Raw genomic sequence first — 57,671 nt, 5'->3', positions numbered from 1 at the left:
GGCGGGGATCTGTGCGGAGCGCGTTGCGCTCGGTGCAGCGATCGCCGATGGGGCGCGTCGTTTTGTGCGCATCGTAATCACGTCAGCGGCGGCTTCGCCGACGCCACCGTGTGGAATTTGCCGACAGGCGCTGGTGGAGTTCGCCCCAGCGCTCGAAATCTTCGCCGTGACCCCGGATGGGCTCACGGCGTGCTGGTCGCTGGCGGAACTGTTGCCCGCGCCATTCACGCCTGCTTCGCTCGAGAATGCCTGAGCGCGTTCGCTTTACCTCGTGGCCGCGTTTCCGCAGCCCTCTCCTGCTTTGTGGACTCGTGCTCGCGGCCGTCACGGCCGCGGCGTGCACGGAGTCCCTCGACGGTGGCGCTGCCTGCCCGTCGTTATGTCCATCGAAGGCGGAGTCCTTCCGCGACACCATTGTCGATGCGGTCGTCCTCGACAGCTCACTCGCCGGTTATCCAGCGCTCGGGCTGTCGCCATACGTCCTGATCGCCAATCGCCCCGACACGGTCGTCACCAGCGCCATCCTCCGCTTCGATGCGCTCCCGACGGTGTTCAGTCCGAATAAGGGGGCCACGGTCGACTCCATCACGGCGGTCGACTCGGTGTATTTGCGTTTCCCCCTCGACAGCACCGGACGCCGCGGCTCGACGCCCGTGACGCTTGAAGTGTACGACGTGGATACCACGGCGTCCGATTCCGTCACGTCGGTGGTGCGCTCGCTGTTTCGACCGGATCGCCGGATCGGCTCGTTGGTGTTCACGCCGTCGGCGATCGGTGACTCGATCCGTATTCCGTTCTCCAAGACGGTGATGGCGGCTAAAATCGCCGCGAAGGGACGCCTGCGACTGGGCGTTCGCATCCGTGGTGGTTCGGGACAGCTTCGTGCGGTGGCCTTCGTTGGCGGCGCTGGTGCCCCCACGGTCGTCTTCGATCCGAGCACCGATACCACGTACGCGCCGCAGCAGATTTCGCCCAGCACGATCGTACCGAATTCCACCGCCGATGCCGAGCTGGCGTACGCGGTCTACATGATCAGCGATCTGGCGTCGCCGCCGCCGGGCGCGAACACCCTGCTGGTCGGCGGTTTCCCGGCCTATCGATCGTACCTGCGCTTCAACGTGCCGTCGCGCATCACCGACTCGAGTACCATCGTGCGCGCCGAAGTGCTGCTCACGCAGCAAGCCTCCACGTTCGGCAATACGGCGGATTCGGTCGGACTGTTCGCCCTCGTCCCCACGACGACCGACGTCGTCACCGACCTGCGTCGCATTCTCGATCTCGCCGCGGCGGGTTCGTTCGCCGGCGTCGACTCCACGCTGCTGCTGCCGTCATCGGCGGGCGTCCGCGCGGTGAATGTGCTGGCGCTCGCGCGCACGTGGCGTACGCTGCCGACCAATGTGCCGCGCGCGATTGCCTTCAAGATCGCGCTCGAAGGCGCGCAGCCGGCCGAACTGCGCTTCTACTCCAGCGAAGCGCCGGCCACACTGCGCCCGCGTCTGCGAATCACTTATCTCCCGCGTTCGGAGTTCGTCCTCCCGTGATCCGCCTTCGACTCCGATCCTTCGCATCACCCGCCTCGCTGGCGTTGCTCGCCGCGATGGCATCGACGGCCAGCGCGCAAGGCTCCATCGGTTCGCAGGGCTTCGGCTATCCCGTCGGCGGCGGCAGCATCCGCACCAACGGGACGGGCGGTGCCTTCGCCGAGTTCGACGCGCTCACACCGACCAACCCGGCCGCGCTCGGTGGTATCGCCCGCACGGTCATCACGGCGCAGGCCGAACCCGAGCTGCGAAAGCTCACGGTGAACGGCGTGAGCGAGAAGAGCACGCTGCAGCGGATTCCGCTCATCATGCTGATTTTCCCGGCGCGACATGGCGTTGCGGTCGGCCTGAGCGCCACGAGCTTCCTCGATCGTACGTTCTCGACCACGACGACCGGCAGTGCGCTGATTGACGGCAAGACCGTGCCCACGACCGACCAGACGGAGGTGCGCGGCGCCATCAACGACCTCCGCGCCGGTGCCGGTTGGCAGGTGTCGCCGCGTTTTCGCGTCGGCATCGCGGGTCATCTCTACACGGGTGAGAACCGCGCGACGCGCGAGCGCACGTTTGCCGATACGCTCGCCTTCGGCAGCGTGCTCGATTCGTCGCGCGTGACCTACTTCGGCACCGCGCTCTCCGTCGGCGGTGAGGCCACGCTCGGTAAGGGATTCACCGCGATGGCGTCGTACCGTCGCGGCAACGAGCTCAACGCCCGCGTCCGCGACACCGTCGTCTCGACGGCCAGCGCGCCCAGCCGCACGGGTGTGGCCTTGCGGTACGACGGTATTGTCGGTTCGGTGTTCGCCGTCGGCCTGGAACAGATTTCCTGGTCCGATATGGCGTCATTGGGATCGGCAAACAGCTCGTCGACCGACGCCATGAACTGGCACGCCGGAGCGGAAGTCGCAGGCCCCAAGTTCCGCGGCCTGCCGCTGCTCGTGCGCGCCGGCTATGCGCGCAATGAACTCCCGTTCGGCGTCCTCGGTCAGATCGCCAAGGAGAATCGCCTCACGGCGGGACTCGGTGTGCCGGTCGCCGGTGAAGACGCAACGCTCGACCTCTCGGTGCAACGTGCGAACCGCACGATGTCCGGCAGCGGCTTCAAGGAATCGGCGTGGCTGCTTGGCATCGGCGTGCAGATCCGTCCGCGGAACTGACCGATGAGTGACGCGCTCGTGACCGCGGCTCCGATCGGGGCACCGATCGGAGCACCGCGCCCCACCGTCTACATCGAGACGTACGGCTGCCAGATGAACGTGGCCGATTCGGAACTCATGTACGGCAAGCTCGTCGCGAGCGGCTACGACGCCGTGGATGTGCCCGATGGTGCCGACGTGATTCTCGTGAACACCTGTGCCATTCGCGAAAACGCGGAAACGCGTGTGATCGGCCGACTCGGTGAACTCAAGAAGTTCATGCGACCCGGCAGCGTCATGGGCGTGACCGGCTGCATGGCGCAGCGGCTTGGTCCTCGCGTGCTCGAGCAGGCCCGGCACGTGTCGATCGTGGTTGGTCCCGATGGTTATCGCGCGTTGCCGGAACTGCTCGATGGCGCGCGCCGCGGGGAGAAATTCACGGCCACCGACTTCGATCTCGAAGAGCACTACGAAGACGTCGTCGCCCGTCGCTTCGAGGGAGTGAAGGCCTGGATCCCGGTGCAGCGCGGCTGCGACTATCGCTGCACGTACTGCATTGTGCCGACCACGCGGGGCCCCGAGCGGAGCCGCAAGCTCCACGAGGTCGTGCGCGAAGTGCACGAGGTCGTGAACCAAGGGCTCACGGAAGTGGTGCTGCTTGGACAGACGGTCAACTCGTACAACGATGGCACGCACGATTTCGCCGACCTCCTGCGCGCCGTCGGCGCTGTGGACGGCATCCGCCGCGTGCGTTACACGAGCCCGCATCCCAACGACTTCTCTGATCGTGTGATTGCCGCGATGGCCGAAGTGCCCACGGTCTGTGGGCACATCCATCTGCCGATGCAGAGCGGCTCGACGTCGATGCTCAAGAAGATGCTGCGTCGCTACTCGCGAGAGGATTATCTCGCGTGCGTGGAACGCATGCGGGCCGCGATTCCCGGATTGGCCCTGACCACCGATATCATCGTCGGCTTTCCCAGCGAGACCGACGAAGAGTTCGCCGATACACTGTCGCTCTGTCAGGAAGTGCGTTTCGACGACGCCTTCATGTTCAAGTTCTCGCCGCGCGAAGGAACACCGGCGACACGCATGCCTGCCGAGTGGACGATCCCCGACGACATCGTCGCGACGCGCTTCGAGCTGCTGCTGAAGACGGTGCGTGGGATCTCGCGTGAGAACAACATGCGCCGACTCGGCGATACCGTCGAAGTGCTCATCGAGAAAGTGGCGCGCGACGGCGAACTGCTGCAGGCGCGCTCGCGTGATTTCAAGACCATCATGGTGCCGGCCGACGCCGGCGCGATCGGCGACTATCTCACCGTGAAGCTGAGCGGCACCACCGGCGCGACGTTCATGGGGACGCCGGTTGTCGAGCAGACCGAACGCAAGCCGTTGCCGATGATGGCCGGGTAGCGACGCCGGTTCGTTGCGGTATCCGACAAACGGCGAGGGCCAACGGGAATCTCCCGTTGGCCCTCGCGTTGCGTCATGGCAGACGGTCGTCAGCGCGTGATATTCAGCCGAGCATAGAGATATCGGCCGTTGAAGCCGAACGGACTGCCACCACTGTACGGAAAGATGCCGCCGTTGTTGGTCAGCGCCGAGTTGTAGCCGGGATAGACATCCAACAGGTTGTCGGCGCCGATCGTCAATCGGAGCTGTCGGGGAAACGTGTACGCGATGGAGGCATCGGTGATGACCTTGGCGCCGTATACGTTGTCGAGCGTGCCGTTCGTCGCGGTGCCGCGCGACACTACTTCACCGAAGCGCTGCGCGCGAAGCGTGAGGTCGAGCGCCCGGCGTGAGAGGTTCGCCGACACCATCACGTTCGATCGCGGCTGTCCGACTTCGATGCGCCCGCGTTCAACCCGACCGAACAACGCTTCGGACTGCGACGACAGGGCCGTCGGCGTGGGCTTCACGTAGGTGACGCGGTTCTCGGTCGTGTTGTACGCACCGGTCAGGCGCACGAAGCCAAGCGTGCCCAGTGTCACGCCGTAGTTCGCCACGAAGTCCGCGCCCTGCGTCCGGGTGTTGATGGCGTTGGTGAAGTAGCGGCCGCCTGAGACACCGGCGAGTCCCTTCGAGGCGAGCAGCGCCGAGACCTGCGCTCCGGTGAAATTCTCCGAGAAGACGATGCGGTCGCTGATGAAGATGTTGTAGTAGTCAGCCGTGAACGAGAAGTTTTTGGAGGGCTCGATCGCGAAGCCACCGCTCCAGTTCACGGAGTTTTCCGGCTTGAGATCTTCGGCCCCGAGGGCACGGGCAATCGGATCGGTCACGGGGAGCGTTCGCACGTCAAACGGCTGCCCGTTGATGAAGTTCGTCGCGGTAGAGGAGAACCACTGCTGGTGCAGCGACGGCGCACGGAAACCGGTGCTCACGGCTCCGCGAAGCTTGACTTGATCGAGCAACGAGATGCGCGTGGCCACCTTGCCAGTGGCGGTGCTGCCGAAGTCGGAATAGTTCTCGGCGCGCGCCGCGACGCTCAGCAGCCACCGATCGGTTATTTCGTTCGAGGCTTCGAGATAGGCGCCGACGTTGCTGCGCGAGTGCGCGCCTGCATCCGTGGGACGAAAGCCGGGGAACACCTGGGAGCCGACCGCGCCTTGGCGGCCGACATTCGGGCCGTCGAGGATCCGCACGCCGCCGTCGCGATACGAATCCGGGTTGCCCTCCGTAATGTCGTAGCGCTCGTAGCGCACCTCGGCGCCCGTGGCGAGTTGGAGCGGCTTCCGAAGGCCGATGTTCAGTTCTCGTGAGAAGTCGGCGTTCGTCGTGCTCTGGGTAAAGCCCAACGTACCGGCGTAAAACTCGCGCGGGCTCGCCGCACCCAGCGTAACGTTGGCAGAATTGGCGATGTCGAAGGCGAACGTGTTGCGACCGGCCACCGAGCTCACGTCGTACTTCCATTTGCCCACGTCGCCCTTCACGCCGAGCGTGCCGGAGTAATCCCAGATGGTCGACGTGATCAACGGCAGAAAGCCGTCGGGATAGATCGCGCGAACCGTGCGGTCGTCCTGCGCGCGGCGCCAAAAGCCTGCCGCCTCACCATCGCGGCGGCCGATGCCGGCGAAGGAGTAGACCTGCGCGCCGTTGGACAGGGTCCGTCCGTAATTCATGAATGCCGTGGCGTCACGCGTGTCCGCATCGCCCTGGCGATGATTGATGGCCGCGGCATTTGCATTCTTCGAATCGCCGGTGAAATATTGCTGCCTCGTATCCGGCAAGGAGCGATTGGTGGGGCCTCGGTCACGATACTCCGCGCCTAGCGCGAGGAATCCCGCGCCGCCAAAATCCGTGCTCCAGGTGCCATTCGCTTGGAAGACTTTGCCGTCGTTCAGCGTCTTCTTGAAGTTTTGAATGCTGCTGGGAAGCGCTGGGTTGCCCTCGAGCGTGGTGTTCGTCTGGCCCACCGACGCCGTGAACTCCGTCGGCGCATTGCCCTTGAGAATGATGTTGATCACGCCGGCGATGGCGTCCGATCCGTACTGGGCCGCGGCGCCGTCACGGAGAATTTCGATCCGATCGATCATGCCCGCCGGAATCGCGTTGAGATCGACGGCAGCCTGACCACGTCCCACGAAGCCGTTCACGTTGACGAGCGCACTCGTGTGCCGACGCTTGCCGTTGATCAGCACCAGTACCTGATCGGCGCCGAGTCCGCGCAGCGTTGCTGGTCGTACGTGGTCCGTACCGTCGCCAACGGTGGCGCGTGGAAAGTTGAACGACGGGGCGATCATCTGAATCATCTGTGCGGTCTCTACACGGCCGGTGGCCCGCAACTCGGTCGCACTGAGCACGTCGATCGGGGCCGGCGCGTCGAGCACGGTACGTTCTTGCGTGCGCGAACCGAGGACCGCCACCGCCCCCAACGTCGTAGCTGATTTCTCGAGCCGAAAGTCCTTCGTCACGGTGCCGCCTGCAGTCACGGTGACGGAGTCGCGCGCCAGGCCGTACCCGACCAGCCGTACGCGAATCTCGTAGCGGCCCGGCCGAAGTGCGATGCGGTAGCCACCATCGCCTCGGGTCAGTGATCCCGATTGCGTTCCCGTGATGAACACGCTGGCACCTACGACGGCACCACCGCCGACCTCCGTCACCTTGCCCGCGACGGTGCCGGTCGCAGGCTGTGCGTGCGCGCTACCAGCCGTCATCACGCCGACTGCTGCAGCCGCGACGAATGTTTCAATCCGCATCGGATCTCCCAATGAGTGAGTGGGGCGAACGGTTCTTTCATGCTAGAATGCGGCCGTTTTGATACTTCCGAAAGAGGCGTGGAGGGGGAGGAGGCGCATTTTCGTGTCGAGAACGTGGTGCACGCGGGAGTAGTCGTTTTCGGTGGCGTTGCGGCGTCGACCGGTAACGGTGTGCGTGGATCCGGTACTGCATTACCGGTGCCGGTTCGCCACCGTGGGGGATGCCACTCCTGATTCACGCCGCCGGCTGGTGGCTGCTCGGGTTGTTCGTCGGCGCCACGTTCGGCGAACCGGCGATGGGTTCGCCATGGCTCGCACGCGTCGAGTCGGCGGCGGCCTTCGTCGTCGCGATGCTGTTCGCCGGCCTGGCGGCGCGTCCGGGATGGCGGGCGCGGCACGTGGGGGGGCTCACGAGTCTGACGCTCGCCGGGCTCGGCCTCGCCGGCGTGTTCGCGAGTGCGTCGGCCACTCACGATGCGCGCCTCTGTCGGGCGGCGGCAGTCGAGCGCGTCGCCACCGGCGCGGGCGTCACGTTGGCCTTCGAGGGCGCAACCACCGAGCGTGACGGTGCCGCGCCTCGAAGGCGTCGGCACCGAGCGGATTTTGGATCGGATTCCATCTCGGCGACCGCGCCGCCCGTGTTCCGCGGGCGCGGCACGCTTCGCTTCAACGTGGGATCTCGAGGCTGCACCGTCGCGGCCTCAGTGAGACTCGCCGGCGGTGTACTTCGCGCCGGCGACATCGCCGTGGTGCGGGGCCGTGCGCTGGCCACCGATCGCGGCGTGCGACTCGCCGCCGATAGTGCCGAGGTACCGATCGGTCGCGACTGGTTGCGCGCCGCCCGTGGACGGACCGGCGAGACGATCGATCGCTTGTTCGGTGAGCGGGCCGCGCTCGTGCGCGCGCTGGTCATCGCCGACCAGGACGGCATCGCCACGGCCGTGCGTGATCGATTCGCCGACGCGGGGCTGGTGCATATGCTGTCGGTGTCGGGTATGCACGTGGCCATCATCGCGTCGGCGCTGCTCACGATCACCGCCGCCATGCGACTCCCGGCGACCGTCGGGGCCGTAGCGTCACTGGCGCTCATTCTCGCCTACGTCGCGATGCTTGGTGCGCCGGCTCCTGCCGTGCGCAGCGCGGTCATGCTGCTCACGGTGATGCTCTCCACCGCGTGGCAGCGTCCGGTGCATGAATGGACCGCGCTCGCGCTCGGGGCCGTGATCCCCACCGTGCAGCCGTTGGTCGTGCTCGACCTTGGGTGGCAGCTGAGCGTGAGTGGGATGGCTGCGCTGGTGGCTGCCAGAGCCATCCTGCGACGCTGGCAGCCGTATGCCCTCGCCCTACCGCCTTCGTCGCGCGGAGGTCTCTCCGGGGTGTGGCGCGCTGCCCTGCGGGACACACAGCGCTGGCTCGTCACGCGACGGGGAATCGCACGATGGCTGGTGCGTGAAACGATCACCGGCGTGGTCGCCACCGTTGTCACCGCGCCGTTGATCGCGTGGACGTTTGGACGCGTGAGCGTGCTCGCGCCGCTCACGAACATTCTGGCGGGGCCGCTCGTGGCGTTCCTGCAGCCCGCGCTGTTCCTCGCCCTGCTGGCCAGTCCGCTGGACCCGATGGCGAAGATCATCGCCGACGCCAGTGCCCTGCCGATTGCGCTGCTCGATCGGATCGCCGCCGCGGCCGCCGCGATGCCGTATGCCGTCGTGCATGTGGCGCCAACGCTGTCGGCCGCGATCGGTGCGGGTCTCGCGTCGGTCGCCGTGGTGCGGGCCACCGCCGCGCGTCGTGCCGGACCGTGGCTTCGCCTCGCTGTTGCGGCCTTGGTCCTGGCCGTCTGGCTACCCACGCTGACGGTGGGCGCTGGCGTACTCGAGCTGCACATGATCGACGTCGGGCAGGGAGACGCGTTCGCACTCCGAACGCCGCGCGGTCGCTGGGTGCTCATCGATGCGGGGCCATCATGGGATGGCGGCGACGCGGGTCGCCGCGCGGTGATCCCATACGTGCAGCGTCGCGGCGGTGCGGTCGCGCTCATGGTGCTCTCGCATGCCCACGAGGACCATGTGGGCGGCGCCGCCAGCGTGATCACGGCGCTCTCGCCGCGGCAGTGGTGGGAGCCTGCCTTCGTCACGTCGAGCAGCGGCTATCGCAAAGCGCTCGTGGCGCTGCGCGACAGCGGCCAGCCGTGGCGACGCGTGCACCCCGGGCAGCGCTGGCAGCTCGATGGCGTGTCCATCGAGGTCCTGGCACCGGACTCGACCTGGACGGCCATGCAGCACGACGCCAACGAGACGTCCGTGGTACTCCGGGTCTCGTACGGGCGACGGCGATTCTTGTTCATGGGTGATGCCGAGCAGCAGGAGGAGCGGTGGTTGCTCGACCGACTTCCCGACGGCGCCTTACGCGCCGACGTGCTGAAGCTCGGCCATCACGGCAGTCGGACGAGCTCCGGGCCCGACTTTGTTCGCGCCGTGGACCCGCTCGTGGGCCTCGTCTCCGTCGGCGCGGGAAACAGCTACCGGCACCCATCGCCGGAGGTCCTGGAGCGCTTTGCCAACCGGCGGGTGCCGCTGCTGCGATCAGATCTGGAAGGGGCAGTCGTCGTCTCCACGAACGGGCAGTGGCTCGACGTGACCGCCCATGGCGACCGGTGGCGTATCCCGGAGCGCCCGGCCGTGCCACCCTGATCGCCATTGTCGGCGCCGGAGCACGGCGCGGCTCTTGCCTGAGCTTGCCCACGTAGGTCAGTTTCCACAGACCGCGACGCGTACGCTTGTTTCCCCGCCACTGCGTCAACGGTCTTTACGTGCGTCTCGCTCTGATCCTCCCCGGATCGGGTCGAACCTCTGCTGCTGCGCTCCTGCGCGCCCGTCTCCCCCCAGGAGTAGAACCGTGGTCAGGCATACTGCGACGTCCGTCGTCACGATCGAACGCTTCATCATCGAACAGGAGCGCATGTTCCCCGAGGCGACCGGCGAATTGTCGGGCATCCTCTACGACATGGCGCTCGCCGGCAAGATGATCGCCAACAAGGTGCGAAGCGCCGGACTCGCGGACATTCTCGGCGCCACGAGCGATGTGAATGTGCAGGGAGAGGTCCAGCAGAAGCTTGACGTGATTTCGAACGAGATCATCGTCAAAGCGTTCGACCATGGCGGTCGCTTGTGCGCGATGGCGTCCGAAGAGGAGCCGGACATCATCCACATTCCCGAAGGTTTTCGCGCCGGCAAGTATGTGCTGCTGTTCGATCCCCTCGACGGTTCGTCCAACATCGACGTGAACGTGCCGGTGGGAACGATCTTCTCGGTGTATCAGAAGATCACCCGTGGTGCGCGTGGCGAGATGGAGGACATGCTGCAGCCGGGTCGCCGTCAGGTGGCCGCCGGGTATGTCATCTACGGCTCGAGTACGATGCTGGTGTATACCACCGGACAGGGCGCCCACGGCTTCACGCTCGATCCGTCCATTGGCGAGTTTCTGCTGTCGCACCCGAACATTCAGATCCCGACCCGTGCGCGGTATCTGTCGGTGAACGACGCGTACGAACAGGATTGGCCGGAACCCACGCGCGCGCTCATGCGTCGCTATCGCGGGCTGGACGGTCAGCGCTCGCCGCTGAACGTGCGCTACGTGGGATCACTCGTCGCCGACTTCCATCGCAACCTCCTCGGTGGCGGCGTGTTTTGCTATCCGGCCAACGAGAAGGCGCCCAAGGGTAAGCTGCGCCTGTTGTATGAGGCGAATCCATTGGCGTTCATCGCCGAGCAGGCGGGTGGCTTGGCCACCAACGGGTTCGGTCGCATCCTCGACGTGCAGCCCACCGAACTACACGAGCGGACGCCGCTCTACCTCGGCAGCAAAGCCGAAGTGGAAACGGTCGCCGAGTTCCCGCTGCCGCAGTACGTCGCACCGGGCATTCCGGAGCGGCGTGGAACGCGAACCGCAGCGCCGACTCCGACAGTCGCGTCCTGATCGCTAGATTGGGGGGATGAGCGAGCGACTCTCCCCCTCCGGCATTCCGATCCCAGGCGTCGTCCGTCCGGACGACGTCCACGTTGATTACACCCGTGACCTGGCCGATCCCGGTCAGTTTCCCTTCACGCGTGGCGTGCAGCCCACGATGTACCGCGGTCGTCTCTGGACGATGCGCCAGTACGCGGGCTTCGGTACGGCACGCTCCACCAACGAGCGATTCCGCTTGTTGCTGGAAGCGGGGCAGACGGGACTCTCGGTCGCCTTCGACTTGCCCACGCAGATGGGCATCGATTCCGACTCGCCGCGCGCGAGCGGAGAAGTGGGCCGCGTCGGCGTCGCCATCGATACCGTCGACGACATGCACGTCTTGCTCGACGGCATTCCGCTCGACAAAGTCTCGTCGTCGATGACGATCAACTCCACGGCATCGACGTTGCTCGCCATGTACATCGTGGTGGCCGAAGAGCGTGGGATCGCCCGCTCCGCGCTGTCGGGTACCGTGCAGAACGACATTCTCAAGGAGTACATCGCGCGCGGCACGTACATCTATCCGCCCGATCCGTCGCTCGCGCTCACGGCCGAGATGTTCCGCTTCTGCGCCGCTGAAGTGCCGCAGTGGAATCCGATTTCGATTTCGGGATACCACATCCGCGAAGCGGGTGCCACGGCGGTGCAGGAAGTGGCGTTCACGTTCGCCGATGCCATCGCCTACGTGCAGCAGGCGGTCGACACGGGTCTGGCCGTCGACGCGTTCGCGCCGCGCTTGTCGTTCTTCTTCGCCGCGCACAGCGATCTGTTCGAAGAAGTCGCGAAGTTCCGTGCCGCACGGCGATTGTGGGCGCGCCTCATGCGCGAACGCTTCGGCGCCAACGACACCAGCTGCAAGTTGCGCTTTCACACGCAGACCGGTGGTGTCACGCTCACTGCACAGCAGCCGCTCAACAATGTGGTGCGCGTTACCGTCCAGGCGCTCGCGGCCACACTGGGCGGCACGCAGTCGCTGCACACGAATGGCTACGATGAGGCGCTGGCGCTGCCGACCGCCGAAGCCGCGACGCTCGCGCTGCGCACGCAACAGATCGTGGGCTATGAGTCTGGCGTGGCACAGACCGCGGACCCGCTCGCCGGCAGTTGGTATGTGGAGCAGCTCACCGATGCCGTCGAAGCGCGCGCGCTCGAGTTGCTGGAGCGTGTGGACGCCCTCGGCGGTGCCGCCGCGGCGATTCGCGCCGGCTTCTTCCAGGAAGAGATCGGACGTAGCGCGTATGAGTACCAGCTTCGTGTCGAAGCGGGCGAAACCGTGGTGGTGGGGGTGAATCGTTTCGGCGACGGACAGGACCCGCCAATCATTCCCTCCCCGGACTTCAGCGCGCTGGAAGTGGGGCAGGTGGCCGGACTGAAGCAGGTAAAGGCCTCGCGCGACAACGCCGCCGTGCAGGCCGCGTTGCAGGCGATTTTCGAGATCGCGCCGGAGTATCTCCCGGCCCATGTCGGTGCGCGCGCGCCGCTCATGCCGCGCATCATCGACGCGGTACGCCTGCGCGCCTCGGTTGGCGAAATTGCCGACACGCTCGAGCAGGTGTGGGGTCGATATCAGCCGACAATGTGATCGGCATCGCGATCGGTGCGGCACGGGCTGTGCAACCCGTGTTCGCACCTTTCACGATGGAGCATGACCATGGATACAGGACGCGATTTCCTTCGCGCGCAGCTGAACAACGCGATCTCGCAGCACAACGCCTTGATCGGCAGTCTGCGCGATCATGCGGGACAGGCCGACGATCCCACCTATCGGCAGTTGTGCGAGAAGCACATCCCGGCTCTCGAGGAGCACCAAACAATGCTCGAGGCCTACGGCACGACGATCGGATCGGATGGTGGAAGCGGTCTCAAGAACGTACTGGGCTCGGCGATTGGCAAAGCACGCGATGTCGTCGATTCCCTGCGTGGTACCGACTTCCTGCGTGTCGTCGGCGACATCGTCATGATCCGCCAGTCGCAGGACACGTTCGCGACCTTCGCGGCGGCTGGTGAGCGCCTCGGTGATGCCCGACTGGCCGAGCTTGGCAAGATGGGCGAGCGGGAGCACGACGCCATGCAGCGTGATTTCAATGCATTCTGTGCTGAGTCGTTCGTACAGCACGTGCAGGGCACGGTTGTCACGTCCAGCGGCGATCGCGAATCGACATCGGCGCGCGTCTAACTCGCGAACAGCAACAGCGGGAACACGGATTTGAAAACGATATCACCGATTGCACAGATAAGCCGTACCGCGCCTTCGCCTCGCGTTTTTGATCAAAGGCTTTTGCTTATCTGTGTGATCGGTGCCATCTGACTTAATCCGTGTTCCGGCTGTTGCCTTTGCTTTTCGCCGTTGCCGTTGCCGTCGCCGTCTTTGTATGTGTTACGGCGTAATCGCTTTCGCCTTCGGCTCGAGCTTCGCCGACCACAGTCCGGAATTGAAGTCGGTGAACAGCACCTGACCCTTCCATGGCATCGCGTTCATGACGAACGGTGCGTTCGCCGTGAAGGCCTTCGGATCGTACGGCTTGAACACGGCGATCTCTCGCTTCTGATCTGCGAGGTTGCCCATGAGTTCACCGCTCACGTCGACCACGCGCACGCCGCCGTCGTAGTAGGCTTGGTACAGAATGTCGTCTTCGACAATGATGTCGTGCGCGCCGTAATCCTCGAGGTGGTAGCGGCCGACTTTGCGCGGATGCATCGGATCGGTGGCGTCCACGATGTGCACGTATCCGCCCGAGGTCTGCGCGACGCCGCCGGCGCTGCCCAGTGTGGCGCGATAGTTCGTGCCTTCCCAGACGCGGCCGGCGCGGTTCATCTCTTCGTCGCCCAGGAAGAGATACGTGCGACCCGTCGACTTCTGGAAGTACGGATAGATTTCGTGGCCTGAGTTGATCGGGAAGACGTTGATGAGCTTCGGCTTCTCGATCGTTCCGCCGTACTTGCCGTTGCCCACGTCGACCATCACCGCTCCCACGCCGCCCTGCGCCGAATAGGCGATGCCATCGCGCACCCACAGGTCGTGAATGCGGGCATTCGGGTGCTGATACTCACTCACGTACTTCGGCTTGTAGATGTCCTTCACGTCGATGATCACGTACTTCTGGCCGCCGGAGATCGCGAACAGGTGATCGTTGGTGGCGAACATGTTGTGCACGCCACCCGTGAGTTCCTGGTCGAACGTCGACGCAATCTTTGGATGCGCCGGGTTGGCAAGATCGAGAATGACCACCCCGTTTACGCGGTTCGAGGCGCCTTCACGCGCCAGCACGCCGTACCGACCGTCCGGGGAAACCGTAACGTCGTTGATCGTGCGCGCATCGATCTTGATGGAGTCCGTCTTCACGATGTTGTTCATGTCCGTGATGTCGAACACCATGCCGTAGCCGTCGCCGCCCCAGGTGCCCACCAGGCAGTAGTCGCGTCCATCCTTGCCCGTCCACGGCCACAGGTCCGACGTGGCCGTCGTTGCGATGCTGCCACGGCCGGTGACCGTGATCCGACGCACCACGTCACGCGGCTTGGCCTCGAGCACCTTGCGCGCCGTCACGTTCCCCGACTGCGCGAGCAACGTGAAACGGCCCGGATAATTTGCGGTGAAGCGTCCCCAGTCGATGATGCCGGGGCCGCCGGGTGCCACCGTCGTGTCGTCGGGAGTGTACGTGTAGCTCCACGTGATCACGGCATCCTTCACCGGCGCCCCGGTCGCCGTGCGCGCCGTGGCGTTGAGATGCACGACCTGACCCGTCAGGATCACATGTTCCTTGATGTCCAGTGCGAGCGCGCTGACCGGGTTCGTGATGATCGTGTACGTCTTACTGGTGCGAAACCCTTCCGACTCGGCGCTGATCACCACCGTACCGGCCTTGAGCGCCGTCACGGTGCCGAAGCGATCCACCGACGCGACGGCTGGTGCGCTGCTACGCCACGTCGGAATGAGGCCGGCGCGCGAACTGCCGTCGGCATGCGTGCCGTCCACGCGATGCCCCAGTGAGATGCCGGTGTACAGGCGTCCAGAGTCGGCGGTGATCGCGAGCTTGGACAGCGCCGGCCAGCTGACGAGTACCGGGATGTCCAGCGCGATCGGCCCCGTCGCGCCGGCTGCCGTGGCCGTGGCGGTATACGAGCCCGCCCGGAAGGCGCGCACCTGTCCATCGCTGAACGCCACCGCTTGACGCGGTCCGCCCACGCGCACGACGGCGTCGGGGATGATCTGACCCTGCGCGTCGTACGCCGTGACCTTGAACGGCAGCGATTCGCCGGCGCGGATCGTGACCTTGGCCGGTTCGGCGACGAGTCTGGCAACGACGGCTTGGGTCGCGACCTGCGCTGCGGCAGCGCCGGGTGTCACACCGGTGATCGCAAGCGGGATCGCCAGGAAGAGGGCGGTCGTCGTGACGAACCGCTGGCTGCGCGCTACGTTCATACTGTTGTCTCCAATGGGATAGTTCCTGCCGAGCCCCGCGATCATGCCTCTCGTTCCAAGCCCTCGCAAGACGTGGCGCGCGGCCCACGCGGTCGTCGCCTTCGCGGCCGCTACGCTGCTGCGCCCGACGGCACCGTTGACCGCGCAGACCAAGCCCGTCTTTGCGCCAGCGCCCGTCGAAGCGCCCCTCGTCGACTACTGGGTGTACGTGGGTGCGGAGTCCGCCGACAAGATCTATCGCGTGCGCTTCGGGCCCATGGGGACGGTGGTCGAAAAGATGATCGGTGTCGGCGAGCTGGCGACCGAGATGGAGGGACCGCACGGCCTCGCCATCTCGCCGGATGGCAAGTACCTGCACCTGACCACAGGGCACGGCTTCCCCGATGGTAAGTACTGGCGCTACGAACTCGGCCCCGACACGCTTGTCGGTCCGGGATTGCTGTTGGGCAACTTCCCCGCGTCAATCGACGTCACGCCCGACGGCCTCTACGCGCTGTCGGTGAATTTCAATCTGCACGGCGACATGATCCCGTCGACGGTCTCGGTGATCTACACGCCGAATCACACGGAAGTCGCGCGTATCGTGACGTGCACGATGCCGCACGGCAGTCGCGTGTCGCCGGATGGTATGCGGCAGTACTCCACCTGCATGATGGATGACCAGCTGGTGGAAGTGGACACCAAGGACTTCGTCGTGGCACGCCGGTTCTCGCTGGCCACGGGCAAGGAAGGGCCGCTGGCGCTCACGGCGACCACCACGATGGCCAGCGGTAAGGCGGGAATGGATCATGCCGCCATGGGGCACGACATGGCCGCTTCACGTCCGGCAACGAAGCCGTCCGCCGGGCCGACGGTCGATCCGGCGCAGGTCGGGCGTTCGGGGATGGGCCTCGAGAAGCATACGATGGCACCCGCCTCCTGCTCGCCCACGTGGGCACAGCCGTCGGCCGACGGCACGAAGATCTACGTAGCCTGTAACAAGGCTGATGAGATCCTCGAGATCGACACGAAGTCCTGGGCACTCATGCGTCGAATGAAGACCGGACGTGGCGTGTACAACCTGGCCGTGACTGCCGACGGCAAACTGATGGTCGCCACGCTCAAGCAGGGTAACGCCGTCGAGATCTTTGATCTCACCACCGGCGCCAGTGTCGCGCAGGTGCCCACGTCGAACCGTCTCGCGCACGGCGTAACCATCAGCTCCGACTCGAAATACGCGTTCGTGAGCAGCGAAGGGCAGGGCTCGCAGCCCGGTAAGGTCGATGTCATCGATCTCACGTCGCATGCGACGGTGGGTACTGCCGATGTCGGACCGCAGGCCAGCGGTATCGCTTTCTGGAAGATGACCAAGTGACGCCGTTCATGAGTGGCACACGTGGCTGATACGCCGCGCCCGCTCCCGGTGGTGCGCGCCATGATCGACGCGCTCGATCGCGACCTGCTGCAGATCATGGCCAAGCGCATGGCACTCGTGGCAGAAGTCGCGGCCTACAAACGCCAGCACGGTCTCAAGATCCGTGACGCCAGTCGCGAGCGAGAACTGCTGCGTGATCGACACGAACACGCGAAGGAGCTGGGCCTCCCGAGCGATGAGATCGAGTCGATCTTCCGGCTGCTCATGCGGTCGAGTCGCGATCATCAGGCCGCCTTGCGCGCCGAAGTGCCGATGGATGCCGCGTCGTACACCATCGCGATCATCGGCGGCCACGGCCGTATCGGTCGCGTGATGGCGCGACTCTTCGGCGACCTCGGACATCGCCTGCTGCTCGTCGACACCGACACCACGTTGCGCGCGGAGGAAGCGGCGGCGGTGGCCGACGTGGTCGTGGTCAGCGTCCCGATCGACGTGACCGACACGGTGATTCGCGCTGTAGGCCCGCATGTGCGGGAGGATGCGCTGCTCATGGACGTCACCAGCGTGAAGGAGGCGCCGCTCCACGCGATGCTCGAGGTTACCAGCGCGAGCGTGGTCGGCACGCACCCCATGTTCGGACCCAGCGTGCACACGCTGCAGGGACAGCGCGTGGTGATCTGTCGTGGTCGCGGCGACGCATGGGCCGACTGGGTCGCGCAATCCTTCGCCGCGCGCGGTCTCGTCATCACCGAAACCAACGCCACGCAGCACGATCGTGCGATGTCGGTGGTGCAGGTGCTCACCCACTTTCAAACGCAGGTGCAGGGGCTCACGCTCAGCCGCCTCGGCCTGCCGTTGGCCGAAACGCTGCCCTTCACCTCACCGGCGTACCTCTTGGAACTCTACGTGGCCGCGCGCCATTTTGCGCAGGACCCCGCGCTTTACGGATCCATCGAAATGCGGAACCCGCGCACCGCGGACGTCACGTCGGCGTTCGGACAGTCCGTGCACGACGTAGCCGATATTCTCGCGCGCGGCGATCAAGCCGCGTTCTCGCGACTGTTCGAGGATGTCCGCCTGTTCTTCGGCGACTTCACTGCCGAGGCGCTCGAGCAGTCCAGCTTCCTCATCGATCGCATCGTCGAGCGCGCCTGATGTCCGATTCCGAAGTGCCCACCGGCGTCGTCGAACAGATCTGGCTCAAGCGCGCGAAGCGCGGCCCCATGGATGCGGTGGGCACGGTGCACGCGCGCGCTAACCGCGGACTGGTGGGCAACGCCAATCAGCGTGGACGCCGGCAGATCACGCTACTCGAGGCCGAGCGATGGGACGAACACCTCGCCGCCCTCGGCCATGAGCACGATGCGTCGCTTGGCCCCATCCGACGTCGCGCCAACGTGCTGGTTCGCGGCATCCCGCTGGTCGACTCGCGCGGGCGCGTACTCCGTCTCGGCAACGTGCGTGTACAGATCGCGGGCGAGACCAAGCCGTGTCACCAGATGGACGAGGTGTTCCCGGGGTTGCAGGCCATCATGCGTCCAGCGTGGGGTGGCGGAGCGTTCGCCATGATTCTCGACGACGGCGACATTGCCGTGGGCGACGCGATCCGCTGGGATGACTCCTCGGAACCGCCCTCGCTCTTCGATCGCGTGCCGGCATGAAGGCGAAGCTGCAGGCACTGCTCATGCGCCTGCCGCCGGTGCGCTGGTTCCGCGCGCTCGAGGATGGCGTGTTCAGACTCGCCAGTGAGGCGGAGTATCGTCTCAAGATCACGCCGCGCAACACGAAGATCGTACCGAACACGTTCGATCGACGCATCGTGCGCCTGTTTCTTATCGTCGTACCCGTGCTCGTTTCCACGATCTGGGTCGATGGTCGGCCCATGCGAGCGCGCGTGCTCTTTGTGGTCCTCGTGCTGGCCGCGCTCGCGCTCGCGTTCATTTTCGTGGCGGATGCGTTCCCGGGACAGCGGGGTACCACGTCTCGCTCGACGCCACCTCGACCGCCGCTCAAGGCCCCACCGATCGCCCGCCCGCCGGTTAAGGGGCCGCCCGCCAAGGGGCCGCCCGCCAAGGGAACGCCCCCGCGTCCTCCTGCTCGTCGTCCGTAGATTCCCTGCACGTCCTCGTACCGGAGTTCCCGATGCCCCGCCGCACGACCTTCCGCTGGCTGGCGCTCAGCGCCGCACTCGTCGGCAACAGCGCCGTCCTGTTCGCCCTCGCCCGACCGATCGCCGATTACGCCGCCACGCTCGCCGGGAAGGACGGGCGTAAGGCGCACGGCACCGCATCCGTCACGCCTACCACAGACGGCGCGGGCTCCGAGGTCTCCGTCACGATCGCCGACGACACCCCCGGGGCGACACGACCATGGCACATCCACGCCGGCAGCTGCGAGAAGAGCGGCGGCGTCGTCGGTGGCGGACGCGCCTACGCGCCCATTGTGATCAACGACAAGGGGCAGGGGACCGGTAAGGCAACTTTGGCCGTCGTGCTCGCCGACACGACGACCTACTACGTCAACATCCACGACGCCGCGCAAGCCATGGGCATCATCGTGGCCTGCGGTGACCTGAAGAAGAAGTAGCACCGAAGCAAGCGTTCATCCACCAGTTGCTCTAGTCCATGACCAATATGCCCAGCTTTTCTCGGCGCCTCGGAACGTCCGTTGCCATCGCAGCTCTTTGCGCGCTCCCGATTTCGGTGACGGCACTCGGCGCCCAGCAACGTACGACTGTTCTCGATCGCGCCGCGCAGGAGCGGGAACGCGCCGCCGCAGCCGCGCGACGCTTGGCCGGCGCCCAATCGGTGATCGATGGCGTGGTGACCGATACCTTGCTTCGCCCGCTGGTAAGCGCGGACATCTCCGTAGTCGGCACCTCCGCCCGCGTCGTGACTGGAGAGAACGGACGGTTCCGGATGTTGCAGGTACCGCCCGGGCAATACCTGATCGTCGTCCGACGCATTGGCTTCGCGCCCACCTCCGGGATCATCGACGTGCGCGACAATGACACGTTGCGGCTCACCTATTCGCTCACTCGCTCCAACAGCCTGCTGGACACGTTGCGTATTCGAGAGCGACGGGTCGGCATGCGTATGCTTGGATTTGAAAAGCGCCGACTTATCGGCCAAGGACAGTTCATCACGCAAGACGAGCTCGATCGTCGAGGCTCGCGTGAGGCCTCCGACTATCTTCGCAATACGCGTAGCGTCGAGGTCTCACGCATCACCGATCAACAGTTCGCCGGAACCGTGGCCCTGTCGCGCCGGGAAGGCGGGAGCTTGACGGGCGCAGGCTCAGGCGCCTGTCCCATGCAGATCCTGCTCGATGGCATTGTGCTGCCTCGATTCTTCAATCTCGACCTGCTACCACCGCCTCGACAAATTGCCGGTATCGAGATCTACAGCGGTCCCGCCACGACCCCGCCTGAATTCAGCGGCCCTGACCGACGCTGCGGCGTCATCGCGGTTTGGACGCGCGACGGGTACTGATTGATCCGCTAGGTTCCGTGAGAACGCCCCCGTGAGAAGACTCTCACGGGGGCGTTTACTACTCCGTACCTCGTACTTCTTACTTCGTACTTCGTACTTCGTACTTCTTACTTCGTACTTCTTACTTCGTACTTCTTACTCCGTACTCCTTAGCATCCCGGTCCAGCGAGCGGCGCCGGCTTGCCTACACGCACCAGGCATTCGCCCTGCGGGATCGGCATCACCCGCGCGACGAAGTGTGCGTTCGTTCCCGTTGCGATATCGAGCGGCAGCTGGTTCAACCGGCCATACCGGCGCATGTCGATCCAGCGATGCCCCTCGAGCAACAACGAATAGCGCTTGTTGTACAGGATTTCGGTCAACACATCGGCATCCGTTGACGCCGTCGTGAGCGTGGACGGCGCAAGGCCACCCGAGTTCACGCGGAGCTGGTTCACGATCGCTATCGCGCCCGCCTTGTCGGCCGTGGCCAACAGCGCCTCGGCCCGCAGGAGCAACAACTCTTCGTTACGGATGATCGGAATGTTGCTCGTCAACGCCGGATAAACATTGAAACCGAGCGATGACGCAATGCCCAGTCCCGAGGGAGCGTTCCGCGTGGGCCGTGACCCAATTTTGGCGGTATACCGGTCATCAGGCGAACCGTTCGCCTTGTTCTGTGCATCCGTCCGAATGGACTCATGCGCATAGATGTCCGTAGCCGTCACCACGTTGAGTGGGTTGTTCGCATCGCCCGTCGCCGATGAATACACGTGGGCGGGCCCTGCATCAAGCTGCGCGCGCGTCGTTGCCGCAGTGTTGATGAACGATGCACCGAGTGCAGTAAGCGCTCGCTGCCACGCTGCCGCGCCACCACCGCTCGTCGCGTAGTACGCGGCGGCGCGCGCTGCAATCGCGCGGTTGAAAAGTCGGAACGTTGACGGCGTGTTGAAGCCGTTGAAGCCGGCGTGGATCGTGAACGGAAACGCGCTTCCGCCCGCCGCCAGGTTGGTGGCACCTTCGTCGAGCGTGGCAAGGATGTACTTGTACACCGAATCACGCGATACGAACGCGGCAAGTTCGGACGCGTTCGCCTTGATCTCGACGATCGCGCCGAGCGTGTCGCGGGTGCTGATGACGTACAGCAGCTCCAATCCTTCGATCGTCTTCGCAAAGCCCAGCGTCGCAGCCTTCTGCTCCGCCGTCAGCGCGGTCGACGTCGTTGCGACATTCTTGAGATTGAACACATCGCGCAGGTTACCGTACTGCCCAGCCCAGACTCCAGTCGCAAATCCCGCCGGGTCCAATCGGTTCTGTCCTGAGATGCCGATCAGATAGTTCGAGGTGTTGCGTCCTTCCTGCGGAGTGTAGTTATACGACTCGCGCCCGAAAATTCCGGTATTGCTGATGAAGCCACCGCGGCCTCCGCGAAGCTGACGTAACAAACCGGTTGCCTGCAGCTGAAGTGCCTGCGGGTCGCCGCTGGCAGCTGCGACGCTCGGCGTGTTGGGATTCGTGATGTCGAGTTTGTCGGCGCTGCACGCACCGAGCACCAGCGCCGCACCAAGCGTGGCGAATGCGCGAGAAGTGGTCAAAATCGTCTTTGCCGAGGACGGGGTCGCGTGAATTGAGGTTGTCATGGCTTAGAACCCCACGTCGACGCTGAAGAAGAACTGACGGCTTGCCGGGAACGGCGCGAGGTCGACGAAGCGGTTGAAGTTCGCGTTGCCGAAGTTGCTGAACTCGGGGTCAAAGCTCCAGTACTTCGAAATGATCGCCAGATTGCGACCGCTCAAGTTGAACCGCAGCGAGCTCGCACCTGGCAGCTTCTTCGCCAACGCGTCCGGCGCCTGATAGTTCAACGAGACTTCACGAATCTTCACGTACGTGCCCTTCTCGAGATACGGGCGGATATCCTGCTTATTGAACGTGTCGAACCGTGTTTTCCCCTCTGCTACGAAATCGCGAGCCTGACCACCCTCATCCCACAGGTTCTTGGTCATGTTCGACACGTAGCCACCATTCCGCCAATCAACCAACGCCGACAGCGTGAAACGCTTGTAGGAGAAGTCATTGTTGAACGTGGTGGTGTGGATCGGGTTCGAGTCATACAGAATGGTGTCAACGACGACGAAGGTACCGGGTGTGGTACCCGGACGAAGCGGCGCATTGCCCCAGATGTTCGTCGAACGCGTCGCGCTCTGAATACGATTACGGCCGTACGAGACGCCGAACGTACCAGCCGCGGCGAAGGCCGGAACCGGAATGGAATCCGTGAACTGCGCGTTGTGGTTGAAGATGATGCGCGTGGTCCACTCGAAATTTCGCGTGCGGAGCGGCACCGCTGAGAGTACGGCTTCGGTACCAAGGACGGACAACTGACCACCGTTGATCACCTGTGTGCCGAGGCCCGATGACGGCGCGAGCGGGAACGTGAGCAGCAAGTCCTTGATCTTACGCTGGTAGCGTGAGAACTCGACGCCCATACGCCCACCGAACAGCGTGATGTCCGTACCGAACTCCAATTCGTTCATGACTTCCGGCTTCACCGTCGTGCTGCCGAGCGCCGAGGAGGATACAAGCGAGCCGCTACCGCCGATCAGACCGCCGTCGGCGTAGAGCACATCACGGTCGGCCCAACGCGGCCGATTGCCTGACTGTCCCCACGCGGCACGAAATTTTACTTCGTCGAGCTTGTCAGTCAGCGGCTTCACGAACCGATAAGAGCCCGAGAACTTCGGGAACGTGAAATATTTTTCGCGATCGCCGTTTGCACTGGAACGGTCGGCACGCACGCCGGCATTCACCGCCAGCTTTTCGTCGAGCATGAGCAACTGCGTCTGCCCGTACATCGACTGATCGCGGAACTCCGTTCGCTGATTCGTGATCGCGATGTCGGTTGCTCCAAGCGCGATCTTGCGCGTCGGCAGCAGGCCGCGTCCACGCACGCTGTACTGGTTCAGCGCCTGCGTTTCGTACGAGCCACCAATCGAGGTCGTCGCCGAGGTGAACCACTTGCCACCGGGCGAATACGTCCACACCGCGTTGATGCCCTGATTCATCTGTAAGCTCGACGCGTTCACCTGATTCGCCGTGCCCAGGAATCCGTCAGCCGGCTCGACCTGGAAGTAGTTCGGGAAATACTGGAAGCCTTCCTGTTGGAAACGGTCAACACCGGTCAGATACGACAGCTGCACCGAGTTCTTCGTCGTCGACAGCGCGGTGTATCCCACGCGCACATTGCCCGCCTGGCGCCACACACTTTCCGTATTGTCGGCGAAGTTGAACACCTCAAACGGATTCGACGTGCCGAAGCCTGGCTTTGTGCTACCCGTGTAGAACGGCATCTGCACGTAGCGGCCCGACGCGTCCTTTTGTTGCAGGTCGATAATGGCCGGGTTGTAGGCCAGCGAGTAGATCGGGCTCACACCAGCGTTGTCGTTGTTGCCGAACCCACGCTGGAAAAAGTTGCGCGTAACGTCGATACCGGCGCTCACGGTGAGCTTGGTGCCGATGGTCTGGTCGAGGTTGATGCGACCACCGGTACGACGGGCACCGGTGTTCACCGCAATGCCCGATTCCTGACGGTCATTGAGCGAGACGAAGTACCGGGTGTTGTTGGCACCACCGGCCGATGACAGCAACGTTTCCCAGCTGGGTGACGTGCGGCCGTACAGCTCCTTCTGCCAATCGAACGACGGGCACGCGCCGGAGCCGCACACCGCGCGGGCGATCGAGTCGCCATACACGCCGCCCACATACGGCTTCACTTCGGCGTAATTCTCGAACGAGCGATGGCCGAGAAGACGCTGGGCCTGCTGCGTCCCCATACGCTGCACCACGTTCCACGTGGCCTTGCCCTGCTTGCCACGCTTCGTGGTGATCACCACCACACCGTTGGTAGCACGCGACCCGTAGATGGCCGTCGCGGCCGCCGACTTCAGCACTTCGATGTTCTCGACGTCGTTCGGATTCAGGTCCGCCAAGCGGTTCACCACCTGGTCCTGACTCGATCCGGTGCTACCGGAGGCGCGACTCACCGAGCTCGCTCCCGAGGAGATGCTGGCGTTTGAAATGATGACGCCGTCCACCACATACAACGGGTCGCCAGAGGCGAGCACCGAGGTGGCACCGCGAATCTGAATCTGCGCACCGCCGCCCGGGGCGCCGCTGTTCTCGAACATGCGCGCACCGGCCACTTTACCCGCCAAGTTGCTTTCAATCGAGCGAGCCGGCACGCGGTTCAGCTCCGGACCACCGACGGTTGCCACGGCGGTCGCGGCGACCTTGCGATCCGTCGTCGTCGCCTGACCCGTCACCGTCACGCCTTCCAGCTGCAGCACGTCCTTCTCGAGGACGAAATTGGCCGTGTTCTCGGTCGGGCCGAGGCGGATTGTCTGGCGTTTGAAGCCCAGCTGTCGCGCCAGCACGACCACTTCACCCGACGGCACGCGCATGCGGAATTCACCGCGTTCATTAGTACGGACACCGACTTGCTGTCCGACGATACTGACGGTCACGTCAGCGATAGGGGTGCCGACGACCGCCTGAGTCACCTTACCCGAGATATCTCGGGTTTGTGCGTCCGCGCGAAGCGGCAGCACGGCAACCGCGAGTGCCGCGGCGAACGAGAAAAACCTACCCATTGAGGGTCTCCGATGGAGGGGAAGGCGGAGCGGGATCGAAACGGTGAGCGGCTCGAAGTCGTCGATTCGCGCCACTGTCAGCGTTTTTCGTTGTCAGATTGGGACGAAATCGTCACACAAAGCTGACAGTCGAGTTGAAGGCAAGGTAGCGCGGACGAATAGCGTGTGGCTAGGTCACAAGTCGCGTCAGTCTGGGACATGACGCCTGCTGACGACTCCGGTCGTCCCGTCAGCGCGGGACGAATCGGGTCACTGTCGAGGCGTCCCCGCGCTGAACGCTTGCCGGATCCGGACCGTACGCTCGAGCTCGTCTCGGCTCTGCCGGATCTTCTGCTGGAGGTCGAGGGCAAGCGCCGGATGCGACGCCAGCCAGCGGTCGATCTGCCCGAGCGCCGCGGCATCACTCTGGCCGCCGATCGTCGCGCCCAGCCAGCTGCCCAGGAAAAAGATGCGGCGATTCTGCTGAATCCACGGCAGCGTATCGAGCGCAGGCACAAGGTACGCCTTCGTCATCGTCGACTGGTCGGCGTCGTGAAAGCTGCGCAGGCTCGACGTGACCCACTCTTCGTTCAGCGCGACATCCGAGAACCACCGCGTGAACAACGCGCGCTTATGGGCCGAATCCGGACGCGCCGCGTCGGCGACGAACGCCTGTCGTTGTCCTTCACTCGTGGAATCGCGACGCGCTTCCGCGGCCAACCGCGCGGACGCACTCGGTGCCGAACGCGCCACCAGCCGCGTCACGATCGACCATCGTGTGGGTGGCCGCAGGGCTAACCCCGCGGCCGTGTCGCCATCGAGCCAGCGATCGAGCCGCTGCAGCGAGGCTGGCGAGCGCGCGAGTCCGATCACCGCATCGACCTGCGTTTTGCGCTGCCCGTAGCTGCGCGCGCTGTCGGCGGCGCCCCGTAACAACACGGGCTCCGCACGAGCGAGCAGCGCCTCGCGCGCCGCGTCGTCGGTATAGCGCCCGATCACGGTGGAGAGGCGGCCCACGAGCGCTCCCGTGATCTGCTCGTCGCGCTCCGCGGGCAGTTCGCGCATCACCATCTCGGCGTAGCGCGCCGGTGAGAGCCTCGCTTCTCTCACCAGATCCCACAGCGATCCCCACAGCATCGCCCGCAAGAAGTCGTCGCGCACGGCGCCGATGTGCTGCTCGAGCCACCGCACGCTCATGGAGTCGGGAAGCACGATCGCGTAGCCGTAATCTCCGTCGTTCGCGAACACGAAGTCGGGGGCCGGCCGTCCCGCGGCCGCGGTCACGAACGTCGTATCGCCGCGCATCTCCACGGGAAGGCGCACCGCCGGTCTATTCGCGTAGTACATCAGGAGCTGTACCTTGAGCGGCCAGGCACCGCGCCCCGACAGCGTCGGCTGGGCCGCGCGTTGCACCAGCGCCAGTCGCTGCACCACGCCGTTGCGCACGGTGAGTCGCTGTTCGACCAGCGGCATGCCGGGGCGAAGCATCCACGCCTGGCCCCATGCCGTGAGATCGCGACTGGCCGCACGCCCCACGCTGCCGAGCAATTCGCGCCACGTACCGTTGTCGTAGGCATGCGTGCGCAGGAAATCCTGCACCCCGCGCTGAAACGCCGCCGCACCCACCAGATACTCGAGCTGCTTGAGCACACCCGGCGCCTTGTTGTAGACGATCGGACCGTAGTTGCTCTTGGCCTGATCGAGGTTGCCAAGCTGCTGCCAGATCGGGGTTGTGCCCGCCGTGGCGTCGGTCGCGTACGCCACCGGCTTGTTGCGCAGATAGAACGTCTTCCACGCGTTCGAGGTGGGCTCGAGATCGGCCTGCATGCGCGCTGCCATGTACGTCGCGAATCCTTCTTTCAACCACAGATCATCGAACCATCGCATCGTCATGTAATCGCCGAACCACTGGTGAGCCACTTCGTGAAACGTCGTCGCCTGTCGGCCAAGTAGCTGCGAAACGGTCGGACGTTCGCGATAGATGAAGCTCTCTTCGTTGTAGAAGACCGCGCCCGGATGTTCCATACCGCCAAACGGGAAGGCCGGGGCGAGCAGGGCATCGAATTTGTCGAACGCGTAGGGGATACCGAACCAGTCGCCCAGCCAGCGCAGCGCGCGCGCATTCATCTCGATCAGCGTGTCGCTTTCTGCTTCGGTGCGACGTGACTGGCGCATCCAGAGCGACACGGGTACGGGCGCCGCCTTGGAGGTCGTGGCCACGCTCCGTGTGACACTCGCCCACGGACCGGCGGCGAACGCGATGAGATAGGTGCTGAGGCGCTGCGTCTCGGCGAAACGATGCGTGACTCGCGCGCCGGCCGTGTCCACACCGATCTCGCGGCCGTTCGCGAGCGCGCGCCAAGCCATCGGCGTGGTAAGCGAGAGGCGTACCTTCGCTTTGAGATCAGGCTGATCGAAACAGGGGAAGAGCAGGTTCGCGTCCGACGGTACGAGCAGCGTGTAGAGATATACGTTGCCGTCGGTGGCGTCGCGGTTGCGGATGATACTGGCGCCGGCCTGGGCAACCGGTGTCGCGAACCCCACCTCGACCGAATTCCGGCCGAGCCGGAGACGCGCGGCGGGAACGACGAGGTGATGCCGGTTCCAGGCCGCCGCCATCTCGGCCCATGCCGCACCGTTGATCTTCCCATCACGCACCGACAGTCCGCGGAAGTCGAGCACAACGTCGCCCGCCGTGCGCTGCGTAAACGACACCGTCACCCGGCCCGTCGCCGTGTCTCCGGCGCTCACCGAGAGCGCGAGGTCGTACGCCACGTCGGTGACCTGTGCCTCCCGGAGACGCGCCAGCTCGGCGGAGACGCCGGGGCCGGTCAGGAGTGGCGACTGCGCGCCGGCGCGGGTGACGACGGCACACGCGAGGACGGCGGCGAGCAGACCCGCGAGGGCGCCCGTGAGAGGGCGCGAAGGGCGGCAGGATCGGGAAGAAGACATACAGGCAAGCTGCCCACCGCCGTAGGGACTGTCCAGCGGCCCGTCCCCGGAGGGAATAGTTTGCCTCGTGCCCCCGTCACCGATCGTATGACTCCCGATTCGGCCAGTGCCTTCGCGCTACGACAGCAGCGCTACGAGGACCTCGTGCGTCCGCATCTCGATCGCCTCTTGGGCTTCGCGGCGCGGCGCACGGTCTCGTTCAGTGACGCCGAAGACGCCGTGCAGGACATGTGCGTGCGGGCGTGGAGCGCTTTCGATGAATTGCGCGATCCCGCGCGCGTGCGTCCGTGGCTTTTCAGCATTCTGCGCACGGTGCTCAGCGACGCGTTCGACCGCACCGGCCGACGTGCACGGCTGGTGCAGATGTCGCGCCTCGAGGACGTGCACGAGCAGTTCGTGTCGACCGACACCGATGTCGTGTTCGCCGAAGTGGTCGCCCGCCTCGACGAAGAGATGCTGCGCTTGGCGCTCGACGCGATTCCTGAGGATTTCGCCTCGGCGGTCGAACTGCACGACATCGAAGGGTTCAAGTATCACGAGATCGCCGACATTGTCGGCGTGCCGATCGGCACGGTCATGAGCCGGATCTCTCGCGGTCGCCGGCTGCTCGCCGGCGTGATCGTGGAACGTCGTCAACAGTGGGCGCTCGGTGCGACTGACCTCGGTCGACGCAGCGAGGCACGGGGCGAATTGCGGAGCGGTCATGGACGAGCGCCGAGGACATCATGAGTGAGTGGCAGGGAGGGGCAGCCGCGGGCCGGCTGCAGCCCGAGGACGACGCGACACGCGAGGCGCGGCACGAAGTGCTGGCGACGCTGTTGGCGGCGTACGTCGACGGCGAGTTGCCGCCGGAAACGATGGCTCAGATCGACGCGCACTTGCTCGGTTGCGGCCGCTGCCGACGGGAGGTCACGGTGCACCAGAGTCTCGCCACCCGGCTTTCCCGTGTCGCCCGACCGGCCGTGTCAGCCGCTTTCGACGACCGGCTGCGCGCGGCGATCGCCTCGGCGCCGATCGCCTCGGCGCCGATCGCCGCGGAGCCCGTGCCGTCGGCATCGATCGTCGCCGCGTCGATCGATGGCACAGCCACGATGGCCGCGAGCCGGCGCCGGTGGCTCGTCGGCCTGGTGTCGGTCGTCGTCGTGATGGCCGCCGCGCTCGTGTTCACCCCGCGCACTCGGGAGCCGGACATCGCCGCGCTGCAGCCGGCGCCACTCGTCGTGACCGCGCCGATCCCCCTGCTTTCGCTCGTGGCCGCCGACTTTCTCACCGCCAGCGCGCGGGATTTGCCCGGGCGTGCGCGCGATCTGGAGACCGTGCGCGGGGCCGTCCCCTTCTCGGTGGAGCCGCTTCGTCGCGCGGACCTCCAGCTTGTTGCCGCCTGGACCACCGAGCTCGATGGAGAGGTGGCGGCGGTACTTGCGTACAAGTGGCGCGACGCACTCGTGATGCAGTACGTGTTCTCCGATGCCTGGCTGTTTCGCTCGCTCACCATTCGCGGCGCGTTCGCGGCTGGGCAGTCGGTCGGCACCGATGCCTCCGGCGTCGGCATGCTCGCGTGGTCCTCCGGGCAGGGAAGCACGGTCGTGGTCGCCGACCAACGCTGGCCGGCGCTCGTGGCCCTGCATCCGCGCGCGCACTGACGGCTCGCCGGAGTCGCCGATGGATGATGGGGCACGTTGCGCTCGATCCAATCGCACCGCTGATTGGAGTCGTGTTCACTCCCCGTCTCTTGGTCCGTCTCGGGTCGGCGCTGCTGCTGACCGTCAGCGCCCGCGGCCTGCACGCGCAGGGGCCACCGCCGCGCGATTCGCTGGCCCGCGACTCGACGGGGGCACGACTCACGCTCGATTCGATCGCCGTACGCCTCGAACGTGCCGAGGCGGCGTTGGCGTTGTTGCGACAGCAACTCGCGACCGAATCGTCCACGCAGGTTCGCCTGCGTTCACGAGTGCAGCTCGAACTCTCGGCGCGTCTGATCGTGAATGGGTGGCGCACCACCGGCGTCGCGTCGAACTCGGAGGTGCCGACGTTCGCGGCCGTGGCGCGACCGGCCGACCCACAGTACGGGTCCACCGGCGTGCACACCCTCGGACTGTCCATGCGTCAATCGGTCGTGGGCGCCAGCGTCAGCGTGGACAGCGTGCTGGGCGGCGTGCTCTTCGCGGACCTCGAGTTGGATTTCTTCGCCCGGGCACTCGATCCGAATCCGCCGCTCTTCCCCGAGCCGCGACTGCGCACGGCGCGCGCCATGCTGGTGTGGCCGCGCACGGAGGTGATGGTCGGCATGGAGACGCCGCTCATCTCCGATCTCACGCCGATCACGGCGGCCGGCGTGGCGATCCCTACGTTCACGGCGGCCGGCAATTTGTGGAACTGGTTGCCACAGGTTCGCGTGACGCGCGAGTTGTGGCGGCGCCGTGCCGGTACACCCGTCTCGATTGCGCTTCAGGGGGCGATCATGTCGCCCTTTAGCGCGGACCGCCATGTGACCGACCCGGCAGGGCCCGACGCCGGCCAGCTCAGCGGACGACCGGCGCTCGAGTCTCGGGCCAGACTGCGCTGGGGTATCGACGAGGAGGTGGCGGGGCTCCAGTCAGTCCTCTCGCACGGTGGTGAGGTCGGTGTCGGCACGCATCGCGGCTGGCTGCGCGCCGTCGGCGACACGAACCTGACCAGTTGGGCCGCCAGTGCCGACGCGCGCGTCGCCCTTGGACACGGCGTCGAGGTACGCGGCGAAGCGTATCGAGGCCGACTCCTGCGGGGACTCGGTGGCGGCGCCATCGGTCAGAATTTCGGCGTCTTGGGCAACAATGTCGACAAACCCGGGGTGCCGCTCACCGACGCGGCCGGATGGGTCCAGCTCAACGTGCAGTGGCACCCGCGCGTGATTGCCGGCGTGGGCTGCGGTACCGATCGCGTGTTGGGCGCCAGCGCGGACCGTCGCCGCAACAGCGTGTGTGCCGTGCAGGCCATGTGGCGTCCGGCGCAGCCACTCCTTCTCTCGTTCGAACTGCGCGATCTCAAAACCCGCTACGCCGCTGGACTGCAGCACGCGCGTCATCTCAACATCGGCTTTGGGATCGAGCTGTGACCCGGCGTCGCGCGCAGCCATCGTCATGCTCGCGATACGTGCGAGTCGCCGCGCTCGCGTGGGGGGTGGCCGTGTGCGGCGCAGGCGTCACGAGGCTCGAGGCGCAGGGCGCCGTGCGAGGCCAGTTGCGCGTGATCGAAACGGCCAACGGCGCGCCAGCGACGCTCAGTGATGCGGTGATTTTCCTCGAAGCGAGCGGAGAGCGCCCGCGCGGCCCCACCGTTTACATGGCCAAAGCGTCGGTGGGGATGCGACTGCGCGAGTTCGTGCCGCGCGTGCAGACCATCGGCGTCGGCGGCGCGGTCGCGTTTCCCAATCAGGACCCGTTCAGCCACAACGTCTTCTCGAACTCCGCACTCGGCGCCTTCGATCTCGGTCTGTATCGTACCGGAAAGAGCCGAGCAACGACGTTTCCCAAGGCCGGCGTGTACGCGATCTACTGCAACATCCACGCGCGCATGGTGAGCTATGTCGTCGCCGTTCCCACGCCGTATGTCGCGCGGGCGCAAGCATCCGGTGTGTTCACGATCGCGCGAGTGCCGGCAGGAGCGTGGCGGCTGCACGTGTGGCATGAGCGGGCACCCGAACACGTAGAGACGATCATCGTCCCCGCGGACGGTCTCTCCGACATCGTGGTGGCCCTCGACGGGCGCGGCTACGTGCCCAAACCCCACACGAACAAGTTCGGCCAGCCGTACGCGACATCGCGCGCTGACCGGTATTAGCAGCGTCGGCGATGCACGTCACCGCGCGCGTCTTCGTGGGGGCGGTCACGATCGTCGCCCTCGTGCTGGGCACGGTGTTTACCGTGGCGCGGACCGAAGCGCGACGCGCCGCCGCCGCAGGCGCGGTGCGCGCGCTCGAGCAGTCGGCCGACCTCGTCGCGCAGCTCCTCGCTGGACGTGGCCGCAGTCTCGCCGGCGGCGCGCGCGTGTTTGTGCAAGGGCCGTACTTTCGCACGCTCGTCGCCGAAAGCCGTCGCGACGATATCCTCGACCAGACGTTCGAAGCCGCCGAACAGCTCGACGCCTCGTGGGTCTTCATCACCGATGCCTCGGGCATGCTGGTGGCGAAGTCCGACGAGCCCTCCGCCTCCGGCGATCAGCTCGCGAACGTCTCGCTGATTTCGGGGGCGCTCCGGGGACAGGTGATGACCGGTTTTGGTGGATCCGGTGATTCCGCGCTCTTTCAGGCGACCGCCGTTCCGGTGGCGGCCCCGGGAGGGTCGCCGTTCGGTGTGCTGGTCGCCACGCGACTGCTCGACTCCGCATTAGCGGTCGACATCGCGACGGCCACGGGCAGCGAGCTGGTGTTCTATGTACGCACCGCCGATGGCGTCGCCCACGTCGCCGCGTCGACGATGACGCGCGATACGTCGTTGCGTGAGGCCGTGCGGAGCAGGGCATCGGGGCAGGCCCCGCTCGTGATCGACGGTCGGGAGTGGATCACGCATGCGACGGCGCTCAACACCGCGGGTGGCACGGAGGTCGGTGGCTACCTCGTATTGCGGCGAGCCGAGGTGGAGGTTCCGGCCATCGCGGCGCTGCGTCGTGCGATGGCCATCGCCAGTGCACTCGGTTTGCTGCTCGCTGTCGTAGCCGCGTTGGTCGCTCACCGGGTCGTGGGCGCACCGGCCGGGCGGCTTGAGCACGAGCGGCAGGTCCTTGCTCGTGAGCTTTCCGCGGCACGTGGTGATCTGCAGGATCACGTCGCGCTCAGTCGGCTACTCTCGCCTGACGTTGCCACGTTGGTGACCGCCGAGCATCCTGTCGCCACCGAGACGTCGCGCAGCATATTGCCGCTTCGTCATCGCGTGGAGCGCACGCTGTCGCTGCCACGCGCGCTTCCGCTGCCGATATTGAGTGAGGCGGACAGCGACACGACGCCGTTCGCGCTGGGCAGCACCGTGGCCAAGCGCTATCGCATCGATGCGATACTCGGCGAGCGTGACCGCGGCGTGCTGTATCGCGCCCTGGATCTCCATCGCGGAGAATTGGTCGCGCTCGGCGTCGTCCGCCCTGAACGACTCTTTCTCGACGACGACGCGCGCGCGTTGCTCGCGGCTGATGTGGCGAAGGCGAGCCGCGTCGTGCATCCGCACGTCGCGCAGGTTCGCGACGTGGGCGACGACCACGGCGTGCCGTTCGTGGCATCGGAGTTCGTGCCCGGCGTTTCACTCGCGAGCGTGCTCCGTCAGTGGGGCACTCTGCCAGTTGACGGCGTGATCGCGCTGGCGCGGCAGCTGCTGCGCGCCCTGGCGGCCGCGCACGCGGAGCAGGTGATCCATGGCGATATCAAACCGAGCGACATTCGCATCGTGGCCGGCGGGCAGGTCAAGCTCGCGGGCTTCGGCATCGCGCGCGCGCTGCGCGACGCCGCGCAGCGGGCGCAGTCGGTGCAGCGCGCCGGCGACGCCTCTCTGTCGGGACGCGTCACCGGAGCGACCGTGGGGACGCCGGAGTACCTCGCGCCCGAACAGCTCATCGGCGCTTCGGCCTCATTCGCCAGCGACTTGTATGCACTCGGACTGGTGCTGCATGAGTGTCTCGCCGGTCACGCGCCGCAACGGCATGACATGCCGGTGACGCTCATCGGCGGTCGCCTGGGCGACGAGCCTGGAGCACATGCACGCTCCGACGCGATTGCCTGGCCGCTGCCGCTCGATACGCTGATCGCTTCCATGACGGAGAATGACCTGGCCAACCGGGCCCACTCGGCGGCCGACGTACTCGAACGGCTCGAACGGCTCGAGACGTCCGCCGCCCCGCGGGAATAGTTTCCTCGCTTGTTCGCTCTACTCCCGGTGGCGATGCACGTCCGTGTCGCCGATTCATTCTCGCCGGGAGATCGACCGATGTTCACCACACTCCGTGATGCACGCGGCACGCGCGCAGCGATACGCGTAGCGACATGCGCCGCACAGATGTCGCTGCTGTTCACCCTCGCGGCCTGCAGTGGCGGCGATGGCGGCACCACCACGCCGACGCCAACCGCGGTCGCGGCATCAGTGGCGGTCAGTGCCGCCGAAACCGGTGCGCTGACCGCGCTCGGCGCCACGCGGTCGCTCTCGGCGGTGGTGAAGGACGCCAGTCAGGCTACGCTGAGCGGAGCCGCCGTGAGCTGGAGCACGAGCAACGCCGCCGTCGCCACCGTCTCGGGATCGGGCGCCACCGCAACGATTACAGCTACCGGCAATGGCGCCGCCACGATCACCGCGACCAGCGGATCGGTGTCGGGAACGGTCGCGGTCGATGTCGCGCAGCGCTTCGCCACGTTGGCCGTGCAAGCGGCCGCGCTGACGCCGGCGATCGGCAGCACCACGCAGCTCACCGCGACCGCCCGTGATTCGCGCGGTAACGCCATCGCCGGTGTCACCGGCGTGACGTACACGAGCGCCGATCGCACGAAGGCCATCGTCAGTGTCGATGGACTCGTGACCGCCATCGCACCGGGCGCGGCGTCGGTCAGCGCTTCACTGACGCGGGATGGCGTGACCGCCACTGGCAGCGCGGCGATTACCGTGACGGCGCCGATCAGCGGCGCCACCGCTGTTGCCGTGCAGGCCACCAACGCCAACGTGTTCACGCCGGCCACCACCACGATTGCCGAAGGCGGCGTCGTGACCTTCAGCTTCGGTAGCATCGAGCACAATGTGCTCTTTCAGTCGGCGGGAGCACCGACCAACGTGCCGGTGGTCTCCAACTCGTCGGTGGCGCGCACCTTCCCCACGGCAGGCAGCTACCCGTATGTGTGCTCGCTGCACGCCGGCATGTCGGGGACGGTTAATGTGTTGCCGAGTGGTATCATGGCCCTGTTGAACGGCGCCAACGAACGTCCCAATCCCGTGACCACCAGTGCGAACGGCGCCGCCGTCTTCACGCGCAACGGCGCCTCGGTCACGTACACGGTCACGTATCAGGGCATTGCGTCGATCCCGACCGGTGCCCACATCCACGCACCGGCCGGTCTCGCCGCCACGGCGGGCGTCATCGTCGATCTGGTCAAGCAGACACAGACGAGCAACAGCGGCGTGCTTACGGGCACGTTCACGGCGTCCGATATCCGTGGCATCAGCGGACAGCCGCCCATCGCCCTCGACTCGCTCATGACGCTCCTGCGCACGGGCAACGCGTACGTGAACGTGCACTCGACCACGTTCCCGGCCGGTGAGATCCGCGGCCAGACCGGTACACCGTAGCGGCACACCGTAACGGCGCGCCGTACGCCCTACGGGAGAAACATGCGATCGGCGATCTCGGCAATTTCCTCGGCGTCGCGCCAGGCGTCTTCCAGTGCGCTGAGTTCACCCTGCATGGCCTGACGCTCGGCGTCCTCGTTCATCGCGATTTCGAGCGCCAGACGCTCGGTGCCGGTGAGGCCGAGGACGCCCACGTCATCGTCCCAGAAAATCGTATTCTTGGCACGACGCGTGACCCGCAGCGCACTGCTGCTGCGGATGTACTGCTCCGCATCACCGGCTTCGGTGATGCGGCGTGTGGCGTCGAGCACCTGGCCCGGCGTTCCGCCGCGCGTGTTCAACCGCGCCAGCAGTGGACTCGCCACCTGAATGGCGTGCGCCTGATCGAGATCCGTGATGCCCTGCGCGTGCGCGACACGAAGCACCCACGGCCGGCCCTCGTCGGCGATGATTTCCAGTCGTGCGATGTGACTGAATCGCAACGGCCGCAGCATGCCGTCGGGCGTGCGTACATGGGCAATGGTCCGGTCATACTGCAGTCGCGCTTCCACATGCTCGAGCGGGTCGACCACCGCACGCTGCCATCGACGGCTGCTCGTCAGCGTGTAGGTTATGCCGGCCATCGCCGCCACCGCGCCAACCATCAGTGCGGCGCTTTGACTCAACAAGGCCAATGCGGTGGCCCGCGGATCGGGCAGTTGCAGGCGCCGCTTGCGAAGGCGCCCCCCGTACCGCCACGCCGCGAACTCCGGTCGAAGGGGCGTGCCGATCCGCACGAGGTCGAGCCCCTCGCTCAGGGTCGCCAGCCCGATCTGATCGCTACTCACACGCACCGGCGTCTGGCGGTAGAGTCGCTCGCACGCTTCTACCGACTCCCACCGCTCCTCGAGCGGGGAGAGATTCCAGTTGCGGCATCCACGGCACACCACCCAGAGACGTCCGCGACGCGCGTCGAACGCGATCCGACGGCCAATCGGAAAGTCCTCAAGCACGTCGTTCCGTCCGAGGGAACCGTGGCAGTACAGGCAGGTCGAGAACATGCGGGGCGCTCCAATGAGTCTTGCAGGAGCGGTCGGCACCGTGAACATCCCGACCGTCTCGCCAACATGCAGCCTCGCGAGCCGGTGTGCACGCGAAGAACGTGACACCCGCATGATCCTCGCGTGACGAATCGATGAACGACTTCGTGATGTACGAACTCGACAGGATGCGGTTCCCCGTTAACATCCAGTATGCCTCACGATCCGTCGTTTGATCCGTCGTCCCCGCTCGCAACCGAGCTGTCGCCCTCTGATCCGTCGCCCTGTGGTGGCTGCCATCGGGTCGATCGGCGCCAGTTTCTGGCCTCGGCCTCGGCCTTGACCCTCGGCGTCCTGGTTTCCGGCTGCGGCGACGGGATCATTAGCGGCCCCGAGCAGGTGCTCGACGCCATCCCGGCGCCCTTCCGGCTCGATCCGTCCACGGTTCCTGAACTCGCCTCGGTCGGCGGCCGTGCCGTCGTCGTCTCCGGCACCTCGGCCCCTGTCGTGGTAGAGCGCGTCGGTTCGGCGCAGTTCCGCGCGCTCTCGCTGGTGTGTCCGCATCGCGGCTCCATCGTGGATGTCACCGCCACCGGACTGCGGTGCCCGAATCATGAGGCCGTTTTCGCGAATGACGGCACGTGGCTGAGCGGACAACCGACCGCCGGACTCACGGCGCTCGACGTGCGACAGAGCGCCGACGGATCGCTCATGATCGGCGGTGCCCTCACGCCCCCGGTGCTTGGTCTCGACCGCACGTCGGTCGTGTTCCTGACGACGCTCACTGGCAACGCCCCGTCTGCGCAGACGGTCGCGATTGCGAATGACGGCGGTGGCATTCTTGGTGGACTGGCGGTCACACTTACGTACGGACCGGGGCAGCGTACCGGCTGGCTGTCGCTGGCGCTCAGTCAGGCGTCGGCGCCTTCCACGTTGACGCTGTCGGCGCAGCGCGGCACGCTGCCGATCGGCAACTACACGGCCACCGTCACCATATCCGGTGCCGGCGTCAGCAACGGTGCGCAAACACTGAGCGTCTCGCTGCTGGTGCAGGATCCGACCACACCGGCCGCGCTGCAACTATCGACAGCGGCGCTGTCCTTCACGGCGCCGGTCGGCAGTACGCCGGCCGCGCAGGTGGTGCAGTGCAACAACAGCGGCGGCGGCACCTTGGCCGGGTTGGTCGCGACGGTGTCCTACGGTGCCGGCGCGACGGGCTGGATCACGACCACACTCAATCAGACCACGGCGCCGGCCACCCTCACCGTGCGCCCGAGTGTCGGCGCCCTGGCCGCCGGCAGCTACACGGCCACGATCACCGTCAGTGGTAACGGCGTGGCGTCACGCACGATTGCGGTGACCCTCACCGTGACCGCCGCCGGACTGGTAGTCACCCTTGCCGCCTGGCCGGCCCTGGCCAACGTGGGCGGCGTCGCCGGCAGTGTCGGCAATGTGAACGGGGGGCCCGTGGCCGTCTCGCGCCTCAGCGCCACCAGCTTTGCCGCCTTCTCCATGCGCTGTCCTCATGCCGGCACGACGGTGAACGTGGTGAACGGCACCAGCTTCCGGTGTCCCAATCATGGCGCCCTGTTCAACGGCGCCGGCGTCTGGCAGTCGTCGCCGCAGCGCGCAGACAATCTCTCCACGCTCACCGTGATCTACACGCCCGGCGCCACGACCCTCACGGTGACCTGAGCCGTACCGGTTGAACCGCGAGACCGGCTGGGCTACGTTTCAAGGCTGTCTGACCCTAGCCAAGTAACGTAGCCATGCCGACTTACGAGTTCCGCTGCCCCGACGGGTCCATCATCGAGGCGCGGTTCAAGATCTCAGAGGTTCCGGAAAGCATTCCGACGCCCGATGGCACGGGGGTGGCCACGCGCATCATCTCCGGTGGCGCCAGTCTCCTGTTCAAGGGCTCCGGCTTCTACATCACGGACTACGGCAAGGACGGGAAGAAGGACCAGCGCACCAGTGGCGCGTCCTCGTCCGCCGAAAGCAGCACCAAAAGCGACACGAAGAGCGACAGCAAGAGCGAGTCGAAGCCGTCGACCAGCACGCCGTCCTCGTCATCCGAATGACGCGAGCCGTTCGCGCGTACTCTTTCTCGACATCCCGGACTCCGTGACTCACGCCGACGCCCTGCGCGCCGAGCTCTCGCGCGCCGCGCGCACGCTCGGTGCGCCCGACGACGTTTCTCCCATTCTCGAGCGGCCGCGTGATCCGTCGTTCGGAGATTGGGCGACCAATCTCGCTATGACCCTCGCGAAGCCGCTCGGCAAGAAGCCGCGCGACATTGCGGAAGCGCTTATCGCCGCGATGGACAAAGCCAGCGTCGGCGTAACGGCCGCCGAAATCGCTGGCCCGGGGTTCCTGAATTTCCGCCTCGATCCCGGATTCCAAGCGCGCGGCCTGCTTACCATTCTCGAGTCGCCCGACACCTTCGGACGGCTCGATATCGGCCATGGCGAACGCGTGGTCGTGGAGTTCGTGTCGGCCAATCCCACCGGTCCGCTGCACGTCGGCCACGGCCGTCAGGCCGCCCTCGGCGATGCCATCAGCACGCTGCTGGAGTACACCGGCTGGAAGGTCGATCGCGAGTTCTACTACAACGACGCCGGCGCGCAGATCGCGAATCTCGCGAAGAGCACGCAGGCGCAGGTGCGCGCCATCGGTGGAGCGCCGCTCGAGATTCCCGAAGGCGGATACCACGGCGACTACATCCGTGAGATCGCCGAGCGCTACGTCGTCGACCATCCGGAAGACGCGGCGTGTGATGATCTCGCCGCGATGCAGGCGTTCGCGGTCGCCGCGCTGCGCCATGAGCAGGACCTCGACATGCAGGCGTTCGGCGTCAAGTTCGACACGTACTACCTCGAGAGCTCGCTCTACACCGATGGCTCGGTCAACAAGACGGTCGACGGACTGAAGCAGTCGGGGCACACGTACGAGGAGGAGGGCGCGCTGTTCCTCCGCACTACCGACTTCGGTGATGACAAGGATCGCGTGATGAAGAAGAGCGCGGCCAAGGGCGGAGACTACACGTACTTCGTGCCCGACGTCGCCTATCACGTCACGAAGTGGGATCGCGGCTACCACCGCGCGATCAACGTGCAGGGTGCCGATCACCACAGCACGATCACGCGTGTGCGGGCTGGTCTGCAGGCACTCGCGATCGGGATTCCCAAGGGCTATCCCGACTACGTGTTGCACCAGATGGTGACCGTCATGAAGGGTGGTGAGGAAGTGAAGATCTCCAAGCGCGCCGGCTCGTACGTCACCGTGCGTGATCTCATCGATGAAGTCGGTCGCGATGCCGTGCGCTATTTCTACCTTATGCGGAAGGGTGACTCGCAGCTCGTGTTCGATGTCGATCTCGCGCGCAGCCAATCGGAAGAGAATCCGGTGTACTACGTGCAGATGGCGCACGCGCGCATGTGCGGCATCTTCCGCGTCGGTGAAATCGACGCGACCACGGTCACCGGCGAAGGCGTCGACCTCGGGGTGCTCACCGAGCCTGCCGAGCAGGAGCTCGTGAAGCAGCTCCTCGATTTCCCCGCGACCGTGAAGGGCGCGGCCGACACGCTCGAGCCGCACCGCATCGCGGCGTGGTTGCTGGAAACGGCGCGAGCCGGCCACACCTGGTACCACAAGCATCATGTCCTCGGCGAACCCGAGGCCATCACGCGCGCGCGCCTCGTGCTCGCCCGTGCCACGCAGCTCGGCATCGCCGCCGGATTGCGCATTCTCGGACTGTCCGCGCCGGAGCGCATGTGAGCAGTTTCCCCAGTACCGCCAGCCAGGTCCTCGTTGTCGGTTCCGTGGCACTCGATTCCGTCGAGACGCCGTTCGGCAAGGCCGATGATGTGCTCGGCGGGTCGGGCACCTACTTCTCGTCGTCGGCGTCGCACTTCGCGCCCGTGCAGCTCGTGGGTGTGGTCGGGGACGATTATCCCATCGAGTTGCTCCAGCCGCTGGCCGCTCGCGGCGTCGATCTCGCCGGCCTCGAAAAGGTGAGCGGCTCGAGTTTCCGGTGGCGTGGCCGCTATCGCCACGATCTCAACTCCGCCGAAACGCTCGAGACGCATCTCGGAGTGTTCTCCAATTTTCGCCCGAACATTCCCGATCAGTTCCGCAAGGCACCCTTCGTGTTCCTCGCGAACATCGATCCGCGCCTCCAGCTGCAGGTGCTCGAGCAGGTGGAGAAGCCGCGCCTCGTCGCGTGCGATACCATGAATTTCTGGATCGAGTCGCGTCGCCCGGAGCTCATCGAGCTGCTCGGTCACGTCGATCTGATCACGCTCAATGACGGAGAAGCGCGCCAGCTCACCGAGCACAGCAATCTCGTGCAGGCCGCGCGCTGGATTCTCGACAAGGGACCGAAGCACGTGCTGATCAAGAAAGGCGAGCATGGCGCCTTCATGTTCACGCGAGACAGTGTGTTTTTCGCGCCTGCATATCCGCTCGAGTCGGTCTTCGATCCCACCGGCGCCGGCGATTCCTTCGCCGGTGGGTTCATCGGCTCACTCGCGGCCAGCGGCGACCTGAGCGATGCCTCCATGCGTCGCGCCGTCGTCGTCGGCTCGGCCATGGGCTCATTCGCCGTCGAGAAGTTCTCGAATGGACGGCTGCTGGAAATCACGCGCGCCGATATCGACGCGCGCGTGCGGGAGTTCCGCCAGCTCGTCGCCTTCGACGAGGATTTCAGCGCGTGAGCACGTCTGGCGAATCCTCGCTCACTTATCGTTCGGCCGGCGTCGACATCGACGCCGCCGAAGACTCGAAGAACCGTCTCGCCAAACTCGTGCAGTCCACGATGACGGCGGGCGCGCGCGGAGCGTTCGGCGGATTCGGCGGCATGTTCCGTGTGCCCGAGGGCTACCGCGCGCCGCTGCTGGTGTCGAGCGCAGACGGCGTGGGGACCAAGATCAAGATCGCGATCGAGGCCGACCGCCACGAGACGATCGGACACTGCCTTGTCAATCACTGCACGAACGACATTCTCGTGCAGGGGGCGGTGCCCATGTTCTTCCTCGACTACGTCGCATTCGGCAAGTTGCTGCCGCATGTAGTCGAAGGCGTGGTGGCCGGCGTGGCCGCGGGATGCCGCGAGAACAGCTGTGCGTTGATCGGTGGTGAAACGGCTGAAATGCCGGGCGTGTATACACCGCCAGATTACGACCTCGCCGGGTTCATCGTCGGCATCGTCGAAGAGTCGCAGGTCATCACCAGTGCCAACGTGCGCGAAGGCGATGCCCTCGTCGCGCTCGCCAGCGATGGGCTGCACACCAACGGCTATTCGTTGGCGCGTCGCATTATCAGCGATCGGCTCAAGCTCGGGGTGCACGACGCCTTCCCCGACGCGGGCGGTGCCACCGTCGCCGATGTCATGCTCAAGGTGCATCGCTCGTATCTGCAGTGTCTCAAGCCCATGCTCGGTCACGTGCACGCGATGGCGCACATCACCGGCGGTGGACTACCGGGTAACCTCAATCGTGCGCTCCCCGTCACACTCGATGCCGACGTGGATACGGGTTCGTGGACCGTCCCCTCGACCTTCCGGGTACTTGCTGAAGCGGGAGCTGTCGCTCCGCTCGAGATGTTCCGAGCCTTCAACATGGGAGTGGGAATGGTCGTCATCACGGCACAGGAGAACGTGCGCGCCATCACTGCGCGCGCGGCGGAGTGTGGAATCGATGCGTGGGAATGCGGGAAGATCGTCCCGGGAACCGGTCGAGTACGCCTCGATGGTGTGATCACATGAGTGCGCGTCAGCGGCGCGTGGCTGGCCTCACCGTCGTCGTGCTCGCGGCGATGGGAGCAGGGCAGGCCCAGTCGCTCGAGGCGCAAACGACGTCGGGGCCGTGCACCGTGACGCCCGCTGCCGCGTCGGGGGCCGACGCCTGTCAGAAGGCGCGCGACTTGTTCGGATTCGTCGTGCCGCAGATCGGGATCGCCGTCTCGTCGGGTAATCCCGTGCTCGGTGAGGGAGGCACGTTGGGCGGATGGCCCAAGCGCGCGTTCTCGTTTCGCGTGAGCGCGGTCGATGGTCAGCTGCCGAAGAATGCGGTGCCGATCAGCGTGACCGGCTCCGCCGTCGGCTCCGATTTCGGTGCCGCGCGCACCCCCATCCCGCTGCCATCGGCCGATGCCGCGATCGGCATCTTCCCCGGTATCCCGCTCGGCCTCACCAACACGCTCGGTGTCGATGTCCTACTCGGTGCGTCGTATCTGCCGACGGTAAAGGAATCGACCTTCGAAGTCGCCCCCAGAAATGGCGGGTTCGCCTTCCAGTACGGTGTGCGCGTTGGCGCACTGCAGGAGTCCTCGTTCATTCCCGGACTCAGCGTGAGTTACATGCGCCGGAAGTTGCCAACGGTCGATCTCGGCTACACGCCGAACAACGACACGCTCACCGTCACCGGCACGTCGGTCACGTCGAATGCGCTGCGCGTCGTAGCCAGCAAGCGCTTTGCGATCTTCGGGATTGCCGCCGGCGTCGGTCGCGATGAAATCGAAGGCTCGGCGTCGATGCGTGCGTCGGTCAACGAGACCGTGCTCGCCACCAATCAGCGCTTTCTGGTGCAACTGCCCGACCTGCGCTACACGACCACGCGCAACACCGCATTCGTGAACGCATCGATCGGTCTCGGCCTGGCTCGCGTCGTTGGCGAGTACGGCTGGTCCGGCGAAGGCACCGTGCGGGAAACCGTCAATCAGTTCGGCGGCAGGAAGGCAGATGAAGGGTATCGCTACGGATCGCTCGGCATCGCCTTCAGGTTCTAACGGGCCGCTGCCGGCATCGTCAGCCGACGACGTGCGCTTCATGCGTCGCGCTCTCGAACTTGCCGAGCGTGGCGCGGGTCGCGTGTCACCCAATCCAAAGGTCGGGGCGGTGATCGTGCAGCAGGGCCGGATCGTCGGCGAAGGCTGGCATGCCGAATACGGACTGGCCCACGCCGAGGTCGCCGCGCTCATCGAGGCCGGCCCGCGGGCGACCGGGGCCACCGCGTATGTATCGCTCGAGCCCTGCAATCACACCGGAAAGACCGGCCCCTGTTCCGAGGCCCTCATCGCCGCCGGCGTGTCCCGGGTGGTCTTCGCGGCCCACGATCCCAACCCCAAAGCCGCGGGCGGCGCCGCCCGCCTCGCGTCGGCCGGGATCGCCGTCAGCGGCGGGGTGCTCGAACGCGAGGCGCTCGACCAGAACGCGCCGTTCTTCTTCGCCGCGCGGGGGGCGGATCGCCCGTTTGTGACACTGAAGCTGGCGGTCTCGATCGACGGGGCCATCGTCGATGCCTCGCGCCAGCCAGGCTGGCTTACCGGCGAGGAGGCCCGCGCGGCGGTTCATGCGCTGCGCGCCGAAACTGACGCGATCGCCGTCGGAATCGGTACCGCCTTGGCCGACGACCCGGCGCTCACGGTCCGCCATGCCGCATCACCGCGCCGCGCGCCGCTACGCGTGGTCTTCGACCGGGGTGCCCGCCTGCCGCTCGATGGTCAGCTGGTCCAGTCGGCCCGCGCACTCCCCGTCGTCGATTTCACCGACGGCTCGTGCCCGGAGGCCGAGTCCGCCCTTCGAGCGGCCGGCATCGAGACCGTCGTCGTCGCCTCCGCCGGTGAGGCCCTGCGGCACCTGGGCACCCGCGGCGTGCGCCATCTGTTGGTGGAGGGCGGGGCTGCGCTGGGTTCTTCGCTGCTGGCCGCCGGGCTCGTCGACCAACTGGTTATCTTTCAGGCACCGGTCATCCTCGGCGCCGGCGCCCTATCGGCCTTCGCGGCGCTTCCTGCGCAGCGGGCCGGGCAGGCGCCTCGGTTGCGCGTCGTGGAGCGGAAGGCACTGGGTGCCGACCTGATGACCGTCTACGCTGTTTCTGGAGACTGAAGAGAGGATGTTCACGGGGCTCGTGGACGACCTGGGACTGATCACCCACGTCGCCGACACGCCGGCCGGGCGCGAACTGCGCATCCGCTGCCGCTATACCGACCTGGTCGACGGCGAAAGCATCGCCGTCAATGGCGCGTGCCTGACCGTGCGCGAACACGGCGCGCTCGATGACGGCAGCACGTGGTTCACCGTCGCCGCCGTGATCACCACGCTCGGCCGCACCACGATTGACGCGTGGCGCGCCGACGCGCACGTCAACCTCGAGCGCGCCATGCGACTCGGCGATCGTCTGGGAGGCCACATGGTGCTCGGCCACGTCGACGACCTCGGTGTCGTCGCACGCACCGAACAGGTCGGCGACGCATGGCTTGTCGACGTGATTCTTCCCATCGCCTTGCGTCCGCTCATGGTCGCGCACGGCTCGATTACCGTCAACGGCGTGAGCCTCACGGTGAACGCGTTGCTCGACGACGGCGTGCAACTCTCCATCATCGAATACACCAAACGGCACACCACGCTCGGCGAACTCGTCGCCGGCGACCGGGTGCATGTAGAAGCCGATGTGCTTGCAAAGCACGTCGAACGGTTGCTGTCGCCTTGGCGCAGCGCAGGGGTTGAAGTCGCATGACGGCAGCGGACGCGGTAACGGGCGAAGAGGCGCAGGACATGACGTTCGGCACAGTCGAGCAGGCGTTGGCCGACATTGCGGCGGGCAAGTTCGTCATCGTCGCCGATGATGAAGATCGCGAGAACGAAGGAGACCTCGTCTGCGGCGCCGAAATGGTGACGCCCGAAATGGTCAACTTCATGCTCGAGGCGAAGGGCATGATCTGCCTCGCCATGGAGAACGCGCTGGCCGACCATCTCGGGCTCGAGATGCAGGTCGACGAGAACACCGAAGCGATGCACACCGCCTTCACGGTGAGCATCGATGCCGCCGCGAAATACGGCGTGAGCACCGGCATCAGTGCCAGCGATCGCGCTACCACCATTCGCGTGGCCGTCGATCCCAGCAGCACGCGCGCCGACCTTCGCGTGCCCGGGCACATTCACCCGCTTCGTGCGCGTGACGGTGGCGTACTGCAGCGCGTGGGACACACCGAGGCGGCCGTCGATCTCGCGCGGCTTGCCGGCTTACGCTCGGCCGGCGTGATCTGCGAAATCCTGAACAAGGACGGCACGACCGCACGTCGCCCGCAACTTGAAGTGTTCGCCAAAGCGCACGGCCTCACGTTCATCACGATCGCGCAACTCGTGGCGTATCGCCTCAAGCACGAACGTCTGGTGCATCGCGTGGCCGAGGCGCGACTCCCCACCGAGTATGGTGAGTGGCGTATCGTCGGCTACAAGAACGACGTCGACGCGCGCGAGCACATCGCCATCGCGTTCGGCGACGTGACGGAGGCCGACGGCGTGCTGGTGCGCATGCACTCGAAGTGTCTCACGGGCGACGTCTTCCACTCGCGCCGCTGCGACTGCGGCTGGCAGCTCGAGACGGCGATGCAGATGATTCAGGCCGAAGGCAAGGGCGTCATCGTGTACCTCGATCAGGAAGGCCGCGGGATCGGGCTGCTCAACAAGCTCAAGGCGTACGAGCTGCAGGACAAAGGCGCTGACACCGTCGAAGCCAATGAGCAACTTGGCTTCAAGGCGGATCTGCGCAATTACGGCATCGGTGCACAGATTCTGCTCGATATGGGCGCGCGCTCCATTCGCCTGCTGACCAACAATCCCCGCAAGCTCGTGGGCCTCGATGGCTACGGTCTGATCCTCAAGGATCGGGTCCGCATCGAAGCTCCCTCCACCGACGAAAACGCCTCGTACCTCGAAACGAAGCGCACCAAGCTCGGTCACCTGTTCGCAATCTGAGACGTATTCCTGATGGCCGAGTTCAACGGTAGTCCGCGCGGTGAAGGTCGCCGCATTGTCGTCATCGCCAGTCGCTTCAACGAGGGCATCACCATGCCGCTCGCCGAAGGGGCGGTGGGCGCGCTGGTAGGGCAGGGCGTGAAGTTCGAAGACATCGACGTGCTCTGGGTCCCGGGGGCGTGGGAGATCCCGGTCGCGGTGCGCCGTGCACTCGCCACGGAACGCTACGACGCCGCGGTTGCGGTTGGCGCCGTCGTGCGCGGCGATACACCGCACTTCGACATCGTCGCCGGCGAAACCTCACGCGGTCTCATGGACGCCATGCGCGATTTTGATGTGCCGGTCACGATGGGCGTCCTCACCACGGACAACATGGAACAGGCCGAGGCGCGCGCCGGTGGCGTGCATGGGAACAAGGGCGCCGAAGCCGCGATGGCAGCGCTCGAAATGCTCGATCTGTTCGACCAGGTCACGCCCGCCGAAGAGTTCGAAGGGGACGAATAGTGACCAACATGCAGGATGACGCGTTCTGGGACACGCCCGTCCAGGAACCGCTGGCGCCTCGCGCCGGTCGCCGCTCTCGTGGTAATCGCGCCGCGACGAAGGTCGAGCGCGTGGAAACCCGCGGGCGCGCCCGCGCACTCCAGGCGCTGTACGCCGCCGACCTCCGTGATCTCACGCAGCTCCGCAAGATCGCCACGCACGTGTTCGACGATCTGGCCGTCGATCCCGAGGAGCGGCAGTTCGCGTCACGCCTGGTGGCCACCGTCGCCGACAAGTGTGCCGAGCTCGATGCCGACCTCGCGCAGGTCACCAACAACTGGCGACTCGAACGACTCGGTGCCATCGAGCGTAGCGTGCTCCGCCTCGCGGCCGCCGAGCTCGATCGCAATGAGACGCCGGTAAAAGTGGTCCTGCAAGAGGCCGTTCACTTGGCCGAACGCTACGGCACGACGCGCAGCGCGCGGTTCGTGAACGGTGTGCTCGACGCCTACGCCCGCAAACTCGGGCGCCTGTGACCGGCACCGCCGCACGTCCGGGCGACCGGCTGCGGATCGCCGTCGTCAACTGGCAGTGCCGGGAGAATCCGCTCGCTGGCGGCGCTGAGATTCATCTGCACGAGATCTTTGGTCGCCTCGCCAGCCGAGGGCATCAGGTGACCCTGCTGTGTGGCGGATGGCCCGGCTGCCCGCCGCGGGCCACGCTCGACGGCATTGACGTGCATCGTGTCGGTACGCGCGCCACGTTCCCGTTGCTGGTGCGAAAGCACTGGCACGCGCACTTCGCCGATCGGCATTTCGACGTATTGGTCGAGGACATCAACAAGGTGCCGGTATTCACGCCGTGGTGGCAGGCGCCTCCGATCGTGGCGCTGGTCCCGCACCTGTTCGGTGGCACCGCTTTTCAGGAGCTTGCCGCACCCTTGGCCACGGCGGTGTGGCTGGCCGAGCGACCGCTGCCCGTCGTGTACCGCCACTGCGCGTTCGAGGCCATCAGTGAGAGTACCCGGGATGACCTTGTCTCCCGGGGAGTGCGCCGGGATCGGATTCGCGTGATTTTCCCGGGTATTGATACCGGATTATACACTCCTGATCTCTCTCAGCGTGCGGATCGTCCCGTTTTTGCCTACCTCGGCCGCCTCAAGAAGTACAAAGGGGTCGACCTGGTGCTCCGGTCGTTTGCACAATGTGGCGTTCCGGAGGCTACACTGGAGATCGCAGGGGCTGGCGAATTCCGCGCCGAGCTTGAAGAGTTGGCAAGAACCCTTGGGGTGGACTCGCGGGTACGGTTTTTAGGACGTATTGACGAGACTCAGAAGTGCGCCCTTCTTCGACGGGCTTGGGCGTTTGTGTTCGCATCACCTAAAGAGGGATGGGGGATTACGAATCTGGAGGCAGCGGCAAGCGGGACTCCGGTGATTGCGTCGAATTCTCCGGGTATTCGCGAGTCCGTGCGGCATGGCGAGACAGGCTTTCTCGTTCCGCACGGCGATGTCGCTGCGATGGCCGAGTCGATGCGGTACCTCAGCGGCGAGCGAGCGCTCGTCGAACGCCTGGGGATCGCCGCGCGGCGTTTCGCCGAGGCATTTACCTGGGACAACGCCGCCACAGAGACTGAAGCTCACCTCCGCCAGGTGGTGGGAAAGGAGGAAGGTCGCTGATGGAGATCATCCTGCACGCGCACCATGCCGAAGTCACGGAATCGCTCCGTGCACAGGCCGAAGCCGCCGTCATCCGCCTCGCGAAGCGATTGCATCGCGTTGCCAACGCCATCGTGCGTTTCGTCGGAGACGGTGAGACCCGCCGCGTCGAGATCGTGCTGCAACGCGCGCGATCGCGAGAGCTATTCGTCCATGCCGATGCGCGTGCGTTCGCGCCGGCCCTGAGCGCTGCCGTACACCGGCTTGAAAGCCAGGTGTCACGTGTGCGCCGCTCGCGGCGCGTCCCGACCGACGGGGATCGCACCGGGTGAGTCGACGCCTGACAGTCGGCACGCTCTTCGAACGGATGAAGGATCCGCTCGAACTCGAGCTGCTTGGTTCGGCATCCGGTCTTGACCGTGAGATCACGAGCCCCGAGGCGTCAAGCCCGGGGCTCGTCCTTGCCGGCTATATCAATCGCTTCCCGTATCAGCGCATTCAGGTCCTCGGCGAAACCGAGATCACCTATCTGCAGTCGCTCAGCGAAGAGCTGCGCATCAGTAATCTCGAGCAGTTCTTCGGCTTTCCGCTCCCCTGCGCGTTCATCACGAAGCACCTCGATCCGCCTGAGCCGCTCGTCAAGCTCGCCGAAGAAGCCGGCGTCGCGATCCTACGCTCGCGCCTGAAGACGGCTGAGTTCTATCGCCTCATCAAGCCCTACCTCGCCGATCAGTTTGCGCCCACGACCACGCTGCACGGCTCGCTCGCCGACGTGTACGGCGTGGGCCTCTTCTTCACCGGCAAGAGCGGGATCGGCAAGTCGGAGTGCGTGCTCGATCTCGTCGAGCGCGGCCATCGGCTCGTGGCGGACGACCTCGTGTTCGTCTCTCGCCGTGGCAACGATGTGCTCATTGGCAAGGGCCATGAGTTGCAGCGGCATTTCATGGAGATCCGTGGCGTCGGCCTGCTCGACGTGCCGGCGATCTTCGGCATTCATGCCGTGCGCCAGCAGAAACGACTCGAAGTGGTCGTCGTGCTGGAAGAGTGGGACGCCGAGGCCACGGTCGATCGCACCGGTCTCGACGTGCAGACGCAGGATATTCTCGGTGTCGAGGTCCCGAAAATCACGGTACACCTCAATCCCGGCAAGAACATCACCGTCATCGCCGAAGTCATCGCGATGAACCATCTCTTGCGGTATTATCGCGGCTATGATTCGGCCACGGCCTTCAACGAACGGTTGATTGGCCAGATGCGCCGGACGTCCGACGTTCAGCGATACCTGCAGGAGGATGATGAGTGATGGGGATGCACGCGTGAGCACCACGACCGACACCGACGTCGCACCAGCGACGGTCCGTGCCATCGTTGCCGGTCATGGATCCTTTGCCACCGGCATCATCTCGGCCGTGGACCAGATCACCGGCCGGGGCTCGTCGTTCCTGGCGATGTCCAACAGCGGGCTGTGCCTCGACGACATTCAGGGCACACTCGCGCGCGCGGTTGATGACACCGGTGCGCGCGTGATCTTCACCGACTTGCCCGCCGGGAGCTGTACGATGGCCGTACGGCGCATGATCCGGGCGCGCCCGGGTGTCCTGCTCGTCACCGGGATCAACCTCTCGTTGCTCCTCGATTTCGCGATGCAGGACGCGGTCGATCCTGTCGTCGCCGTGAACGCGGCGCTCGAACGCGGTCGCGCGTCGATGGCCGTATACGGCGGCTGAGCCCATGCCCATCGCGCTGTACCGCATCGACGATCGACTCATTCACGGCCAGGTGGTAGTCGGCTGGGGGCAACCGCTGGAGCTCCGTTTCATCGTCCTGGTCGACGACGAGGTCGCGTCGAGCGAGTGGGAACAAGAGCTCTATCGCATGGGCGTGCCCCCCGAGATGTCGGTCCTGTTCTACACGGTCGACGATGCCGCCGCGCACCTCGCTGAGCTGCAGAAACGTCCCGAGCCTGGCATCGTGCTCGTCGGCGACATCGGCACGATGGGCCGACTCGTCGCCCAGGCCGACGGGCGCATCCGCGCCGTGAACGTGGGCGGCGTGCATCACTCGCCTGGTCGCGTGCAGCGGCTGCGATTCGTGTTTCTCACGCCCCCCGAAGAGCAGGGGCTGCGTGACATTGCCGCGCAGGGGGTCGATGTGTCGGCGCAAGATGTGCCCAGCGCCCGCCCGGTGCCGCTCGGCGAACTGCTGACGTCCACCACGGGCGCGTGATGGCGGCGCCGACATGGTGGCTCGACATCCTGCCGTTGTCACTCCTGGCCGGTGTCTGCGGGCTCGACGTGGTCAGTTTCCCGCAGGCTATGTTTTCGCGCCCGATTGTGGCCGCGACGCTGGGTGGCGCCTTCGTCGGCGCGCCGATGGCCGGTCTCGTCTGCGGTGCGGCGCTCGAGTGTCTGGCGCTTGAAGCCTTGCCGGTCGGCGCCTCCCGCTATCCCGAGTGGGGCAGTGCATCAGTCGTGGCCGGTGCCGTGGCTGCCACCGGTGTCACCGCGGGATCGATGCCCTTGGCCGGTGCCTTTGCCGTCGCGGTCGCGCTCGGCATCGCCACGGCGTGGATCGGAGGGCTGACCATGATCAAGCATCGCCAGATCATCGCCAGCTTTGCGCGTCCACGTCTTGGTCAGCTCGCCGCCGGCAATCGCAATACGGTCGTCGGGCTTCAGGTGTTCGGCATGACGCTCGATCTCGTTCGGGCGGCACTACTGGGCGCGCTCTGCTTCATTCCCGGGTATCTCCTTGCTGAACGGGTGAACGGCCGCTGGAACGTGCCTGAGGACCTCTCGCGCGCCATCGTGGTCACGTGCGTGGCTGCAGTTGCCGCCGCCGCTGTTTGGAAGGATTTTCACGCCATCAGTGGCACCCGCCGACTGTTCCTGATCTCCCTGGCCATGGGCACGTTGATGGTGGTGCTCGGTGCCTGACGAACTGCTCGGTCAGAACGCGCTGCGCACCGACACGGTCAGCATGCCCGTGCCGGGCATGGCGTCGGCGCCGGAAATGGACACCGCCCTGCGCCTGTCCATGTATCTGCGCTGCCTGGCCATTCAGGGCTCGTGGAACTACGAGATCCTGGTCGGCAATGGGGTGGGCTTCTGCGTCGAACCCGCCCTGCGACAGCTCCCCGGTGGCGTGGACGGGCAGCTCTACCGTGAGGCACTGGCGCGGCAGTCGGTCTACTTCAACGCCCACCCCTATCTCGCCTCCCTCGCCATTGGCGCCCTCGCCCGGGCTGAAGTGGAGCAAGTCGCTCCGCAGCGCATTGAGCGCTTCCGCACGGCGCTCTGCGGTCCCCTCGGCAGCGTCGGCGATCGCCTCGTCTGGGCCGCTTGGTTGCCGGCCTGCTCGCTCGTGGCGCTGCTGCTCTTCGGTGTCGGCGCGTCGGCGCTGCTGGTCGTGCTCGGCTTTCTCGTCCTGTACAACGTGGGGCATCTCGCCCTACGCGACTGGGCCCTCCGCGCCGGCTGGCGGCACGGGCTTCGCGTCGCCACGGCCCTCGGGCATCCGGTGCTTCAGCACGGTCCGCGCTACATTGGACGGGTATCGGCTGTGTTGGGTGGCTTGGCGCTGCCCCTCGCGGTCCATCGTGCTATGGGCGGACCGGCGCCGCTGACTCCCATTCCCGTGGGCGTCGCTGTCGCGACGCCGCTCTTGGCCGTGCTCCTTGTGCGACTGCAGGGGCGCGCCGAGGGATGGCGCGTCGTCCTGTTCCTGCTCGCGGCCTTCGTCCTCTACTCGGTGGTCCGTTAATGGCTGAACGATCGGTTCAAATCGTGAACAAGCATGGACTCCATGCCAGGCCGGCCGCCGAAATGGTCAAGGCGGCGTCACGCTTCAAGAGCGACATCACGATCTCGCGCGATGACCTCGAAGTGAATGGCAAGAGCATCATGGGTGTCATGATGTTGGCCGCCGAACACGGGGCCATGATCACCCTGCGCGCGTCCGGGCCCGATGCCGACGATGCGTTGGAGTCGCTGGCGGCGCTCGTCGCGGCGCGGTTCGGGGAGAGCTGATGCAGTCAGTGCTCCGCGGCATTCCCGCGTCGCCGGGAATCGTCGTCGGACCGGTGCACCTCCTGCGGTGGGAAGTGCCCGAAGTGAAGCATCGCCTCATCGATGACAGCGCCATCGATGCGGAGATCGTGCGTTTGCACGACGCCTTTGAACGCGCCCGTGATCGCCTGCGCCTGTTGCGCGCGAGAGCGGAGCAGCAGGCGGGCCCGGAGGAAGCGGCCATCTTCGATGTGCAGATCTCCATTCTCGACGATGGAGAACTCTCCCGCAGCTCTGAGGCGCTCATCCGCCAGAACCTTGGCGCCGAGAAGGCCTTCGACATCATTCTGCTCGAATGGCGGCAGCACTTCGCCCGCCACTCGGCGCCGATGCTACGCGAAAAAGTCGGCGATCTCATGGACGTGCACATTCGCGTGCTCTCCATGCTGCTCGATCTCCCCGATCACGACCCGGTCGACGTGCCGCCGGGCGCGCACGCGATTCTCGTCACGCACGATCTCACGCCGTCGCTCACGATGCAGCTCGATCGCAACTGCATCGCGGCCATCGCCACCGAAGCCGGCACCGCCACCGCACATGTGGCCATCCTCGCGCGTTCGCTCGGGCTGCCCGCCGTCGTCGGCCTGCGCAACGCGCTGTCGTTTCTCGTGCCCGGCCAGATCGCGATTCTCGACGGCGCGGAAGGCACGCTACTCATTGCGCCCTCCGAGCACGAGCTCGAAGACGCGAGGCTGCGCGTCGAGCAGGAAGCCGGTCGCGTCGGCGAGATGCGCGAGATCGCGCACAGCGAGGCGATCACCCCCGATGGCGTGCGCATGGTCATTCGCGCCAACGTCGACATCCCCGAAGAAGCGGAGATGAGCGCGACCAGTGGTGCCGATGGCGTGGGCCTCATGCGCACGGAGTTTCTCGTTGTCGGCCGCGCCACCATGCCCGACGAGGAAGAGCAGTACAAGGCCTACAAGAAGGTGATTCAAGCGTTTGGGACGCGCCCCGTCATCATTCGTACATTCGACGTTGGCGGCGACAAACTGCCGGTGGGCGGATTCCCGAGCGAGGCCAATCCGTTCCTCGGCTGGCGCGCCATCCGCATGTGCCTCGACGAGAGCGAGCTGTTCAAGGTGCAGCTCCGCGCGCTGCTGCGCGCCGGTGTGCACGGCGATCTGCGCATCATGCTGCCGCTGGTCGTCACGGTCGACGAAGTGCGGGAAACACGTCAGCTGATCGACGAAGCCGTGGCCGAACTGGCCGCACGCCGCATTCCCTTTCGGGCCGATGTGCCACTGGGGGTGATGGTCGAAACCCCGGCTGCCGCCATCGCCAGTGATACCCTCGTGCGCGACGTCGACTTCTTCAGCATCGGGTCGAACGACCTCGTCCAGTACACGCTCGCCGTCGACCGTGGCAACGCGAACCTCGCGCCCCGCTTCACGCCCTTTCATCCCGCCGTGCTACGCCTCATTGCGCAGGTGCAGGCCACCGGTGCCGCCCACGGCATCGATGTCTGCGTCTGTGGTGAAATGGGCTCGCAGCCGCTGGCCGTCTTCGCCCTCATGGGGCTTGGCATCCGTCAGCTCAGCGTGGCCCCGCGGGCCGTCGGTGAAGTGAAGCGGGTCATTCGCAGCGTGCGCATGTCCGCCGCGCAGGATGCGGCGCAGGCCGCCCTCGCGGCCAGCACCGCGCGCGAAGCGGAAACCTTGCTGCGTCGTCGCTTGCGGACCGAACTCGATGCGGCCGCCCAGGCGGGCGGGTTGCCCGCACTTTCATAGCGGACTAGTCTACGCGAGACCCTCTCGCACGAACCTTCTACCCAGAGTGCTGCGTGGCCGATCGTCACCTGTTTACGTCGGAGTCCGTGACCGAAGGACATCCGGACAAGATCGCGGATCAGATTTCGGATGCCGTGCTCGACGCGATCCTGGCCAAGGATCCAGCGGCGCGCGTCGCCTGTGAGACCTTGGTGACGACTGGCCTGGTGGTCATCGCCGGCGAGATCACGACGTCGGCCTACGTGCCGCTCCCCGATATCGTGCGCAAGACGATCGAAGGGATCGGCTACACCGACGCCACGTTCGGCTTCGACAACAAGACGTGCGCCGTCATGAGCACGATCGACGCGCAGTCGCCTGACATCTCGCAGGGCGTCGACACCGGCGGCGCCGGCGACCAGGGCATGATGTTCGGCTACGCGACCGACGAAACGGCGGAACTCATGCCGTTGCCGATCCAGTTGGCGCACGCCCTCACGCACCGCCTGTCGGCGCTACGCAAGGACGGGTCGCTGCCGTGGCTCCGCCCCGACGGCAAGGCGCAGGTCTCGGTGACTTACGAAGGCGATCGTCCCATCGCCGTCGACACGGTCGTGATCTCCACGCAGCACGACGAGAAAGTCTCGAACACCAAGCTCCGTCGCGCCATCCTCGACGACGTCATCATGGCGTCGATCCCCGAGGAGTATCTGCCGAAGCGCCTCAAGACCCACATCAATCCCACCGGCCGCTTCGTCATTGGCGGCCCGCAGGGCGATGCCGGTCTGACCGGACGCAAGATCATCGTCGACACGTACGGTGGCATGGGTCGTCACGGCGGCGGCGCCTTCAGTGGCAAGGATCCGTCCAAGGTCGATCGCTCGGCCTGCTACGCGGCGCGGTGGGTGGCCAAGAACATCGTGGCGGCGAAGCTCGCGTCGCGCTGTGAAGTGCAGGTGGCCTATGCGATCGGCGTCGTCCAGCCGGTGTCGGTGTACGTCCAGACGTTCGGAACGGGCGTCGTGTCCGACCGTGCGATCGAGGCCGCGGTGAACGACGTGTTCGACCTGACGCCGCGTGGCATCACGCGCGATTTGGATCTGCGCAAGCCGATCTATCAGGCAACCGCGGCGTACGGACATTTCGGTCGCCGTCCGGAAACCGTGGGTCGTGGCCGCACGGCCCGGACCACGTTCACGTGGGAACGCACCGACCGCGTCGCCGCGCTCAAGCGCGCTATTCGGTGATCCGCGAGGGCGCACCGCTCCGCACCACGAGTGCCGAGCGGTGTGCCCCGCGGACGGCGTGCCGTCCTCGCGTTCGCCTGCACGAGGAGCAACGATGATGGTTGAAGTCACGGTGGCCCGACTTGGGCTCGATAGCGCGACGAATTCCTACGTCGTCATTCTCCGCGAACGCGGTGGGAAGCGCGTCCTGCCCATCTGGATCGGCCAGCCCGAAGCGGAGTCGATCGTGATGCAGATGAATCAGGTGAAGCGCGAACGTCCGATCACCCACGACCTCTGCAAATCACTCATCATCGGACTCGGTGGTACACTGCGCCGCGTCTCCATCACCCGCGTACAAAAGAGCACCTACTACGCGGAGATGCAGATCGACGGACCGAACGGCGTGGTCGAGGTCGACGCTCGTCCGTCCGACAGTATCGCCATTGCCCTGCGACTCGACGCGCCGATCTTTGCGCCGTCCACGCTGCTCACCGCGATCGACGACGATCAGGACGACGACGGTGATGATTTCTCCTCCGTCGACGCCGCCGACAGCGAGCTGACGGCCGAACAGCTCAAGGCCTATCTCGAGAACCTCCGGCCGGAAGACTTCGGCAAGTTCTCGCCCTGACGTATACGCTCTCCCACCCGATTGTCCTCCGCGTGTCCCGACTTCCGTCGTTCTTCCGACTCTTCGCGCTGACGCTCGTCGCCGCGACCGCCATCGCCACCGCCACGACGCTGCACGCGCAATCGCGCTCCGTTGATGGCCGCGTGCGTCGTCCCGTGAGTGTCAACGCGGACTCGACCGGCATGGGACCCGCCGTCGGGACGTGGGTCACGCTGCATCGCGTCGGCAAGGATACCGCCGGACCAATCGACTCCATCCGCACGGATGCGCAGGGTCGCTACCGCTTTCGGTGGACGCCCTTCGGCACCGCCGACGGCGTGTATTTCGCGTCGACCACGTGGGGCGGTATCGCCTACTTCACGCCGCCGCTCCGGAACGTCGACGCCCGTGGTGATGACGCCGAGATCACCGTATTCGACACGACGTCTGTGCGATTTCAGCTCACGGTCAAAGGCCGCCATTTGATCGTCGGCAAAGCCGATACGACGCAGTTCCGCACCGTGATCGAAGTGTTCGAACTGTCCAACGACAGTCTGCGCACACTCGTCGCCACGGACACGACGTCGCCGATGCCCACGTGGAGCATTTCGATTCCCGCCTCCGCACTCGATGTGCGCGCCAACGAAGGCGAGATCTCACCCGATGCCTTTGTCGCGGGTCCCGGTCGCGTGTCGGTCTACGCGCCGATCGCGCCCGGTATCAAGCAGGTCGCGTTCTCATACAAAGTGCCGAACAGCAGCTTTCCGCTGTCGATGCGAGCCGAAGGTGGCGCTGTCGTCTTCGAAATCTTGCTCGAAGAGCCGCAGGGATTCGTCACCGGCAAAGGATTCGCCAACGTCGACCCCGTCACGCTCGAAGGGCGCAACTTCCGGCGCTTTCTGTCGCAGGATGTGCAGGCGAATGCGGATCTGATCATCGAGCTCCCCTCGTCGGGTGCACCGGGGCGCAATCTGTACATTGCGGGATTACTCGTCGCGATCGGTATGCTCATGATGGTCGTGCTGATGCGTTCGATGCAGCGACGCGCGGCGAGTCGTGTTGCCGTGGAGCCTACCTTGCGTCCACGTGAATCCGATGCGCCGATGCACGAACGGCTGGCGCAGGAGATCGCTGCGCTTGACGAAACGTACGCCCGCATCGCCGATCCGTCTGACACGGTGAAGAAGGCCTACGAGACGAGGCGGAGCGAACTGAAGGGCGCGCTCGGCGCGGCGCTTGCCGACATGGGGACTCGAAAGTAGGTTCCTGATGTCGCGCATTCGGCGCGGCGGACAACTGATTTCAGAGCGCAGGACACGGAAACCGGTTCAATGCCGGTGCGGCCCCGCCACTGTAACGGGATCTGCAACGCCACACGCGATGCAGCAGCGACACTCACGATGCCACTGACCTTTGGGTCGGGAAGGCGAGTGGAGCGACCCGGAGCCAGGAGACGACCCGCGCTCATTCTCGGACGAAGACCCTCGAGGGGGGGCTCGCGCCACGTGTCGTCGTTTCTAGCCATTCGACGTGCACGCGTGCTCGGGCGTCTTCTCGTGGGAGAGGACGCCTTTTTTGTATCCTCACCCACGATTGGTACGCCGTGCGCTGCAGGTCCTGTTGCCATTCCTGGGCGCAGTGGCTTGCTCGCGTGCGGATACCGGTGCGTCGGATACACGCGACACCGTTTCGGTCGTCGCCGTCGCGGACACCGATGATTTCGGTGCGCCGCTGCCGCGTGACGCGCGTTTCGCCGCACGCGTCGTGTCGCTCAATCCCGCCGCCACTGAAGCGATCTTCACGATCGGGGCTGACTCGCTGCTCGTGGGTCGCTCGCGCTGGGACGAGTATCCGAAAGAGGTCAGCCGCATCGCCGCACTCGGCGACGGCATTCGCCCGAACATCGAAGCGGTCCTCGCGGCGCGTCCCACGCTCGTTGTGCTGTACGCCACGGCCGAGAATCGTGCCGCCGCCGAGGCGTTGAGTCGCGCTGGTGTGCGTACGATCGCGCTGCGTGTCGATCACATTGCGCAGTTTCACCGGCTGATCGCGACCCTCGGACGCGCGCTCGGTGCCGACGCACGTGCGCGAATCGTCAGCGACTCGGTGCAGACCACACTCGATCGTGTGCGCGCCC

At 65.8% G+C, this 57,671-nt stretch carries 50 protein-coding genes, 1 pseudogene and 1 riboswitch (2 of these 52 only partly in view); of the genes and pseudogenes, 45 read left to right on the top strand and 6 right to left on the bottom strand.

Going from position 1 to position 57,671, the window contains the following annotated elements:
* The 4 genes in view from cdd to miaB are tightly spaced (at most 58 nt apart) and all read left to right on the top strand, a layout consistent with a single transcriptional unit that may run on beyond the window.
* On the top strand, positions 1-253 hold the 3' portion of the coding sequence (cdd, locus tag HKW67_RS07100) for a cytidine deaminase (protein ID WP_171224716.1). The gene continues 146 nt to the left of window position 1, outside the view; only the last 253 of its 399 coding nucleotides appear in the window; its start codon lies off the left edge, out of view; its stop codon occupies positions 251-253.
* A 58-nt stretch (positions 254-311) separates the two neighbouring features.
* Positions 312-1,541 carry a hypothetical protein gene (locus tag HKW67_RS07095; protein ID WP_171224715.1) on the top strand — a complete coding sequence of 410 codons (1,230 nt, stop codon included), beginning with the start codon at positions 312-314 and terminating at the stop codon, positions 1,539-1,541.
* Positions 1,538-2,698, top strand: a complete 1,161-nt coding sequence (locus HKW67_RS07090; protein ID WP_171224714.1) for a hypothetical protein — start codon at positions 1,538-1,540, stop codon at positions 2,696-2,698. The genes HKW67_RS07095 and HKW67_RS07090 overlap by 4 nt, the downstream gene beginning before the upstream one ends.
* Before the next feature lie 3 nt (positions 2,699-2,701).
* A complete protein-coding gene (gene miaB / locus HKW67_RS07085; RefSeq protein WP_171224713.1) occupies positions 2,702-4,093 on the top strand; it encodes a tRNA (N6-isopentenyl adenosine(37)-C2)-methylthiotransferase MiaB in 1,392 nt (463 codons plus the stop codon).
* An 89-nt stretch (positions 4,094-4,182) separates the two neighbouring features.
* Here miaB and HKW67_RS07080 read toward each other — a convergent pair whose 3' ends face one another.
* A complete protein-coding gene (locus tag HKW67_RS07080) occupies positions 4,183-6,879 on the bottom strand; it encodes a TonB-dependent receptor (RefSeq protein WP_171224712.1) in 2,697 nt (898 codons plus the stop codon).
* A 221-nt stretch (positions 6,880-7,100) separates the two neighbouring features.
* Here HKW67_RS07080 and HKW67_RS07075 point away from each other — a divergent pair, with 221 nt between their 5' ends.
* From HKW67_RS07075 to HKW67_RS07060, 4 genes are all read left to right on the top strand, one after another.
* On the top strand, positions 7,101-9,572 hold the full coding sequence (locus tag HKW67_RS07075; RefSeq protein WP_171224711.1) for a DNA internalization-related competence protein ComEC/Rec2: 2,472 nt from the start codon (positions 7,101-7,103) through the stop codon (positions 9,570-9,572).
* A gap of 205 nt (positions 9,573-9,777) precedes the next feature.
* Positions 9,778-10,857 (top strand): class 1 fructose-bisphosphatase, encoded by a 1,080-nt coding sequence (fbp, locus tag HKW67_RS07070; protein WP_171224710.1) that lies wholly within the window; start codon positions 9,778-9,780, stop codon positions 10,855-10,857.
* 16 nt (positions 10,858-10,873) lie between these two features.
* Positions 10,874-12,469, top strand: a complete 1,596-nt coding sequence (locus HKW67_RS07065; protein WP_171224709.1) for an acyl-CoA mutase large subunit family protein — start codon at positions 10,874-10,876, stop codon at positions 12,467-12,469.
* A gap of 69 nt (positions 12,470-12,538) precedes the next feature.
* Positions 12,539-13,063, top strand: coding sequence for a DUF305 domain-containing protein (locus tag HKW67_RS07060; RefSeq protein ID WP_171224708.1), 525 nt, complete (start codon positions 12,539-12,541; stop codon positions 13,061-13,063).
* 201 nt (positions 13,064-13,264) lie between these two features.
* Here the strand turns inward: HKW67_RS07060 and HKW67_RS07055 are convergent, their stop codons facing one another.
* Entirely contained in the window at positions 13,265-15,310 is a 2,046-nt protein-coding gene (locus tag HKW67_RS07055) for an Ig-like domain-containing protein (protein WP_171224707.1), read from the bottom strand.
* 43 nt (positions 15,311-15,353) lie between these two features.
* Here HKW67_RS07055 and HKW67_RS07050 point away from each other — a divergent pair, with 43 nt between their 5' ends.
* The 6 genes from HKW67_RS07050 to HKW67_RS07025 are packed head-to-tail and all read left to right on the top strand — an operon-like array spanning position 15,354 to position 20,155.
* The gene (locus tag HKW67_RS07050; RefSeq protein ID WP_171224706.1) at positions 15,354-16,664 is read left to right on the top strand and encodes a YncE family protein; all 1,311 of its coding nucleotides are present in this window, start codon (positions 15,354-15,356) and stop codon (positions 16,662-16,664) included.
* Positions 16,665-16,685: 21 nt separating this feature from the next.
* Positions 16,686-17,819, top strand: a complete 1,134-nt coding sequence (tyrA, locus tag HKW67_RS07045) for a bifunctional chorismate mutase/prephenate dehydrogenase (RefSeq protein ID WP_171224705.1) — start codon at positions 16,686-16,688, stop codon at positions 17,817-17,819.
* A complete protein-coding gene (locus HKW67_RS07040; protein ID WP_171224704.1) occupies positions 17,819-18,325 on the top strand; it encodes an MOSC domain-containing protein in 507 nt (168 codons plus the stop codon). The genes tyrA and HKW67_RS07040 overlap by 1 nt, the downstream gene beginning before the upstream one ends.
* Positions 18,322-18,774 (top strand): hypothetical protein, encoded by a 453-nt coding sequence (locus tag HKW67_RS07035; RefSeq protein ID WP_171224703.1) that lies wholly within the window; start codon positions 18,322-18,324, stop codon positions 18,772-18,774. Before HKW67_RS07040 ends, HKW67_RS07035 begins: the two co-directional genes overlap by 4 nt.
* 32 nt (positions 18,775-18,806) lie before the next feature.
* On the top strand, positions 18,807-19,250 hold the full coding sequence (locus tag HKW67_RS07030; RefSeq protein ID WP_171224702.1) for a hypothetical protein: 444 nt from the start codon (positions 18,807-18,809) through the stop codon (positions 19,248-19,250).
* A gap of 38 nt (positions 19,251-19,288) precedes the next feature.
* Complete coding sequence (locus tag HKW67_RS07025; protein WP_206044633.1) at positions 19,289-20,155, top strand: carboxypeptidase-like regulatory domain-containing protein; 867 nt, start codon at positions 19,289-19,291, stop codon at positions 20,153-20,155.
* Between the two features lie 149 nt (positions 20,156-20,304).
* Here the strand turns inward: HKW67_RS07025 and HKW67_RS07020 are convergent, their stop codons facing one another.
* From HKW67_RS07020 to HKW67_RS07010, 3 genes are all read right to left on the bottom strand, one after another.
* Complete coding sequence (locus HKW67_RS07020) at positions 20,305-21,729, bottom strand: RagB/SusD family nutrient uptake outer membrane protein (RefSeq protein WP_171224700.1); 1,425 nt, start codon at positions 21,727-21,729, stop codon at positions 20,305-20,307.
* Between the two features lie 48 nt (positions 21,730-21,777).
* Positions 21,778-24,780 carry a SusC/RagA family TonB-linked outer membrane protein gene (locus tag HKW67_RS07015; protein WP_171224699.1) on the bottom strand — a complete coding sequence of 1,001 codons (3,003 nt, stop codon included), beginning with the start codon at positions 24,778-24,780 and terminating at the stop codon, positions 21,778-21,780.
* Positions 24,781-25,029: 249 nt separating this feature from the next.
* A complete protein-coding gene (locus HKW67_RS07010; RefSeq protein ID WP_171224698.1) occupies positions 25,030-27,711 on the bottom strand; it encodes a M1 family metallopeptidase in 2,682 nt (893 codons plus the stop codon).
* Between the two features lie 87 nt (positions 27,712-27,798).
* Between HKW67_RS07010 and HKW67_RS07005 the strand changes: the two genes are divergently transcribed.
* From HKW67_RS07005 to HKW67_RS22760, 7 genes and pseudogenes are all read left to right on the top strand, one after another.
* Positions 27,799-28,440 carry an RNA polymerase sigma factor gene (locus HKW67_RS07005; RefSeq protein WP_171224697.1) on the top strand — a complete coding sequence of 214 codons (642 nt, stop codon included), beginning with the start codon at positions 27,799-27,801 and terminating at the stop codon, positions 28,438-28,440.
* Positions 28,437-29,354 (top strand): zf-HC2 domain-containing protein, encoded by a 918-nt coding sequence (locus HKW67_RS07000; RefSeq protein WP_171224696.1) that lies wholly within the window; start codon positions 28,437-28,439, stop codon positions 29,352-29,354. Before HKW67_RS07005 ends, HKW67_RS07000 begins: the two co-directional genes overlap by 4 nt.
* 71 nt (positions 29,355-29,425) lie before the next feature.
* On the top strand, positions 29,426-30,805 hold the full coding sequence (locus HKW67_RS06995; protein ID WP_171224695.1) for a hypothetical protein: 1,380 nt from the start codon (positions 29,426-29,428) through the stop codon (positions 30,803-30,805).
* A 38-nt stretch (positions 30,806-30,843) separates the two neighbouring features.
* A complete protein-coding gene (locus HKW67_RS06990; RefSeq protein ID WP_171224694.1) occupies positions 30,844-31,530 on the top strand; it encodes a cupredoxin domain-containing protein in 687 nt (228 codons plus the stop codon).
* Positions 31,531-31,541: 11 nt separating this feature from the next.
* Complete coding sequence (locus HKW67_RS06985) at positions 31,542-33,581, top strand: protein kinase domain-containing protein (protein ID WP_171224693.1); 2,040 nt, start codon at positions 31,542-31,544, stop codon at positions 33,579-33,581.
* A 33-nt stretch (positions 33,582-33,614) separates the two neighbouring features.
* A pseudogene (locus HKW67_RS06980) lies at positions 33,615-34,583 on the top strand (Ig-like domain-containing protein); the annotation flags it as partial.
* Positions 34,575-35,003 carry a CHRD domain-containing protein gene (locus HKW67_RS22760; RefSeq protein ID WP_425486252.1) on the top strand — a complete coding sequence of 143 codons (429 nt, stop codon included), beginning with the start codon at positions 34,575-34,577 and terminating at the stop codon, positions 35,001-35,003. The pseudogene HKW67_RS06980 and the gene HKW67_RS22760, both read left to right, overlap by 9 nt.
* Before the next feature lie 29 nt (positions 35,004-35,032).
* Here HKW67_RS22760 and HKW67_RS06975 read toward each other — a convergent pair whose 3' ends face one another.
* Entirely contained in the window at positions 35,033-36,043 is a 1,011-nt protein-coding gene (locus HKW67_RS06975; protein ID WP_171224691.1) for a hypothetical protein, read from the bottom strand.
* A 192-nt stretch (positions 36,044-36,235) separates the two neighbouring features.
* Between HKW67_RS06975 and HKW67_RS06970 the strand changes: the two genes are divergently transcribed.
* The 24 genes from HKW67_RS06970 to HKW67_RS06855 all read left to right on the top strand — a co-directional run.
* Entirely contained in the window at positions 36,236-37,717 is a 1,482-nt protein-coding gene (locus HKW67_RS06970) for a Rieske 2Fe-2S domain-containing protein (protein ID WP_171224690.1), read from the top strand.
* Positions 37,718-37,791: 74 nt separating this feature from the next.
* On the top strand, positions 37,792-38,103 hold the full coding sequence (locus tag HKW67_RS06965) for an FmdB family zinc ribbon protein (protein ID WP_171224689.1): 312 nt from the start codon (positions 37,792-37,794) through the stop codon (positions 38,101-38,103).
* Positions 38,104-38,146: 43 nt separating this feature from the next.
* Positions 38,147-39,799, top strand: a complete 1,653-nt coding sequence (gene argS / locus HKW67_RS06960) for an arginine--tRNA ligase (protein ID WP_230981147.1) — start codon at positions 38,147-38,149, stop codon at positions 39,797-39,799.
* Positions 39,796-40,737 (top strand): PfkB family carbohydrate kinase, encoded by a 942-nt coding sequence (locus HKW67_RS06955; protein ID WP_171224688.1) that lies wholly within the window; start codon positions 39,796-39,798, stop codon positions 40,735-40,737. Before argS ends, HKW67_RS06955 begins: the two co-directional genes overlap by 4 nt.
* Entirely contained in the window at positions 40,734-41,786 is a 1,053-nt protein-coding gene (gene purM, locus HKW67_RS06950) for a phosphoribosylformylglycinamidine cyclo-ligase (RefSeq protein WP_171224687.1), read from the top strand. The genes HKW67_RS06955 and purM overlap by 4 nt, the downstream gene beginning before the upstream one ends.
* Positions 41,783-42,808 carry a hypothetical protein gene (locus tag HKW67_RS06945; RefSeq protein ID WP_171224686.1) on the top strand — a complete coding sequence of 342 codons (1,026 nt, stop codon included), beginning with the start codon at positions 41,783-41,785 and terminating at the stop codon, positions 42,806-42,808. The genes purM and HKW67_RS06945 overlap by 4 nt, the downstream gene beginning before the upstream one ends.
* Positions 42,762-43,907: a bifunctional diaminohydroxyphosphoribosylaminopyrimidine deaminase/5-amino-6-(5-phosphoribosylamino)uracil reductase RibD gene (ribD, locus tag HKW67_RS06940; protein WP_171224685.1), complete on the top strand. Its 1,146-nt coding sequence runs from the start codon at positions 42,762-42,764 to the stop codon at positions 43,905-43,907. Before HKW67_RS06945 ends, ribD begins: the two co-directional genes overlap by 47 nt.
* A gap of 7 nt (positions 43,908-43,914) precedes the next feature.
* The gene (locus HKW67_RS06935; RefSeq protein WP_171224684.1) at positions 43,915-44,538 is read left to right on the top strand and encodes a riboflavin synthase; all 624 of its coding nucleotides are present in this window, start codon (positions 43,915-43,917) and stop codon (positions 44,536-44,538) included.
* The gene (locus HKW67_RS06930) at positions 44,535-45,779 is read left to right on the top strand and encodes a bifunctional 3,4-dihydroxy-2-butanone-4-phosphate synthase/GTP cyclohydrolase II (protein ID WP_230981146.1); all 1,245 of its coding nucleotides are present in this window, start codon (positions 44,535-44,537) and stop codon (positions 45,777-45,779) included. The genes HKW67_RS06935 and HKW67_RS06930 overlap by 4 nt, the downstream gene beginning before the upstream one ends.
* A gap of 12 nt (positions 45,780-45,791) precedes the next feature.
* Positions 45,792-46,283, top strand: coding sequence for a 6,7-dimethyl-8-ribityllumazine synthase (gene ribH, locus HKW67_RS06925; protein ID WP_171224683.1), 492 nt, complete (start codon positions 45,792-45,794; stop codon positions 46,281-46,283).
* Positions 46,284-46,291: 8 nt separating this feature from the next.
* Complete coding sequence (gene nusB, locus HKW67_RS06920; protein WP_230981169.1) at positions 46,292-46,798, top strand: transcription antitermination factor NusB; 507 nt, start codon at positions 46,292-46,294, stop codon at positions 46,796-46,798.
* Positions 46,795-47,940, top strand: coding sequence for a glycosyltransferase family 4 protein (locus HKW67_RS06915; protein WP_171224681.1), 1,146 nt, complete (start codon positions 46,795-46,797; stop codon positions 47,938-47,940). Before nusB ends, HKW67_RS06915 begins: the two co-directional genes overlap by 4 nt.
* Positions 47,940-48,251, top strand: coding sequence for an HPF/RaiA family ribosome-associated protein (locus tag HKW67_RS06910; protein WP_171224680.1), 312 nt, complete (start codon positions 47,940-47,942; stop codon positions 48,249-48,251). Before HKW67_RS06915 ends, HKW67_RS06910 begins: the two co-directional genes overlap by 1 nt.
* Positions 48,248-49,222, top strand: coding sequence for an HPr(Ser) kinase/phosphatase (gene hprK / locus HKW67_RS06905; RefSeq protein ID WP_206044631.1), 975 nt, complete (start codon positions 48,248-48,250; stop codon positions 49,220-49,222). Before HKW67_RS06910 ends, hprK begins: the two co-directional genes overlap by 4 nt.
* Positions 49,223-49,235: 13 nt before the next feature.
* Complete coding sequence (locus HKW67_RS06900; RefSeq protein ID WP_171224679.1) at positions 49,236-49,646, top strand: PTS sugar transporter subunit IIA; 411 nt, start codon at positions 49,236-49,238, stop codon at positions 49,644-49,646.
* A 4-nt stretch (positions 49,647-49,650) separates the two neighbouring features.
* Entirely contained in the window at positions 49,651-50,145 is a 495-nt protein-coding gene (locus tag HKW67_RS06895; RefSeq protein WP_171224678.1) for a PTS sugar transporter subunit IIB, read from the top strand.
* Complete coding sequence (locus HKW67_RS06890) at positions 50,145-50,855, top strand: PTS sugar transporter subunit IIC (RefSeq protein ID WP_171224677.1); 711 nt, start codon at positions 50,145-50,147, stop codon at positions 50,853-50,855. The genes HKW67_RS06895 and HKW67_RS06890 overlap by 1 nt, the downstream gene beginning before the upstream one ends.
* Complete coding sequence (locus HKW67_RS06885) at positions 50,848-51,681, top strand: PTS system mannose/fructose/sorbose family transporter subunit IID (RefSeq protein WP_171224676.1); 834 nt, start codon at positions 50,848-50,850, stop codon at positions 51,679-51,681. The genes HKW67_RS06890 and HKW67_RS06885 overlap by 8 nt, the downstream gene beginning before the upstream one ends.
* Positions 51,681-51,947, top strand: a complete 267-nt coding sequence (locus HKW67_RS06880; protein WP_171224675.1) for an HPr family phosphocarrier protein — start codon at positions 51,681-51,683, stop codon at positions 51,945-51,947. The genes HKW67_RS06885 and HKW67_RS06880 overlap by 1 nt, the downstream gene beginning before the upstream one ends.
* A complete protein-coding gene (gene ptsP, locus HKW67_RS06875) occupies positions 51,947-53,716 on the top strand; it encodes a phosphoenolpyruvate--protein phosphotransferase (protein ID WP_171224674.1) in 1,770 nt (589 codons plus the stop codon). The genes HKW67_RS06880 and ptsP overlap by 1 nt, the downstream gene beginning before the upstream one ends.
* Positions 53,717-53,769: 53 nt before the next feature.
* A complete protein-coding gene (metK, locus tag HKW67_RS06870) occupies positions 53,770-54,942 on the top strand; it encodes a methionine adenosyltransferase (RefSeq protein ID WP_171224673.1) in 1,173 nt (390 codons plus the stop codon).
* A 94-nt stretch (positions 54,943-55,036) separates the two neighbouring features.
* Positions 55,037-55,555 (top strand): bifunctional nuclease family protein, encoded by a 519-nt coding sequence (locus HKW67_RS06865; RefSeq protein ID WP_171224672.1) that lies wholly within the window; start codon positions 55,037-55,039, stop codon positions 55,553-55,555.
* Positions 55,556-55,587: 32 nt separating this feature from the next.
* Entirely contained in the window at positions 55,588-56,796 is a 1,209-nt protein-coding gene (locus tag HKW67_RS06860) for a hypothetical protein (protein WP_171224671.1), read from the top strand.
* A 7-nt stretch (positions 56,797-56,803) separates the two neighbouring features.
* A riboswitch (cobalamin riboswitch) is annotated at positions 56,804-57,011 on the top strand.
* Positions 57,012-57,172: 161 nt separating this feature from the next.
* Positions 57,173-57,671, top strand: the 5' portion of a protein-coding gene (locus tag HKW67_RS06855) for an ABC transporter substrate-binding protein (protein ID WP_171224670.1). It continues 380 nt past the right edge of the window; 499 of the gene's 879 nt are visible here — the first part of the coding sequence; its start codon is at positions 57,173-57,175; its stop codon lies off the right edge, out of view.

Origin of the sequence: Gemmatimonas groenlandica (genome assembly GCF_013004105.1) — a bacterium.
GTDB classification, from domain to species: Bacteria; Gemmatimonadota; Gemmatimonadetes; order Gemmatimonadales; family Gemmatimonadaceae; genus Gemmatimonas; species Gemmatimonas groenlandica.
This window is presented reverse-complemented; position numbering and strand designations above follow the sequence as displayed.

Excerpts from the sequence above, each read along its gene's own strand:
- miaB (WP_171224713.1), top strand. The coding sequence starts at position 2,702 with ATGAGTGACGCGCTCGTGACCGCGGCTCCGATCGGGGCACCGATCGGA.
- HKW67_RS07080 (WP_171224712.1), bottom strand. The coding sequence starts at position 6,879 with ATGCGGATTGAAACATTCGTCGCGGCTGCAGCAGTCGGCGTGATGACG.
- HKW67_RS07075 (WP_171224711.1), top strand. The coding sequence starts at position 7,101 with ATGCCACTCCTGATTCACGCCGCCGGCTGGTGGCTGCTCGGGTTGTTC.
- HKW67_RS07065 (WP_171224709.1), top strand. The coding sequence starts at position 10,874 with ATGAGCGAGCGACTCTCCCCCTCCGGCATTCCGATCCCAGGCGTCGTC.
- HKW67_RS07060 (WP_171224708.1), top strand. The coding sequence starts at position 12,539 with ATGGATACAGGACGCGATTTCCTTCGCGCGCAGCTGAACAACGCGATC.
- HKW67_RS07055 (WP_171224707.1), bottom strand. The coding sequence starts at position 15,310 with ATGAACGTAGCGCGCAGCCAGCGGTTCGTCACGACGACCGCCCTCTTC.
- HKW67_RS07050 (WP_171224706.1), top strand. The coding sequence starts at position 15,354 with ATGCCTCTCGTTCCAAGCCCTCGCAAGACGTGGCGCGCGGCCCACGCG.
- HKW67_RS07040 (WP_171224704.1), top strand. The coding sequence starts at position 17,819 with ATGTCCGATTCCGAAGTGCCCACCGGCGTCGTCGAACAGATCTGGCTC.
- HKW67_RS07035 (WP_171224703.1), top strand. The coding sequence starts at position 18,322 with ATGAAGGCGAAGCTGCAGGCACTGCTCATGCGCCTGCCGCCGGTGCGC.
- HKW67_RS07030 (WP_171224702.1), top strand. The coding sequence starts at position 18,807 with ATGCCCCGCCGCACGACCTTCCGCTGGCTGGCGCTCAGCGCCGCACTC.
- HKW67_RS07025 (WP_206044633.1), top strand. The coding sequence starts at position 19,289 with ATGACCAATATGCCCAGCTTTTCTCGGCGCCTCGGAACGTCCGTTGCC.
- HKW67_RS07015 (WP_171224699.1), bottom strand. The coding sequence starts at position 24,780 with ATGGGTAGGTTTTTCTCGTTCGCCGCGGCACTCGCGGTTGCCGTGCTG.
- HKW67_RS07010 (WP_171224698.1), bottom strand. The coding sequence starts at position 27,711 with ATGTCTTCTTCCCGATCCTGCCGCCCTTCGCGCCCTCTCACGGGCGCC.
- HKW67_RS07005 (WP_171224697.1), top strand. The coding sequence starts at position 27,799 with ATGACTCCCGATTCGGCCAGTGCCTTCGCGCTACGACAGCAGCGCTAC.
- HKW67_RS07000 (WP_171224696.1), top strand. The coding sequence starts at position 28,437 with ATGAGTGAGTGGCAGGGAGGGGCAGCCGCGGGCCGGCTGCAGCCCGAG.
- HKW67_RS06985 (WP_171224693.1), top strand. The coding sequence starts at position 31,542 with ATGCACGTCACCGCGCGCGTCTTCGTGGGGGCGGTCACGATCGTCGCC.
- HKW67_RS22760 (WP_425486252.1), top strand. The coding sequence starts at position 34,575 with ATGTCGGGGACGGTTAATGTGTTGCCGAGTGGTATCATGGCCCTGTTG.
- HKW67_RS06975 (WP_171224691.1), bottom strand. The coding sequence starts at position 36,043 with ATGTTCTCGACCTGCCTGTACTGCCACGGTTCCCTCGGACGGAACGAC.
- HKW67_RS06970 (WP_171224690.1), top strand. The coding sequence starts at position 36,236 with ATGCCTCACGATCCGTCGTTTGATCCGTCGTCCCCGCTCGCAACCGAG.
- HKW67_RS06965 (WP_171224689.1), top strand. The coding sequence starts at position 37,792 with ATGCCGACTTACGAGTTCCGCTGCCCCGACGGGTCCATCATCGAGGCG.
- HKW67_RS06945 (WP_171224686.1), top strand. The coding sequence starts at position 41,783 with ATGAGTGCGCGTCAGCGGCGCGTGGCTGGCCTCACCGTCGTCGTGCTC.
- ribD (WP_171224685.1), top strand. The coding sequence starts at position 42,762 with ATGAAGGGTATCGCTACGGATCGCTCGGCATCGCCTTCAGGTTCTAAC.
- HKW67_RS06935 (WP_171224684.1), top strand. The coding sequence starts at position 43,915 with ATGTTCACGGGGCTCGTGGACGACCTGGGACTGATCACCCACGTCGCC.
- HKW67_RS06930 (WP_230981146.1), top strand. The coding sequence starts at position 44,535 with ATGACGGCAGCGGACGCGGTAACGGGCGAAGAGGCGCAGGACATGACG.
- ribH (WP_171224683.1), top strand. The coding sequence starts at position 45,792 with ATGGCCGAGTTCAACGGTAGTCCGCGCGGTGAAGGTCGCCGCATTGTC.
- nusB (WP_230981169.1), top strand. The coding sequence starts at position 46,292 with ATGCAGGATGACGCGTTCTGGGACACGCCCGTCCAGGAACCGCTGGCG.
- HKW67_RS06910 (WP_171224680.1), top strand. The coding sequence starts at position 47,940 with ATGGAGATCATCCTGCACGCGCACCATGCCGAAGTCACGGAATCGCTC.
- HKW67_RS06895 (WP_171224678.1), top strand. The coding sequence starts at position 49,651 with ATGCCCATCGCGCTGTACCGCATCGACGATCGACTCATTCACGGCCAG.
- HKW67_RS06890 (WP_171224677.1), top strand. The coding sequence starts at position 50,145 with ATGGCGGCGCCGACATGGTGGCTCGACATCCTGCCGTTGTCACTCCTG.
- HKW67_RS06880 (WP_171224675.1), top strand. The coding sequence starts at position 51,681 with ATGGCTGAACGATCGGTTCAAATCGTGAACAAGCATGGACTCCATGCC.
- ptsP (WP_171224674.1), top strand. The coding sequence starts at position 51,947 with ATGCAGTCAGTGCTCCGCGGCATTCCCGCGTCGCCGGGAATCGTCGTC.
- HKW67_RS06865 (WP_171224672.1), top strand. The coding sequence starts at position 55,037 with ATGATGGTTGAAGTCACGGTGGCCCGACTTGGGCTCGATAGCGCGACG.